56 protein-coding genes, 1 pseudogene and 1 riboswitch (1 of these 58 running past the window's edge) are annotated in these 56,262 nt (G+C 52.9%); of the genes and pseudogenes, 23 read left to right on the top strand and 34 right to left on the bottom strand.

The features are described from left to right. Positions 1-9: 9 nt before the first annotated feature. The 4 genes from pabB to MUA00_RS10980 all read left to right on the top strand — a co-directional run bounded on the left by pabB (position 10) and on the right by MUA00_RS10980 (position 5,256). Positions 10-1,371: an aminodeoxychorismate synthase component 1 gene (gene pabB / locus MUA00_RS10995; protein ID WP_271122873.1), complete on the top strand. Its 1,362-nt coding sequence runs from the start codon at positions 10-12 to the stop codon at positions 1,369-1,371. 3 nt (positions 1,372-1,374) lie between these two features. Beyond that, a complete protein-coding gene (locus tag MUA00_RS10990) occupies positions 1,375-1,953 on the top strand; it encodes a CoA pyrophosphatase (RefSeq protein ID WP_271122874.1) in 579 nt (192 codons plus the stop codon). A 200-nt stretch (positions 1,954-2,153) separates the two neighbouring features. Next, the gene (sdaA, locus tag MUA00_RS10985) at positions 2,154-3,518 is read left to right on the top strand and encodes an L-serine ammonia-lyase (protein ID WP_271122875.1); all 1,365 of its coding nucleotides are present in this window, start codon (positions 2,154-2,156) and stop codon (positions 3,516-3,518) included. A gap of 139 nt (positions 3,519-3,657) precedes the next feature. Next, positions 3,658-5,256: an EAL domain-containing protein gene (locus MUA00_RS10980; RefSeq protein WP_271122876.1), complete on the top strand. Its 1,599-nt coding sequence runs from the start codon at positions 3,658-3,660 to the stop codon at positions 5,254-5,256. Here the strand turns inward: MUA00_RS10980 and yoaE are convergent, their stop codons facing one another. Further along, complete coding sequence (gene yoaE, locus MUA00_RS10975; protein ID WP_271122877.1) at positions 5,257-6,819, bottom strand: CNNM family cation transport protein YoaE; 1,563 nt, start codon at positions 6,817-6,819, stop codon at positions 5,257-5,259. 473 nt (positions 6,820-7,292) lie between these two features. On the opposite strand from yoaE, the gene manX reads away from it, so the two are divergent. The 5 genes from manX to mntP all read left to right on the top strand — a co-directional run bounded on the left by manX (position 7,293) and on the right by mntP (position 11,470). After that, on the top strand, positions 7,293-8,261 hold the full coding sequence (manX, locus tag MUA00_RS10970) for a PTS mannose transporter subunit IIAB (protein WP_271122878.1): 969 nt from the start codon (positions 7,293-7,295) through the stop codon (positions 8,259-8,261). Positions 8,262-8,335: 74 nt separating this feature from the next. After that, positions 8,336-9,136: a PTS mannose/fructose/sorbose transporter subunit IIC gene (locus MUA00_RS10965; protein ID WP_271122879.1), complete on the top strand. Its 801-nt coding sequence runs from the start codon at positions 8,336-8,338 to the stop codon at positions 9,134-9,136. A gap of 12 nt (positions 9,137-9,148) precedes the next feature. Then, positions 9,149-10,003 carry a PTS mannose transporter subunit IID gene (locus MUA00_RS10960; RefSeq protein WP_271122880.1) on the top strand — a complete coding sequence of 285 codons (855 nt, stop codon included), beginning with the start codon at positions 9,149-9,151 and terminating at the stop codon, positions 10,001-10,003. Positions 10,004-10,067: 64 nt separating this feature from the next. Next, on the top strand, positions 10,068-10,526 hold the full coding sequence (locus MUA00_RS10955; RefSeq protein WP_271123093.1) for a DUF986 family protein: 459 nt from the start codon (positions 10,068-10,070) through the stop codon (positions 10,524-10,526). Between the two features lie 198 nt (positions 10,527-10,724). Continuing rightward, positions 10,725-10,894: riboswitch (yybP-ykoY riboswitch) on the top strand. A 9-nt stretch (positions 10,895-10,903) separates the two neighbouring features. After that, on the top strand, positions 10,904-11,470 hold the full coding sequence (mntP, locus tag MUA00_RS10950; protein ID WP_271122881.1) for a manganese efflux pump MntP: 567 nt from the start codon (positions 10,904-10,906) through the stop codon (positions 11,468-11,470). A 1-nt stretch (position 11,471) separates the two neighbouring features. Here the strand turns inward: mntP and rlmA are convergent, their stop codons facing one another. The 7 genes from rlmA to mgrB form a co-directional block, all read right to left on the bottom strand. Continuing rightward, a complete protein-coding gene (gene rlmA, locus MUA00_RS10945) occupies positions 11,472-12,278 on the bottom strand; it encodes a 23S rRNA (guanine(745)-N(1))-methyltransferase (RefSeq protein WP_271122882.1) in 807 nt (268 codons plus the stop codon). A gap of 62 nt (positions 12,279-12,340) precedes the next feature. Next, positions 12,341-14,086, bottom strand: a complete 1,746-nt coding sequence (ftsI, locus tag MUA00_RS10940; protein ID WP_271122883.1) for a peptidoglycan glycosyltransferase FtsI — start codon at positions 14,084-14,086, stop codon at positions 12,341-12,343. A 233-nt stretch (positions 14,087-14,319) separates the two neighbouring features. Next, complete coding sequence (cspE, locus tag MUA00_RS10935; protein WP_001062678.1) at positions 14,320-14,529, bottom strand: transcription antiterminator/RNA stability regulator CspE; 210 nt, start codon at positions 14,527-14,529, stop codon at positions 14,320-14,322. A gap of 12 nt (positions 14,530-14,541) precedes the next feature. Beyond that, on the bottom strand, positions 14,542-14,685 hold the full coding sequence (locus MUA00_RS10930) for a DUF2627 domain-containing protein (RefSeq protein ID WP_271123094.1): 144 nt from the start codon (positions 14,683-14,685) through the stop codon (positions 14,542-14,544). Positions 14,686-15,224: 539 nt separating this feature from the next. Beyond that, positions 15,225-16,226, bottom strand: coding sequence for an MBL fold metallo-hydrolase (locus MUA00_RS10925; RefSeq protein ID WP_271122884.1), 1,002 nt, complete (start codon positions 16,224-16,226; stop codon positions 15,225-15,227). A 41-nt stretch (positions 16,227-16,267) separates the two neighbouring features. After that, positions 16,268-16,552 (bottom strand): YebO family protein, encoded by a 285-nt coding sequence (locus MUA00_RS10920; protein ID WP_271122885.1) that lies wholly within the window; start codon positions 16,550-16,552, stop codon positions 16,268-16,270. 75 nt (positions 16,553-16,627) lie between these two features. Beyond that, complete coding sequence (mgrB, locus tag MUA00_RS10915; protein ID WP_271122886.1) at positions 16,628-16,771, bottom strand: PhoP/PhoQ regulator MgrB; 144 nt, start codon at positions 16,769-16,771, stop codon at positions 16,628-16,630. A 164-nt stretch (positions 16,772-16,935) separates the two neighbouring features. Between mgrB and MUA00_RS10910 the strand changes: the two genes are divergently transcribed. Then, positions 16,936-17,178: a YobH family protein gene (locus MUA00_RS10910; protein WP_271122887.1), complete on the top strand. Its 243-nt coding sequence runs from the start codon at positions 16,936-16,938 to the stop codon at positions 17,176-17,178. Between the two features lie 40 nt (positions 17,179-17,218). Here the strand turns inward: MUA00_RS10910 and kdgR are convergent, their stop codons facing one another. Next, positions 17,219-18,010, bottom strand: coding sequence for a DNA-binding transcriptional regulator KdgR (gene kdgR, locus MUA00_RS10905; protein ID WP_271122888.1), 792 nt, complete (start codon positions 18,008-18,010; stop codon positions 17,219-17,221). A 177-nt stretch (positions 18,011-18,187) separates the two neighbouring features. Here kdgR and MUA00_RS10900 point away from each other — a divergent pair, with 177 nt between their 5' ends. Next, the gene (locus tag MUA00_RS10900) at positions 18,188-19,561 is read left to right on the top strand and encodes an MFS transporter (protein WP_271122889.1); all 1,374 of its coding nucleotides are present in this window, start codon (positions 18,188-18,190) and stop codon (positions 19,559-19,561) included. 44 nt (positions 19,562-19,605) lie between these two features. On the opposite strand, the gene htpX is transcribed toward MUA00_RS10900, so the two are convergent. The 4 genes from htpX to MUA00_RS10880 all read right to left on the bottom strand — a co-directional run bounded on the left by htpX (position 19,606) and on the right by MUA00_RS10880 (position 24,024). Then, on the bottom strand, positions 19,606-20,487 hold the full coding sequence (htpX, locus tag MUA00_RS10895) for a protease HtpX (RefSeq protein WP_271122890.1): 882 nt from the start codon (positions 20,485-20,487) through the stop codon (positions 19,606-19,608). 195 nt (positions 20,488-20,682) lie between these two features. Beyond that, positions 20,683-22,731: a carboxy terminal-processing peptidase gene (prc, locus tag MUA00_RS10890; RefSeq protein ID WP_271122891.1), complete on the bottom strand. Its 2,049-nt coding sequence runs from the start codon at positions 22,729-22,731 to the stop codon at positions 20,683-20,685. 20 nt (positions 22,732-22,751) lie between these two features. Then, a complete protein-coding gene (gene proQ, locus MUA00_RS10885) occupies positions 22,752-23,432 on the bottom strand; it encodes an RNA chaperone ProQ (RefSeq protein WP_271122892.1) in 681 nt (226 codons plus the stop codon). A gap of 103 nt (positions 23,433-23,535) precedes the next feature. Further along, a complete protein-coding gene (locus MUA00_RS10880; protein ID WP_271122893.1) occupies positions 23,536-24,024 on the bottom strand; it encodes a GAF domain-containing protein in 489 nt (162 codons plus the stop codon). A gap of 170 nt (positions 24,025-24,194) precedes the next feature. On the opposite strand from MUA00_RS10880, the gene yebS reads away from it, so the two are divergent. The 5 genes from yebS to MUA00_RS10855 all read left to right on the top strand — a co-directional run bounded on the left by yebS (position 24,195) and on the right by MUA00_RS10855 (position 30,205). Next, a complete protein-coding gene (gene yebS, locus MUA00_RS10875; RefSeq protein ID WP_271122894.1) occupies positions 24,195-25,439 on the top strand; it encodes a membrane integrity lipid transport subunit YebS in 1,245 nt (414 codons plus the stop codon). Further along, complete coding sequence (locus MUA00_RS10870; RefSeq protein WP_271122895.1) at positions 25,408-28,041, top strand: PqiB family protein; 2,634 nt, start codon at positions 25,408-25,410, stop codon at positions 28,039-28,041. Before yebS ends, MUA00_RS10870 begins: the two co-directional genes overlap by 32 nt. 73 nt (positions 28,042-28,114) lie before the next feature. Beyond that, positions 28,115-29,557: a 16S rRNA (cytosine(1407)-C(5))-methyltransferase RsmF gene (gene rsmF, locus MUA00_RS10865; RefSeq protein ID WP_271122896.1), complete on the top strand. Its 1,443-nt coding sequence runs from the start codon at positions 28,115-28,117 to the stop codon at positions 29,555-29,557. 111 nt (positions 29,558-29,668) lie between these two features. After that, positions 29,669-29,908, top strand: a complete 240-nt coding sequence (locus MUA00_RS10860; RefSeq protein ID WP_271122897.1) for a YebV family protein — start codon at positions 29,669-29,671, stop codon at positions 29,906-29,908. Between the two features lie 105 nt (positions 29,909-30,013). After that, entirely contained in the window at positions 30,014-30,205 is a 192-nt protein-coding gene (locus tag MUA00_RS10855; protein WP_271122898.1) for a YdfD/YebW family protein, read from the top strand. Between the two features lie 3 nt (positions 30,206-30,208). Here the strand turns inward: MUA00_RS10855 and pphA are convergent, their stop codons facing one another. The 9 genes from pphA to yobA form a co-directional block, all read right to left on the bottom strand. After that, positions 30,209-30,853, bottom strand: a complete 645-nt coding sequence (gene pphA / locus MUA00_RS10850; protein WP_271122899.1) for a protein-serine/threonine phosphatase — start codon at positions 30,851-30,853, stop codon at positions 30,209-30,211. 52 nt (positions 30,854-30,905) lie between these two features. Then, positions 30,906-31,430: a GNAT family N-acetyltransferase gene (locus MUA00_RS10845; RefSeq protein ID WP_271123095.1), complete on the bottom strand. Its 525-nt coding sequence runs from the start codon at positions 31,428-31,430 to the stop codon at positions 30,906-30,908. Positions 31,431-31,587: 157 nt separating this feature from the next. Continuing rightward, the gene (locus MUA00_RS10840) at positions 31,588-33,078 is read right to left on the bottom strand and encodes a SulP family inorganic anion transporter (RefSeq protein ID WP_271122900.1); all 1,491 of its coding nucleotides are present in this window, start codon (positions 33,076-33,078) and stop codon (positions 31,588-31,590) included. A 292-nt stretch (positions 33,079-33,370) separates the two neighbouring features. Next, a complete protein-coding gene (locus tag MUA00_RS10835; protein ID WP_271122901.1) occupies positions 33,371-33,871 on the bottom strand; it encodes a 2-oxo-tetronate isomerase in 501 nt (166 codons plus the stop codon). Beyond that, a complete protein-coding gene (locus MUA00_RS10830; protein WP_271122902.1) occupies positions 33,868-34,065 on the bottom strand; it encodes a hypothetical protein in 198 nt (65 codons plus the stop codon). Before MUA00_RS10830 ends, MUA00_RS10835 begins: the two co-directional genes overlap by 4 nt. 225 nt (positions 34,066-34,290) lie before the next feature. Then, on the bottom strand, positions 34,291-34,464 hold the full coding sequence (locus MUA00_RS10825) for a GnsA/GnsB family addiction module toxin (RefSeq protein ID WP_271122903.1): 174 nt from the start codon (positions 34,462-34,464) through the stop codon (positions 34,291-34,293). Positions 34,465-35,195: 731 nt separating this feature from the next. Beyond that, a complete protein-coding gene (locus tag MUA00_RS10820; protein ID WP_271122904.1) occupies positions 35,196-35,537 on the bottom strand; it encodes a YebY family protein in 342 nt (113 codons plus the stop codon). Between the two features lie 24 nt (positions 35,538-35,561). Next, complete coding sequence (gene copD / locus MUA00_RS10815; protein WP_271122905.1) at positions 35,562-36,437, bottom strand: copper homeostasis membrane protein CopD; 876 nt, start codon at positions 36,435-36,437, stop codon at positions 35,562-35,564. Between the two features lie 6 nt (positions 36,438-36,443). After that, positions 36,444-36,818 carry a CopC domain-containing protein YobA gene (gene yobA / locus MUA00_RS10810; protein WP_271122906.1) on the bottom strand — a complete coding sequence of 125 codons (375 nt, stop codon included), beginning with the start codon at positions 36,816-36,818 and terminating at the stop codon, positions 36,444-36,446. Between the two features lie 150 nt (positions 36,819-36,968). Here yobA and MUA00_RS10805 point away from each other — a divergent pair, with 150 nt between their 5' ends. Continuing rightward, complete coding sequence (locus MUA00_RS10805) at positions 36,969-37,199, top strand: DNA polymerase III subunit theta (RefSeq protein ID WP_271122907.1); 231 nt, start codon at positions 36,969-36,971, stop codon at positions 37,197-37,199. 164 nt (positions 37,200-37,363) lie between these two features. Further along, positions 37,364-38,026, top strand: a complete 663-nt coding sequence (exoX, locus tag MUA00_RS10800; RefSeq protein ID WP_271122908.1) for an exodeoxyribonuclease X — start codon at positions 37,364-37,366, stop codon at positions 38,024-38,026. Between the two features lie 4 nt (positions 38,027-38,030). Here exoX and ptrB read toward each other — a convergent pair whose 3' ends face one another. The 4 genes and pseudogenes from ptrB to MUA00_RS10780 all read right to left on the bottom strand — a co-directional run bounded on the left by ptrB (position 38,031) and on the right by MUA00_RS10780 (position 41,414). Then, a complete protein-coding gene (gene ptrB, locus MUA00_RS10795; protein ID WP_271123096.1) occupies positions 38,031-40,088 on the bottom strand; it encodes an oligopeptidase B in 2,058 nt (685 codons plus the stop codon). A 92-nt stretch (positions 40,089-40,180) separates the two neighbouring features. Beyond that, positions 40,181-40,423, bottom strand: a pseudogene (locus tag MUA00_RS21315) (DUF533 domain-containing protein); the annotation flags it as partial. A 252-nt stretch (positions 40,424-40,675) separates the two neighbouring features. Continuing rightward, positions 40,676-41,020 carry a protein YebF gene (gene yebF / locus MUA00_RS10785; protein WP_271122909.1) on the bottom strand — a complete coding sequence of 115 codons (345 nt, stop codon included), beginning with the start codon at positions 41,018-41,020 and terminating at the stop codon, positions 40,676-40,678. Positions 41,021-41,093: 73 nt separating this feature from the next. Next, a complete protein-coding gene (locus tag MUA00_RS10780; RefSeq protein ID WP_271122910.1) occupies positions 41,094-41,414 on the bottom strand; it encodes a YebG family protein in 321 nt (106 codons plus the stop codon). A 137-nt stretch (positions 41,415-41,551) separates the two neighbouring features. Between MUA00_RS10780 and purT the strand changes: the two genes are divergently transcribed. Next, positions 41,552-42,730, top strand: coding sequence for a formate-dependent phosphoribosylglycinamide formyltransferase (gene purT, locus MUA00_RS10775; protein WP_271122911.1), 1,179 nt, complete (start codon positions 41,552-41,554; stop codon positions 42,728-42,730). 76 nt (positions 42,731-42,806) lie between these two features. Here purT and kdgA read toward each other — a convergent pair whose 3' ends face one another. From kdgA to zwf, 3 genes are all read right to left on the bottom strand, one after another. Beyond that, on the bottom strand, positions 42,807-43,448 hold the full coding sequence (kdgA, locus tag MUA00_RS10770; RefSeq protein ID WP_121269024.1) for a bifunctional 4-hydroxy-2-oxoglutarate aldolase/2-dehydro-3-deoxy-phosphogluconate aldolase: 642 nt from the start codon (positions 43,446-43,448) through the stop codon (positions 42,807-42,809). Positions 43,449-43,508: 60 nt separating this feature from the next. Then, positions 43,509-45,320 (bottom strand): phosphogluconate dehydratase, encoded by a 1,812-nt coding sequence (edd, locus tag MUA00_RS10765; RefSeq protein WP_271122912.1) that lies wholly within the window; start codon positions 45,318-45,320, stop codon positions 43,509-43,511. A gap of 241 nt (positions 45,321-45,561) precedes the next feature. Further along, the gene (zwf, locus tag MUA00_RS10760) at positions 45,562-47,037 is read right to left on the bottom strand and encodes a glucose-6-phosphate dehydrogenase (protein ID WP_271122913.1); all 1,476 of its coding nucleotides are present in this window, start codon (positions 47,035-47,037) and stop codon (positions 45,562-45,564) included. A gap of 352 nt (positions 47,038-47,389) precedes the next feature. Here zwf and MUA00_RS10755 point away from each other — a divergent pair, with 352 nt between their 5' ends. After that, entirely contained in the window at positions 47,390-48,259 is an 870-nt protein-coding gene (locus MUA00_RS10755) for a MurR/RpiR family transcriptional regulator (protein WP_271123097.1), read from the top strand. Positions 48,260-48,389: 130 nt separating this feature from the next. Further along, positions 48,390-49,832: a pyruvate kinase gene (gene pyk / locus MUA00_RS10750; protein ID WP_271122914.1), complete on the top strand. Its 1,443-nt coding sequence runs from the start codon at positions 48,390-48,392 to the stop codon at positions 49,830-49,832. Positions 49,833-49,871: 39 nt separating this feature from the next. On the opposite strand, the gene lpxM is transcribed toward pyk, so the two are convergent. The 3 genes from lpxM to znuA all read right to left on the bottom strand — a co-directional run bounded on the left by lpxM (position 49,872) and on the right by znuA (position 53,264). Further along, positions 49,872-50,846 (bottom strand): lauroyl-Kdo(2)-lipid IV(A) myristoyltransferase, encoded by a 975-nt coding sequence (lpxM, locus tag MUA00_RS10745; protein WP_271122915.1) that lies wholly within the window; start codon positions 50,844-50,846, stop codon positions 49,872-49,874. A gap of 132 nt (positions 50,847-50,978) precedes the next feature. Further along, on the bottom strand, positions 50,979-52,304 hold the full coding sequence (mepM, locus tag MUA00_RS10740) for a murein DD-endopeptidase MepM (protein WP_271122916.1): 1,326 nt from the start codon (positions 52,302-52,304) through the stop codon (positions 50,979-50,981). A gap of 15 nt (positions 52,305-52,319) precedes the next feature. Beyond that, positions 52,320-53,264, bottom strand: a complete 945-nt coding sequence (gene znuA / locus MUA00_RS10735) for a zinc ABC transporter substrate-binding protein ZnuA (protein ID WP_271123098.1) — start codon at positions 53,262-53,264, stop codon at positions 52,320-52,322. Between the two features lie 79 nt (positions 53,265-53,343). Here znuA and znuC point away from each other — a divergent pair, with 79 nt between their 5' ends. Together znuC and znuB are read left to right on the top strand one after the other, a co-directional pair. Beyond that, complete coding sequence (gene znuC / locus MUA00_RS10730) at positions 53,344-54,099, top strand: zinc ABC transporter ATP-binding protein ZnuC (protein ID WP_271122917.1); 756 nt, start codon at positions 53,344-53,346, stop codon at positions 54,097-54,099. Beyond that, positions 54,096-54,881 carry a zinc ABC transporter permease subunit ZnuB gene (gene znuB, locus MUA00_RS10725; protein WP_271122918.1) on the top strand — a complete coding sequence of 262 codons (786 nt, stop codon included), beginning with the start codon at positions 54,096-54,098 and terminating at the stop codon, positions 54,879-54,881. The genes znuC and znuB overlap by 4 nt, the downstream gene beginning before the upstream one ends. Positions 54,882-54,904: 23 nt before the next feature. On the opposite strand, the gene ruvB is transcribed toward znuB, so the two are convergent. Both ruvB and ruvA read right to left on the bottom strand, forming a co-directional pair. Further along, the gene (ruvB, locus tag MUA00_RS10720) at positions 54,905-55,915 is read right to left on the bottom strand and encodes a Holliday junction branch migration DNA helicase RuvB (RefSeq protein WP_271122919.1); all 1,011 of its coding nucleotides are present in this window, start codon (positions 55,913-55,915) and stop codon (positions 54,905-54,907) included. A 21-nt stretch (positions 55,916-55,936) separates the two neighbouring features. Further along, positions 55,937-56,262: the 3' portion of a Holliday junction branch migration protein RuvA gene (gene ruvA / locus MUA00_RS10715; RefSeq protein ID WP_271122920.1), read on the bottom strand. Its footprint extends 286 nt past the window's final position; only the last 326 of its 612 coding nucleotides appear in the window; its start codon lies off the right edge, out of view; its stop codon occupies positions 55,937-55,939.

Here is a 56,262-nt window from a genome sequence, read left to right as displayed (position 1 = left end):
GTTGTGGTTATGACGTCGCAAACTCCCGCTTTTCGCACTCTTCCCTGGCAGCCAGATGCTGTTCAACATTACTTTGCAACCCTTGCCGATGAACCCTGGGCGATGCTGCTGCATTCGGGGTTCGCCGACCATCCCCACAACCGTTTTGACATTCTGGTCGCCCAACCCCGCGCCACGCTGGTGACCTGTGGCGCACAAACAGCGCGTGCGGTCGATGGCTTAACGACAGAGCACCGGGACGATCCGCTGACTTTACTGCAACAGACGCTGGACAGTTTTGGGCTTGCGCCGCAATCCCATCCGGAGCTGCCTTTTCTGGGCGGCGCTCTGGGATTATTTGGATACGACCTGGGCCGACATTTTGAAAAAATCCCGCTTCTGGCGCAAGCCTCAGTGCGCACGCCGGATATGGCCGTGGGGATTTACGACTGGGCGCTGATTGCCGATCATCATCAACGGCGGCTTACGCTGCTGAGCTGGGACGACATTTCTGCACGCTTAGAGTGGCTGGAATCATTGTCTGCGCCGGTTCACGAACCTTTCCGCCTGACAAGCTCATGGCAATCCAACATGACGCGCGAGCAGTATGGACGTAATTTCCGCCAGGTACAGGAATATCTTCTGAGCGGCGATTGTTATCAGGTTAACCTTGCCCAGCGTTTCAGCGCTTCTTACGTCGGGGATGAATGGCAAGCGTTCCAAAAACTTAACGCAGCCAACCGTGCGCCTTTCAGCGCCTTTATTCGCCTGCCGGACAGCGCGATTTTAAGCCTTTCCCCGGAGAGGTTCATTTTGCTGGAAGGTAAAAAAATCCAGACTCGCCCGATAAAAGGCACCCTGCCACGTCTTGCCGATCCGCTTGAAGATGCGAAGCAGGCCGGGAAACTTGCCAGCTCCCCCAAAGATCGCGCTGAAAATCTGATGATTGTCGATTTGCTGCGCAACGACATTGGCCGGGTCGCGGTTCCCGGAAGCGTGCGCGTACCGGAACTGTTTGTGGTTGAGCCCTTCCCGGCAGTGCATCATCTCGTCAGCACTATTACGGCGACTCTTCCTGAAACGCTGCAAGCCACGGACTTGTTGCGCGCAAGCTTCCCCGGCGGGTCAATTACCGGCGCACCCAAAGTGCGAGCGATGGAAATTATCGAAGAGCTTGAGCCGCAGCGCCGCAATGCCTGGTGCGGTAGCATTGGCTACATCAGTTTCTGCGGCAATATGGATACCAGCATTACCATCCGCACCATTATCGCGGAAGACGGCAGGCTGTATTGCTCCGCCGGCGGAGGTATTGTTGCCGACAGCACTGAAGCGGCTGAATATCAGGAAACTTTTGATAAAGTTAACCGTATCCTTCCCATTCTGGAGAACTGATGCATGTCCGGCCCGTCCCTGACGCTAAATGACTTTTTATCGCGCTTCCAGATGTTACAACCCGCCAACGCACGCATGAGCGGCAATAAACGCCAGGCCGCCGTGCTGGTGCCGATTGTGCGTCGTCCACAGCCGGGCCTGCTTCTGACGCAGCGCTCGTCCCTGCTTCGCAAGCATCCCGGCCAGGTTGCGTTTCCCGGCGGAGCCGTAGACAGCACGGACGCCTCGCTTATCGCAGCGGCCCTGCGCGAAGCGCATGAAGAGGTCGCTATTCCGCCCGACTCAGTAGAAATTATCGGCATCCTCCCGCCGGTAGACAGCGTGACGGGCTTTCAGGTCACGCCCGTTGTCGGCATTATTCCTGCAAATTTGCCCTACCACGCAAGCGAAGACGAAGTGTCTGCCGTATTTGAAATGCCGTTAATGGAAGCGCTGAGCCTGGGCCGCTATCATCCGCTGGATATTCATCGCCGGGGCAATGCTCATCGCGTCTGGCTTTCCTGGTATCAGCACTATTTTGTCTGGGGCATGACCGCAGGCATTATCCGCGAGCTGGCTTTACAGATAGGTGTGGAACCTTGATCACCCTTTAATTCTTCCAAAGAGGCTATATTTAACAGAGAGTCTTGCTATGAAACGGCTGATATTAGGTGTTTTATCATTAATCATTAGTTTAATTCATGTGAATAGTTTACTCAGGTAAGCAATAAATTTTTAAACTAGCGACCAGCCATTTTTTAGCATCATATTTTACGAACGCGGTGCCTCAGAGGAGTTTTAGTGTGATTAGCATTTTCGACATGTTCAAAGTCGGCATTGGGCCATCCAGTTCCCATACCGTCGGGCCGATGAAAGCCGGTAAGCAGTTTGTCGACTCGCTGGTCGAAAAAGGACTGCTTGAGAGCACCACGCGTGTCGCGGTGGATGTCTACGGTTCGCTGTCTTTAACCGGCAAAGGCCACCACACGGATATCGCTATTATTATGGGTCTGGCGGGCAACCAGCCGGACACCGTTGATATCGACTCTATTCCAGGGTTTATCCGCGACGTTGAAGCGCGCGGCCGTTTGTGGCTGGCGCAGGGCCGCCATGAAGTCGATTTCCCAAAAGATAACGGCATGCGCTTTAGCAGCGATAACCTGCCGCTGCATGAAAACGGCATGACAATCCACGCCTATAGCGGTGACAAAGAGATTTTCACCAAAACCTATTACTCCATCGGCGGCGGTTTTATCGTTGATGAAGAGCATTTTGGCAAAGACGCCGTCGATGAAATCGTCGTGCCTTACTCGTTCAACTCAGCGCAGGAAATGCTCCAGCACTGTAAAGACACCGGCATGTCGCTTTCTGGCGTGATCATGCAGAACGAACTGGCGCTGCACAGCCGCAAAGAAATTGAAGAATATTTCGCCAACGTGTGGAGCACCATGCGCGCCTGTATCGACCGCGGCGTGAATACCGAAGGCGTGTTGCCAGGCCCGCTTCGCGTGCCGCGTCGTGCCTCTGCGCTGCGTCGTATGCTGGTTTCAAGCGACAAACTTTCTCACGATCCGATGAACGTGGTGGACTGGGTCAACATGTTCGCTCTGGCGGTTAACGAAGAGAACGCCGCCGGCGGACGCGTGGTTACTGCGCCAACTAACGGAGCCTGCGGTATTGTTCCGGCGGTTCTTGCCTACTACGATCATTTTATTGAGCCAGTCAGCCCAGATACCTGGATCCGTTATTTCCTGGCTTCGGGCGCAATCGGCGCGCTGTATAAAATGAACGCGTCTATTTCCGGCGCTGAAGTAGGCTGCCAGGGCGAAGTAGGCGTGGCTTGTTCAATGGCTGCGGCTGGCCTTGCCGAAATTTTAGGCGCAAGCCCGGAGCAGGTTTGCGTCGCCGCAGAAATCGGCATGGAACATAACCTCGGTTTAACCTGCGACCCGGTTGCAGGCCAGGTGCAGGTGCCCTGTATCGAACGTAACGCGATTGCGTCAGTAAAAGCGATTAACGCAACCCGCATGGCGATGCGCCGCACCAGCGAGCCTCGCGTTTCTCTCGATAAGGTTATCGAGACGATGTATGAAACGGGTAAAGATATGAATGCTAAATACCGCGAAACCTCGCGCGGCGGACTGGCAATAAAAGTTCAGTGTGACTGACCTCCCACGGCGCCTTTCAGGCGCCGTTTTTGCTTTAAATAAGCTGCGCTAATTTCTCGTCGCAACCGCATTCCCCCACTACACTTTGAGTGTTCTGTGTGCCGTTTTTGGTCGCAGTGCTGAGCAAAGGTGACCAAGGATGCAGACCGCGCAACGTATCATTAAAGGGTATCGTCGCAGACGCTTTATTGTCTGTGCTGCTATGGCCGTGCTGGTTCTCTTCCTGACGCTTAGCGTGCGGTACATCGCTGAACGTAACCTTAATGAGCAGCGAGTGCAGGGGTTCAATGAGCGAGCTATTATCACCATTGAGAACATCCTCGCACCGCTGGATGAGGTCAGCGCGGATGTCACCCGGCTTGTCGGCATGCCCTGCGAAGCAGCACTACTCAGGATGCGTGAACACGTAGCCAGGATGCAGACCCTAAGGTCCATCACCCTGATTAAAGACGGGGTGCTGTATTGTTCCAGCATATTTGGTTCGCGAAACGTTCCTGTTTCACAGCTTCAGCCTCGTCTGCCAGATTCGTCCCCTCTCCTGCTGCTTTCTACTGACAGCTCATTGCTTAAAGGTTCCCCAATCCTGGTTTCATGGCATCCGCTGGCCGATGGCAGCCAGAATGGCGTGATGGAAATCGTCAATATTGAGATGCTGACGGGTTTGATGTCTGAACCCGAGCGGCCCTGGGTTTCCCGCGCCGTGCTCAACGTAGCGGGCTCGCATCTGGAATACGGGAAAGGTTTGCTCGCACAGGTGAGCGTGAATAAGGGTTTGGTGAGCCACGAAATGGCCTCGGAAAAATTCCCGTTTTCTATTATCTCCATTGGCCCGTCGGCCGGAGATTTGGCGCTTAAAAATCTGCCCACCCAGTTCCCTTTGGCGTTAATCCTCAGCATGCTGATCGGCTATATTACCTGGCTTGCCACGGCGAACCGCATGAGTTTTTCGTGGGAGATTAATCTTGGCCTTGCCTCGCGAGAGTTTGAAGTGTTTTGTCAGCCGCTTCTTAACGCGCGAAATCAGCAATGTGTGGGCGTGGAATTGCTGCTGCGCTGGAATAACCCGCGCCAGGGCTGGATTTCGCCAGAGGTATTTATTCCACTTGCCGAACAGCAAAACTTAATCGCGCCGTTAACGCGCTTTGTGCTGGATGAAGCGGTGCGCCATCTTGATATGTTCCCGAAATCCCGTGATTTTCATATCGGCGTTAACGTGGCAGCCAGCCACTTCCACAACGGTGAAATTATTGGCGATCTGAAACGTTACTGGTTCCCGTCTAACGCCATTCAGCCGCTTATGCTTGAACTGACGGAGCGCGACGCGCTGCCGGATGTCGATCACCGCGTAGTGCGTGCCTTGCATCGCCTGGGGGTCAGTCTGGCTATTGATGATTTTGGCACCGGGCAGAGCTCACTGGCTTACCTTGAAACGCTGAGCCCTGACGTGCTGAAAATCGATAAATCATTCACCGCAGCAATTGGTACCGACGCGGTTAACTCAACGGTGACGGATATTATTATCGCGCTGGCGCAGCGTCTGGGCATTGATTTGGTGGCGGAAGGGGTGGAAACACCGGAGCAGGCGGAGTATCTGCGCAACCACGGCGTAGATATTTTACAGGGCTATTTGTTCGCACGCCCCATGCCGTTAAAAGAGTTTCCGCGCTGGCTTGAGGGCCGCTCTCCGCCGCCCCCTCACCACAATGGTCACGCTGTGCCTGTCATTCCTCTACACTGATTATTCTTCTTCATCATCCTGATGGGGATCACGCTCTTTCACCACGCGAACCAGGTCCACGCGGTAATCGTTGGCTTCCATTATCTGGACGCTCAGCGGCGCAAACTCAATGACATCACCCGGTTTTGGGATCTGTCCGTTGACCGCAATGATCAGGCCCGCAATCGAAGCAATATCTTCTTCGTCGTTGACCAGGTTATTAATATCCAGATGCTGCTGCAAAGCGTGCAGGTCGGTTGATCCTTTAACCAGCCAGCCGTCGCCATCACGAACGATTTCCGGCGTTTCGTCGGCATCCGGGAATTCACCGGCGATAGCTTCCAGCACGTCCAGCGGCGTAACCAGCCCCTGCACCACGCCAAACTCGTTGTTGACGATGACGAAGCTGCCGCGAGCACGACGCAGCACGCCCAGCAGGTTAATCGGGTCCAGCGTTTCCGGCACCACAATAGCCGGAGTTCGGGAGGCAATCGCCGTAACATCGGCACCTTTATCAAGCGCTACCAGCAATTCTTTAGCGCGCACAATACCGATGATTTCATCCAGTTCGCCACGACACACCGGGAAAAGGCTGTGCGGCGATTCCAGAAGCTGCTCACGAATTTCAGCGACGCTTTTTTGCGCATCCACCCAGGAGATTTCACCGCGCGGCGTCATGATGCTGCGTAGCGAACGCGAAGCCAAAGTCAGCACGCCGTTAATCATGTAGCGCTCTTCAGCCGCAAAGGCTTCCGCTTCAATCGGCGTGATGGTTTTGCTCTCGTCACGTTCTGCTCGTTCCTGACGTTTGCCATTCATCAGACGCAGGATTGCATCAGCAGTACGGGCACGAAGCGGAACGTTCGACTGATGACGAATAAAGTTATGGCGCGCAATCTGGTTGAACAGTTCGATGATGATTGAGAAGCCGATAGCCGCGTACAGATAGCCTTTCGGGATATGGAATCCGAAGCCTTCCGCCACCAGGCTAAGGCCAATCATCAACAGGAAGCTAAGACAAAGCACCACGACCGTAGGATGTTGATTGACGAAATTCGTCAGCGGCTTAGAAGCCAGCAGCATCACCCCCATCGCAATAATGACCGCAGCCATCATCACCGGCAGGTGGTTGACCATACCCACAGCGGTAATAACCGCATCAAGTGAGAACACCGCGTCAAGAACAACAATCTGCAGCACGACAACCCAGAAGCTGGCGTAGCCTTTTCCGTGCCCGTCGCCATGCTGGCGGTTCTCCAGCCGTTCATGCAATTCCGTCGTGGCTTTAAACAGCAGGAAAATACCCCCGACCAGCATGATCAAATCACGCCCCGAGAAAGTTTTATCCATAACGCTGAACAGCGGTTGGGTAAGCGTCACCATCCATGAGATTAATGACAACAAACCGAGTCGCATCACCAAAGCAAGGGATAATCCGATAAGTCTCGCTTTATCTCTCTGTTTTGGCGGCAGTTTATCCGCAAGAATGGCGATAAATACCAGGTTATCAATACCCAGTACGATCTCCAGCACGACAAGCGTCAACAAGCCCGCCCAAATTTGGGGGTCCATTAAGAATTCCATAACAAACTCCATCTGTTGGAATGACTAAACGGCACCTCGCGATTCGCGGGCGCAACACTTTGAATGGAATGGTTAAACGGACGGGGAACGTCGCGTTGCTGGACTGAGGCTACAGGCCGGGAAGTGAAAAGACGTCGGTGACGGTCCATACGGTGGGCTACTGCCCTGTACTCCTTAGAAATTAAACAAGAGCTCAACATTATCAGAGCAAAATGCCCTTTTGCAAAGATTTACCTGTCTTTGCAATTTTTATGTCACCTGATTCGGTCATATTTTATCCCTCAATTCATTGAATACGTAACAAAGTTAAATTACGGATCTTCATCACATAAATTATTTTTTCACTGTCTAAAATAATTCCGGTAAATGATTCGACTTTTCTTAACCCCTCATCTGAATCGATTCATGCAGTCGGGACAGATGCAAAAGAACATTCGTAAGGATGTTGCAATGACAAACACAGGAGGTAGCAAGTGACTATTGCTATTGTCATAGGCACGCACGGCTGGGCAGCGGAACAACTGCTGAAAACGGCTGAAATGCTATTAGGCGAGCAAGAAAACGTTGGCTGGATAGATTTCGTTCCCGGTGAAAACGCCGAAACGTTAATCGAAAAGTACAACGCGCAACTGGCGAATCTGGACACCGGTAAAGGTGTGCTGTTTCTCGTCGATACCTGGGGCGGCAGTCCTTTCAATGCGGCAAGCCGTATTGTCGTCGATAAAGAGCATTACGAAGTCGTGGCCGGGGTTAATATTCCGATGCTGGTCGAGACGCTGATGGCCCGTGATGACAACCCTTCCTTTGATGAACTGGTCGCGCTGGCGGTCGAAACAGGTCGCGAAGGGGTTAAGGCCCTGAAAGCTCAGCCTGTTGAAAAACCAGCACCCACACCTGCTGCGGCAGCGCCAAAAGCGGCGGCTCCGGCCAAGCCAATGGGTCCAAACGACTATATGAACATTGGTCTGGCTCGTATCGACGACCGTTTAATTCACGGCCAGGTCGCCACCCGCTGGACAAAAGAAACCAACGTAACCCGCATTATCGTCGTCAGCGATGAGGTGGCAGCCGATACCGTGCGTAAAACGTTGCTGACTCAGGTTGCCCCTCCTGGCGTTACCGCTCACGTGGTAGACGTCGCCAAAATGATCCGCGTCTACAACAACCCGAAATATGCGGGCGATCGTGTGATGCTGCTCTTTACTAACCCGACCGACGTTGAGCGACTTGTCGAAGGCGGCGTAAAAATTACTTCTGTCAATATCGGTGGTATGGCGTTCCGCCAGGGCAAAACCCAGGTCAACAACGCTATTTCAGTCGATGAAAAAGATATTGCAGCCTTTAAGAAACTGAACGAGCGCGGCATTGAGCTTGAAGCCCGTAAAGTTTCTACCGATCAAAAACTGAAAATGATGGATCTGATCGCGAAGGTGAAAAGTTAATTTCAGCCGGATTTACCTGATTCTGCGTTTTGCTCAGTTTTTACACTTAAGTCATACGTTTAAGGAGAAGTACAATGGAGATTACCACTCTTCAGATTGTGCTGGTGTTCATCGTAGCCTGTATTGCCGGTATGGAATCGGTTCTTGATGAATTTCAGTTTCACCGTCCGCTTGTCGCCTGTACGTTAATCGGTCTCGTACTGGGCGACATGAAAACCGGTATTATTATCGGCGGTACGCTCGAAATGATCGCGCTGGGTTGGATGAACATCGGTGCCGCCGTAGCACCCGATGCTGCTCTTGCGTCCATTATCTCAACCATTCTGGTTATCGCCGGGCATCAGGGCATTGGTTCCGGTATCGCACTGGCTATTCCACTGGCCGCAGCAGGCCAGGTACTGACTATCATCGTTCGTACTATTACCGTTGGTTTCCAGCACGCGGCGGATAAAGCTGCCGAAAATGGCAACCTCTCAGCACTCTCCTGGATTCACGTCTCTTCCCTGTTCCTGCAGGCAATGCGTATCGCTATTCCTGCCGTTATCGTTGCGATTTCTGTTGGCACAAGCGAAGTTCAAAACATGCTGAACGCCATTCCTGAAGTGGTGACCAGCGGTCTGAACATCGCCGGCGGCATGATCGTAGTTGTTGGTTACGCCATGGTTATCAACATGATGCGTGCAGGCTACCTGATGCCGTTCTTCTATCTGGGCTTCGTGACCGCCGCGTTTACCGAATTCAACCTGGTTGCTCTGGGTGTGATTGGTGCCGTGATGGCCGTGCTGTATATCCAGCTTAGCCCGAAATACAACCGTTCCGCTGCTGCCCCGGCATCGGCTGCTGGTGCTAACGATCTCGATAACGAATTAGATTAATAGGTGAGCGAAATGGTTGATACCACCAAAACAACGACTACCGAGAAGAAACTTACTCCGGGCGATATTCGTGGCGTGTTCCTGCGTTCAAACCTCTTCCAGGGTTCCTGGAACTTTGAACGTATGCAGGCGCTGGGCTTCTGCTTCTCTATGATTCCGGCCATTAAACGCCTGTATCCGGAGAATAACGACGCGCGTAAACAAGCGATTAAACGTCACCTGGAATTCTTCAACACTCATCCATACGTAGCCGCGCCGGTGTTGGGCGTTACGCTTGCGATGGAAGAACAGCGTGCGAACGGCGCAGAAATCGACGACGGTGCCATTAACGGTATCAAAGTTGGTCTGATGGGGCCGCTGGCGGGCGTAGGCGACCCAATCTTCTGGGGTACCGTTCGTCCTGTATTCGCAGCGTTAGGCGCCGGGATTGCCATGAGCGGCAGCCTGTTGGGACCCCTGCTGTTCTTCATCCTGTTTAACGCAGTACGTTTGCTGACCCGTTATTACGGTGTGGCATACGGTTATCGTAAAGGGATCGATATCGTTAAGGATATGGGCGGCGGCTTCCTGCAGAAACTGACCGAGGGGGCATCCATTCTCGGCCTCTTTGTCATGGGAGCGCTGGTCAACAAGTGGACGCACGTTAACATACCGCTGGTAGTATCAAGGATTACCGACCAGACCGGTGCGGTTAAAGTCACTACCGTTCAAACCATCCTCGATCAGTTGATGCCGGGTCTTGTGCCGTTGCTGTTGACCTTCGCCTGTATGTGGCTGCTGCGTAAGAAAGTGAACGCGCTGTGGATTATCATGGGCTTCTTCGTCATCGGTATTGTCGGTTATGCTATCGGCCTGTTGGGTCTGTAATTAAACCGCTGTGCAAACCGGGGCGCCTGCCCCGGTTTTTTATTTCAAAAGGGAGAGAGTTGTGATGACGTTAACGGATGTCGTACTGCTGACGTTTATCGTGTTGCTGCTTGGCTGGGCGATTTATGACGAATTGATTATGGATAAACTCAAAGGCAAGACGCGCCTGACCATCACCCTGCTGCGCCGTAACCGCATCGACAGCACAATTTTTGTGGGTCTGGTGGGGATCCTCATTTACAACAACATCACCACAAATGGCACCGCAATGACCACGTGGTTATTATCTGCTCTGGCGCTGGTTGCGGTTTATATTTCCTGGATTCGCCAGCCTAAGTTGTTGTTCAAAAATGAAGGTTTCTTTTTCGCTGGCGTCTGGATACTTTATTCCCGCATAAAAGAGATGAATTTATCTGAGGACGGGGTGCTGGTGATGCAATTAGAGCAGCGTCGCCTGCTTATTCGCGTTAAGAATATAGACGACCTGGAGAAAATTTATAAACTTCTCGTTGTCAGTCAATAGGTTAAAAACATAGCAATATCTATATTTTTTAACCACTCAGGCGAAATTAAAAACATAGCCAAAGCTATTTCCGGCTATTCTCTGCGCTTATTTATTAACGTTTTGATCACTTCTTCAATTAAATGAAAATCGTTATCATTTGTAGGGTTAAGCGTCAATATCAATTATTGTTTTAACTTCAAAAAATATGTTAAGGTTGCGCCCGTCGTTGGGGAGTAGCCGATTTTCACCTGCGTGAAAATGTACATGTCAACATACTCGTTCTAAGAACGTGGCGTGTACGACTCAGTAATGAGTAGGCGAGACCATAGGCACGTAACCATCGATCGTTGGGGATGGGTGACGTGTATATGGATATTCCCAACTGAGGCGCCGTAATGAATCTCTCTGCAACTCTCCTTCTCGCATTTGGCATGTCAATGGATGCTTTCGCAGCATCGATCGGCAAAGGTGCTTCGCTCCACAAACCTAAATTCTCAGAAGCGCTCCGCACCGGTCTTATTTTTGGCGTAATTGAAACGATCACCCCGCTCATCGGCTGGTGCCTTGGCCTGCTCGCAAGCCAGGTTGTGCTGGAATGGAACCACTGGGTGGCCTTTGTGCTGCTGGTTTTCCTCGGCGGAAGAATGCTTATTGAAGGATTCCGCGGTGAGAACGCAGAAGATACGCAGAAGTTGCAACGACATGGGTTCTGGCTTTTAGTCACCACCGCTATTGCTACCAGCCTGGACGCCATGGCGGTAGGGGTTGGCCTGGCGTTTTTGAAAGTGAATATCATCGAAACCGCGCTGGCGATTGGCTGCGCCACGATGATTATGTCCACTCTTGGAATGATGATAGGCCGTTTTATCGGCCCGATGCTTGGCAAACGCGCCGAGATCCTGGGCGGCCTGGTATTGATTGGGATTGGCTGCCAGATTCTCTACAGCCATTTCTATTTTTAATTTATCCCTCGCGTCGCCAGACTCGCACCACAAAATCAGTTTCGCAGGCAAATGCCGCTTCTGCTTTCAATGCTTCGCGGACTTCAGGGCGTGCGCGCCAGGCAAACGGCGTCATTTGCAGCAGCGCCGCGGCTTCTTCTCCCTTAAGCGTCATTGGCCAACTGATGTGCTGCGTTTGTTCCTCAACGAAACCTGGCAATGATTCAACCTCTTGCGAATGCAATAAAACTTCCTGATAAATCAACGCCTTTAGCTGCATCAGATGACGCGGTCCCGGCGTGGCGGTAATCACCACGCCGCCGGGTTTAACAACTCGCGCCAGCTCTTCAGCCTTGCACGGTGCAAAGATTCGTACCACAGCACCCAGACTACTGTCGCCAAACGGCAGACGATGGCTGGAGGCTACGCAAAACTGCACCTGTGAATAGCGCTTAGCCGCATAGCGAATCGCTACCTTTGAAACGTCCAGCCCCCAGATATCTCCCGTAAGCCCCGTTAGCGCCCCGGCAAAGCCTGCGGTGTAATACCCTTCCCCACAGCCAATATCCAGCAGCTTTTCAGGTGCAAAACACGTTAAAACCTGGCAAATAGCATCGCGCAGCGGCTGATAATGTCCCGCATCGAGAAATGCACGACGGGCCTGCATCATTTCAGTACTGTCGCCCGGATCTCTGGAGTGCTTATGCTGAACCGGCAGCAAATTCACATAGCCTTCTTTCGCCTTATCAAACTGGTGTCCCTGCGGACAAACAAAGCTTTTTTCCTGAGCGGCAAGAGGGGAATGGCAAAGAGGGCAAAGATAGGACATGGTGACTCCGGGTAACTGTAGAGGGCGCAAGTGTAACGCTTACGCCCGACAACGAAAAGCAGCTACGACGCTGGAGCCGCCGCGTTTGCCTTGTTTAGCAATAGCAGACGATCGTCGCCTGGCGCTAAACCATCCGGTTCGACATTTTCCAGGCGCAGCACATCTCCCATAATCTGACTAAATACCGGCGCTGAAACCGCCCCGCCGTAATAAGCCCCGTTGGAAGGATCGTTAATCACCACGGCCAGTGCAAAACGAGGATTGCTGGCGGGGGCAACGCCTGCGGTATAGGCGACATATTTGTCGATATATTTACCGTCATCGCCGATTTTCTTCGCCGTGCCGGTTTTTACCGCGACGCGATAGCCGCGCACGGCCGCTTTTGTGCCCCCGCCGCCCGGTAGCGCCACGCTTTCCATCATGTGTTCAACCTGATGAGCAATCTGCTCGGACATCACGCGTTGCCCGACAACCGGCGGGTCCACTCGGGTTATGGATAGCGGCCTGGCAATCCCAAAACTGCCGATTGTCGCGTAAACGTGCGCCAGTTGCAGCGGGGTCACCATTAAGCCATAACCAAACGAGAACGTTGCGCGATCCAACTGTCCCCAGCGCTGTCTGTGGGGTAACAAGCCGCTGCTCTCCCCCGTCAACCCCAGACCGGTAGGCGTTCCAAATCCAAAGCTTTTATAGGTATCCAACAGAGCCTGAATCGGCATGGCCAGCGACAGCCGGGAAACCCCGGTATCGCTCGACTTCTGTAAAATGCCGGTAAGGGTTAATTGCGGATAGAAACCTACATCGCGGATGCGGTGCCCGTCGAGCATATAGGGATGGGTATCCACCACGCTGTCGGGTTGAACGATCCCCTGCTTCAGGGCGGTCATAATGACCATGGGCTTAACCGTAGAGCCGGGCTCGAAGGTGTCGCTGATGGCGCGGTTACGGAAATCGTCCAGGGTTGCTCCTTCGCGATTATTCGGATTGAACGTCGGATAGCTGGCCATCGCCAGCACCTCGCCGGTATTCACATCGATGATTACCGCCGCGCCAGAGTCTGCTTTGTTCCAGGTAACAGCGTTGCTTAGCGCATCTTCCGTCACCGTCTGAAGACGTTCATCAATGCTCAAAATAATGTTGTGCGCCGGTCTGGCCGGGGTTTCTGTAATATTCTCAATCACGTGACCATAGCGGTCTTTGCGCACCAGACGCTCGCCAGAAACGCCGGTTAACTGGCTGTTAAAGCTCTTTTCAATGCCCTCGATGCCCTGATCGTCGATATTGGTAAAGCCCAGCAGGTTTGACGCAACGTGTCCGGCTGGATAAAACCGGCGAGACTCTTCACGCAGGGAAATACCCGGAATGTTTAGTTTATCGATCCACGCCGCTTGCTGAGGATCAAGCTGGCGAGCAAGGTAGATAAAACGACTGCGATCGTTGTGATGAATGCGCGCAGCGATTTCGCTCAGCGGGATGTGCAGCGCGTTGGCAAGCGCCTGCCAGCGTCGGTCAAACTGAACGCCGCCCTTTTCCATGATAATTTTGGGGTCGGCCCATACCGCATTAACCGGGACACTCACCGCCAGCGGGCGTGCATCGCGGTCTTCTATCATGCCACGCGGCACGGCGATGGTTTTTTCGCGCAGGGAACGCATATCTTCTTGTTTGACAAGGCTATCAGGCGAGACGATCTGTAACCAGGCCACCCTGCCCAGCAAAAATATCAGGCTTAGCAGAATCGCCAGACAAAGCAGTCCGAAACGCCACTGGATGAAATTGCCCACGAGCGCGGGGGTAATTTTCCTCACAATCAATCCTTATCAAAACTTAAGCGATTGAAAATTTAAACAGATTTTCGCGGCATCTCGTGCGGGAGGAGTGCTACATCCTTCGCAGGATTGCAACAAGAGGCAACGTAGGGAGGAGTTTGGTAATACTTTGAAAGGTATTGAGTTTATTTCACCCATTAAAAAGCCCCGCGTAAAGTGCGAGGCTTTTAACTCAATTAGGCGTTTTGGCGCCTGAGCCTAATTCAGCTGAATTAGATGGCAGTCACGTTAACTGCAGCAGGGCCTTTCTGGCCGTCCTGGATTTCGAACTCAACGTTCTGGCCTTCAGCCAGAGTTTTGAAGCCGTTACCCTGGATTGCAGAGAAATGTACGAATACATCTTTGCTGCCGTCAGCAGGAGTAATGAAACCAAAACCTTTAGACTCGTTGAACCACTTAACTTGACCTTTAATCTTTGCCATTTTGCAAATTCCTTAGATTGTTTTCTTCGCCCGCAGGCATAACTTAGATAAAACAGAGACGTTACTGCTTGAGGCACTAATATAAGGCTCGGCAGAGAAGCGGTATTCAACGACAACGTGTTTACTCAGGACTTCTTTACTGAAAATGCCACACATAAACAGAACTGTACCTCGTTTGACCCAAAGTGTTATCACATACAACGTAAACAATGGCAAGCCATTTTTAAGCACGTATCGATCTGCCGCACAGATTCCAAAAACTGACCATTTGTATGTAAAAAATCAAACAAACAGTTTATGAATAAAACACTTCACAAGCTCACGCTTGCCGCTGTGCCTGCAACGGCATGTCTCAGACAACTTTTTTACCATAGCTCAAAGACTTCACTTCGTCCAGGCGAAGTCTTAAAAAGTCGATAGCCGCATCATTATTCTTATGATTTTTAATGCATAACTATGCAAAAAATGAGCAATGCAAAGCTGATATTTCCGTTGCCAAAGGAGGGATTTTTCATTCAGGACCAAAATAGAATAAAGCTTGAACAGTTAGCCGGTAATATTGCACCAAAATAATGAAAGTTTAATGACAATGTGCTTCACCATGAGGCAATAAAAACGTTTCGCTATAATGTATTTCATAAAACTATTGACTGATTTTTTAGAAAAAATAAAACGCTAAAAGCTTGTGGTAATAATTAATACTTATTTTTAAATAAGGCCGAACTTTGGCCAATGACAAACGGCGTGAAGCTTTCGCTCTTCTCGCCAGCATCCGAGAGGGCCGCAAGCAGCTCCTGCGGCGGCAAATCCAACGGCTCGTCCGCAAGTTCGAACACTCCCCAGTGAATGGGCACAGTCATTGGGCGGCCAATCTGCTGCCATAATGCGACAGCCTGCTGAGGATCCATATGATGATTTCCCATAAACCAGCGCGGCGCATAGGCGCCTATCGGCACTGCGGCTGCGTCCAGCGGGCCTAAACGCAGCGCCATGTCGGCAAGATCGCTTGCAAAACCCGTATCGCCGCTGAACCAGAAACGTAGCCGCGCTGTTTCAATAATCCAGCCGCACCACAGGCTGCGATTGCGATCCCATAGCGACCTCATGCTCCAGTGCTGTGCAGGAACTGCGGTAACGGCCATCCCCTTCCAGGTTAGAGCCTGCCACCAGTCGAGCTCGGTTACGTGACGGATCCCGCGCCTTGTAAACCAGTTCTTTAATCCGAGGGGCACGAAGAAATTGACGTCGGGAAAACGCCTGACAATCTGGCGCACCGTGGCATTGTCGAGATGATCGTAGTGATTATGAGAGATAAGAACCGCATCAAGCTGGGGAAGCTCGTTAACGCTAAGCGAAACCGGAGTTTTACGCAGAGGGCCTGCAAAGGGAAACGGAGAAGCTCGCTGCGAAAAAACCGGGTCAGTAAGCAGATACTGCCCTTGCAAACGCAACAGCAAACTGGCGTGGCCCAGCCACCAGACGCGGTCATCATCGCCTGTTATATGGGCTTTTTGCCACCAGCGATCGATAAAAGCCGGGTATCCGCCAGTCGGAGGATGCGGGAGCCCCTGCGCCTTTCTTTCCTCACGCCAGCGCTTAACATCACCCGGCTGACGTTGCAGAGAATGCAAATTTTGAAAGCCATCGGGTAGATGGTGCGGCAGATCAGGATCGAACCAGGGATTTTTCCACGGCATACCTGCTCCTGAAGAAAAAAGGTGAACTGTCCGGCTAAACGCTACCGCTCTGCGACCAGACGAACAAAATCATCTTCTTCATCATCTTCTTCTGACGCTGCGGTCGCTTTTTTTTCTACTTCCGGCTCGTTCGCCTCACATAAACGACGCAGCAAAGCATTCTGACGTTTTTGCTGGTCGAGCAGTTCTTCAAGCAGCGCGACCTGCTCATTTGCACGGCTGCTGGCGCGATTAACAAAAAACCACAGTACCAGACCCACTAACAGCACAGCCAGGGAGACTGCCGCAGACGCAATGTTAAAAATACCAACGTTCAGTTCGTTCATCTTACCACCTCAACAAAACGCGTATTCTACACCTGCCCGGGCGCAAGGAAATCATCATAGCGATTAAAAATGCCTTTACCAGGGGATAAATTTATTGATTGTGCAGATCCCGCTGAAAAATTGTACATCCTGATCGCACATCACATTAACCATTTGGGTCCATAAGAGCAGGCAGGCGACGACAATCGCCGCCAGAATAACCCATCGGTACTTTTTCACTCATTTCTCCACTTCATCACCAATCTTCTTCCAGCGTACCACCGACAAATTAAACCTGACTTAACCGCCGCTGCATTTAACATTTAGGATTCTTGATATTGTTTGCGTTGCACAATCCACTACGCTTAGAGGCAGAATGTACACAGCAAAAAAATGAGGTTTGTATGCGTATGGTGATCCGCACCATTATTGTAATAGCACTTTTGTGGATCGGTTTGCTCTTATCGGGTTATGGCGTTTTGATTGGCAGCAACGAGAATGCCGCTGGATTGGGTCTGCAATGTAAATATTTAACCGCACGCAATGTCGTTACCGCTCAGTTCGTCCATACCGACAGCGGGATCATTGGTCTCACAAACTGTCCGGTTCTGCGAAAAAGCGATACCGTCATCGACAATGGCCAGTAATAAAAAACGCCGCTAAATGCGGCGTTTTTTTAACGTTCAATCAGAATGGGTAATCGTGGTAACCCATTTGTTCAGAGATAGTTCGCGCGGCATCGTGAAGCATCGCCACGTATTCATGCAAACGGTCTTCTGAGAAACGCAAAGTCGGGAAAGAAATACTCAACCCGGCAATCACTACGCCGAAACGGTCAAATACCGGGACGCCGATGCAGCGCAGCCCTTCTTCCTGTTCCTGATTATCTTCACCGTAACCCTGCTCGCGAACCTGGTCCAGCAGCGGAAGCAGTTCTTCGGTGCTCACGATCGTGCGATCGGTGCTGCGCGTATACTCCACGCCCGCAAGGATTTCTTTTACTTCATCCCGATCGCGCCACGCCAGCAGCACTTTACCAATGGCGGTGCTGTATAACGGGTTACGACGCCCAACGCGGGAATACATGCGCAGGTTATACATAGAGTCGATTTTATGGATATAGACAATACTGTCTTCATCCAGAGCACCTAAGTGAATCGTCTCTTTAGTCAGACGCGAAAGCTCACGCATCTGAATGTCTGCGCTGCGAATCAAATCAACGTTCTGTAGCGCGCGAGCACCCAGCTCAAACAATTTCAGCGTCAGAGAATATTTCTCCGACTCACCTTCCTGAGCAACGTAGCCCAGCGACTTCATGGTTTGCAAAAAGCGATAGACGGTGCTTTTTGACATCATGACGCGTTGCGAGAGTTCAGTGATACCAATTTCACGTTCTTCGCCAAGAGCCTGTAAGATGCCAAAAACTTTCAGGACAGAAGAGACAGAATCAGGTTGTTTATCCAGATCTGCGATTGCCATTAATCACCTCGATCGCATGTGTTTTATAAAAATCAGAACCGGTTTTTAGTATAAGTTGACGCCCGGTCTACCGCAATCTATCTATGCTATTTCGTTACAAATCTGCGACATATCCCAGAAATATCGATGCTAAAATAATTACTCATAAAATAATACCCATAAAGTCACATTATTCATATGGATAAAACTCTCTCCGACGGGCTTTCTGGCCCGCAGCGTTATGGCGCAATTTTCGCGATAGCTCTGGGCATTACCATGGCCGTGCTTGACGGCGCTATTGCTAACGTTGCGCTCCCGACCATCGCCCGGGATCTACTCGCAAGCCCCGCAGAATCTATTTGGGTAGTGAACAGTTACCAGATTGCGATTATTGTTTCGCTCTTATCCATGTCGTTTTTAGGCGATCTTTTCGGCTATCGCAGAGTTTATCAATGCGGCCTTGTGCTTTTTTGCCTAACGTCATTATTCTGCGCCCTTTCTACATCGCTTCCCATGTTAACCGTAGCTCGCGTGCTGCAGGGCTTTGGCGGTGCGGCATTAATGAGCGTCAATACCGCGCTGATCAGGCTTATTTATCCGCAGCGTTTCCTTGGGCGGGGCATGGGAATTAACTCCTTTATTGTCGCCGTTTCTTCAGCCGCAGGACCAACCGTTGCAGCCGCAATACTTTCCGTAGCCTCCTGGCAGTGGCTGTTCTTAATCAATGTGCCCATCGGGATTATGGCGCTTCTTTTAGCGCTGCGTTATTTGCCGCCTAATCAACAAAAAGCCCAGGGACAGCGTTTTGATATTCCGAGCGCCATCATGAACGCGCTGACTTTTGGTCTGCTTATTTCCGCCATCAGCGGCTTCTCGCAGGGGCAGTCAGGCGCGTTGATTGCCGGTGAGCTGGTCGCGCTCGTTATCATTGGCTACTTTTTTATTCGTCGTCAGCTCGCACTCCCCTTCCCAATTTTGCCGGTCGATTTATTACGTATTCCTATTTTTTCGCTCTCAATGGGCACCTCCGTCCGTTCATTTACGGCGCAGATGCTGGCGTTCGTCTCTCTGCCTTTCTTTTTGCAAACCGTACTGGGCCGCAGCGAGGTGGATACCGGGCTGCTGCTGACGCCCTGGCCGCTTGCCACAATGGTAATGGCGCCGCTTGCCGGGTATTTAATTGAGCGTGTTCACGCAGGATTATTAGGCGGGATTGGCCTGGCTGTTATGGCCGCAGGTCTGTTCGCTCTGGCGCTGCTGCCGCACAATCCGAGCGATCTGGATATCGTCTGGCGCATGATCCTGTGCGGTGCAGGTTTTGGGCTGTTCCAGTCGCCGAACAACCATACGATTATTTCCGCCGCACCGCGCCACCGGAGCGGAGGAGCCAGCGGGATGCTGGGCACGGCACGTCTGCTGGGGCAAAGTTCGGGAGCCGCGCTGGTGGCGCTGATGTTCAACATGTTCCACGAACATGGCACTCACGCCTCCCTTCTTCTGGCCGGAAGTTTTGCCACTCTGGCGGCGATCGTCAGCAGCCTGCGTTTGTCACAACCTCGGGTTCAGGCATAAAAAAAGCGTGCCGTTCAGGGCACGCTTTTTTGTTACTTAATCGCTTACTTCAGGTATTCGCCGTTACGCAGCGCTTCAATACGTTTATCCAGCGGCGGGTGAGTCATGAACAATTCGCTCATGGATTTCGCCTTACCGTTAATGCAAAACGCCATCATGCTGCTGGCTTCCTGCGGTTCGTAGCTGGTTTTCAGACGCTGAAGCGCGGCAATCATTTTCTCACGACCCACCAGTTTCGCAGAACCCGCGTCGGCGTGGAATTCGCGATGACGCGAGAACCACATGGTGATAATGCTGGCGAGAATGCCAAACACCAGTTCCAGCACCGTCGCAACGGCAAAGTACACCAGCGGGTTGCCATTGCTGCTCTCGCCTTCGTCACGGTTCCCGGACAGGAAGCCTGAGGCCACCTGAGCGATGATACGGGAAATAAAGATAACGAAGGTGTTCACCACGCCCTGAATCAGCGTCATGGTGACCATATCGCCATTCGCAATGTGGCTGATTTCGTGAGCGATCACGGCTTCAGCTTCATCACGGCTCATGTTCTGCAACAGGCCGGTGCTGACCGCGACCAGCGAAGCATCGCGACGGGCGCCGGTGGCGAACGCGTTGATGTCCGGCGCATGATAGATTGCCACCTGTGGCATGGCGATGCCCGCCTGTTGCGACTGACGGCGAACGGTTTCCATCAGCCAGCGTTCAGTTTCATTGCGTGGCTGTTCAATTACTTCTCCGCCCACGGAACGTAATGCCATCCATTTGGACATCAACAGTGAGACGATTGAACCGCCAAAGCCAAACAATACCGCCATGATCATCAGACCAGAAACGCTGCTTGACTGGATCCCCGTCAGGCTTAGCACCAGCCCGAAAACGACCATAACCGCAAGGTTGGTCAACAGGAAGAGCCCGATACGCATCATAATTTTCTTTTTACCTCGGTTTTAAAAATACGCACTGTGCGTTACCTCCACATCGTAGGGGCAAGCCCGCCATTTTCAAGCATTGCGAGGCCACAAGTGATTAATAATACATAACTTTACAATGAACGGAGACGGCGTTGACGTGGCTTGAGAAAGGTAAAAAAACGGGCACAATATCTTGTGCCCGTTGGGAGATTACTTCGCGGCGGCTGGCTGCTCTGCCGGCTTGCCCTGTTCCATTTTTGCAAGATCCAGGGCGATGTGCACCGTTTCATCAAGATACGGATCCGGCTCCTGGTAATCCTTCGGCAAATCGTCCAGTTTCTTCAGCGGCGCTTTGCCTTCGCGCTTGAAGCGGTCGTTAATGCGCGCCAGACGCGTGGCATCGTCTTCCTGATTTTCTTTCTCACGCTGGGCGAGATTCAGGGACACAATGTTGCGTTTTTCTTTCAGGGCATTGAAACGCTCAATGTCCTTCATGATGTACTGGAACTCAGGGTCCTTAACGATGCGGTCCTGATGCAGCTTCAACAACTCCGGCTCAAACGATGTCAGATCGCCTGTTTTAACGTAGGTAGCAGCGTTAATGCTGTCCCAAGGCAAGGCGTTATCCTCAAACTTCTCGCCGGTTTCCGTTTCCTGCGAGCCGGTTGGCATGGTGATATCCGGCGTGACGCCTTTACGCTGGGTGCTGCCGCCGTTGATGCGGTAGAACTTCTGAATGGTATATTGCACGGAGCCCAAAGCAGGCCATTCCGGACGCAGCATTTGATCGTAAATGCGATTCAGGGAGCGATACTGCTGCACGGTGCCTTTACCAAACGTCGGCTCGCCAACAATCAGCGCGCGGCCATAATCCTGCATCGCTGCGGCAAAGATTTCCGAGGCCGAAGCGCTGAAACGGTCAACCATCACTACCAGCGGGCCTTTGTAGTAAACCACGCCGTCGGTATCGCTATCTTCACGGACTTTACCGTTGTTGTCGCGAACCTGCACCACCGGGCCACCCGGAATAAACAGACCAGACAGCGATACCGCTTCAGTCAACGCGCCGCCGCCGTTAGAGCGCAGATCGATGATCACGCTCTTCACGTTCTGTTTTTCCAGCTTCTGCAGTTGAACCTTGACGTCATCCGTCAGACCAACATAGAAGCCTGGAATATCCAGCACGCCCACCTTGTCTTTGCCTATAGTTTTCACTGTCAGCTTCACGGCACGGTCTTCAAGACGAATACGCTCGCGCGTTAAAGTTACGATACGGGTTTTTGTTCCCTTACCGGCGGGCAGAATTTCCAGGCGCACTTTGCTGCCCTTCGGTCCTTTGATCAGCGCAACCACGTCGTCTAAACGCCAGCCGATCACATCAACCATCGCTTTGCCCGTCTGACCAACGCCAACAATACGATCGCCTACGGTAATCGCCTTGCTTTTCGCAGCAGGACCACCCGCTACCATAGAGTTGATAACCGTATAGTCATCGTCCATTTGCAGTACGGCGCCGATGCCTTCAAGCGACAGGCTCATTTCCGTGTTGAACTGTTCGGTATTGCGTGGAGAGAGGTAGTTAGTATGCGGGTCGATTTCATGCGCGAACGCGGTCATCGCCAGAGAGAAAACGTCTTCGCTGTTGGACTGCGCCAGACGGCGAATAGCAAACTGATAACGCTTGGTCAGCGTTTCGCGAATCTCCTGCTCGTTCTTCCCGGTCAGCTTCAGGCTGAGCTCGTCATACTTGACCTTACCGTCCCAGAGTTTGTTTAACTCCTCAACGCTTGTCGGCCATGGAGATTTACTGCGGTCAAGGTTAAAGGTGTCGTTACCGGTGAAATCCATCGGTTTTTCAAGCACCTTTAGCGCGTACTGATAACGTTCAAAACGGCGCTTTTGACCCAGGTTGTACAAATCGTAAAACACATCCAGCTTGCCTGAACGTAGCTCATCGCCAATCTGATTTTTACGGGCTGCAAACTGCTCAACGTCACCGGCAAGCAGCACGTTGTGACTGAAGTCGAGCAGGTTCAGATAGCGGTCGAAAATCTTAGCAGAAAAGTTTTGGTCGAGGTCGAACTGGCGGTAATGCGAGCGAGTAAAGCGCGAAGTTACGCGCTCACTCACCGTGGCATGCTGTGTCTCTTCCTTTAACTGCGGGATTTGGTCAGCACGCGTGATGTTCTCAACGGCCAGCGCGCTGCCTGCGAGAAACAACAGGCTAGCGACGGCCGTAAGCTTAAAGAGTTTGTTCATGCCCGGGTCTGGCCTCCGTTTCAGAACTGCAAGTGTTCTGCGCGTACAATCATAGCCATACCAGAAGTCAGCTGTACACGGACGCCATCTTTGGTAATTTCCAGTACGGTGGCATCCATCGCGTTGTTACCCGCTTTGACTTTAATTGCCTGTCCAACCTGCAGAGCTGAAATATCCGTAACTGGCGTGCGTTTTTCTTCGCGTGGTGCCTGAGCAACCGGCTTATCAGCACGAGGTTTACGTTCGGTTCCTTCTTTGCGACGTGGCGCCGGGCGTGGTTTACGCTCGCGACGAGGCTTGTCTTCGACAGTCTCGCCGTTTGCGATGGCGGCTTCACGTTTTTTCGCTTGCTGTTCGGCGCGCTGGGCCTGAACGCGAGCTTTTGCTTCTTCAAGCTGCTTACGGGCATGTTCAACGTGTTGCTCATCCAGCTCACCGCATGGGTTGCCGTCGAGATCGACGCGAACTGCGCCGACTTTGATACCGTACAGGTAGCGCCAGCTTGAAGTATAAAGACGTAACGCGGAGCGAAGCTGAGTTTTACTGAGGCTCATTTCGCCTTCAACGCGCGCGACCAAATCCTGGAAGATTCCAATCTTCAGGGGGCGAGCTTCACCTTCAGCGCTAAAACACTGTGGGAAACGCTCAGCCAAAAAGGTAATAACTTCTTTGCTGCTATTCAACTTAGGTTGATTTTCCATGAAATTTCCTGATTACAACGGAGTTGCCAACAAACCGCGGCATGAACAGGCGTCATTATAATGACGCTATCGGCAATTGCCACGTTATCCGTTGCTTATCATGCTATCGAGTGAAGAATTTTTTATAATCCGTAGCGGTTAGCAGATTTGAAAGCTGCGTAACCAGTTGGGATAAGCCCTGTTGGTCAACCGGCGTGAAGCGGCCGTATTCGGTGCTATCGATATCCAGAACGCCGATAACCTCGTCATTCACCACCAGCGGGAAGACAATTTCGGAATTACTTGAGGCGTCGCAGGCGATATGACCATCAAAAGCATGCACATCTTCTACGCGCTGAACTTCACCGGTTGAAACCGCTGTACCGCATACGCCTTTGCCCACAGGGATACGCACGCAGGCAATCTTGCCCTGGAAAGGCCCCAGAACCAGAGTATTTTCTTCCAGCAGATAGAAGCCAGCCCAGTTCACGCCGTCGAGACGTTCAAAAAGCAGCGCGCTGGTATTTGCGAGAGTGGCCAAAAAACTTGTTTCACCTGCCATTAATGCACTGAAATCGCGATTTAAATCCGCGTAAAATTGTTCTTTGTTCATTAAGTAACCATTTTGTTGTCTGACGCTACTGCATAGCATACTAAAATAAGCACTAAATGCGCTGTGCCACAAGGTGTATCATTTTGTGAATTACGATAGGCTTATATCAATAATTCCTATCACAACGAGATACCACATGCCGCACGGGTACTCCTGGCCGACGACGAAAAATGAAAATACACGCCATTAGTCAGGTTTTGCCGCAGGCAAGTTATCAGCGTTGCCACGAATGCGATACCCTTTTCTCTTTGCCTGCGGTGAAATCATCCCAAAGCGCCTACTGCCCGCGCTGCGACGCCAAAGTGCATCACGGGCGCGACTGGTCTTTAACCCGCCTGGCTGCGATGGCGATTGCTATGCTGCTGCTGATGCCCGTCGCCTTTTCCGAGCCCCTGCTGCGCATCTATCTATTGGGAACGAAAATCGACGCCAATGTTTTTCAGGGCATCTGGCAGATGACCAGACAGGGCGATCCCATTACCGGCGCTATGGTGTTGTTTTGTGCCGTAGGCGCGCCCACAACGCTTGTCGCCGCGCTCGTCTATCTCTATTTCGGCAATATACTCGGCATGAATTTGCGGCCGGTATTGCTGATGCTCGACAAGCTCAAAGAGTGGGTGATGCTGGATATTTATCTGGTGGGCATTGGCGTTGCATCCATCAAAGTCAAAGAGTATGCGTTTATGCAGCCAGGCGTGGGCCTGGTCGCCTTTGTGGCTCTTGTGGTATTAAGCCTGCTGACGATGATTCACCTGAACGTTGAGCAGCTCTGGGAACGGTTTTATCCCCAGCGCCCCGCGCGCGCGTTCAATGCCCAGCTACGCGTATGCCTCGGCTGCCATTTTACCGGCGTACCGGACGCTCGCGGCCGCTGCCCGCGCTGCCATGTACCGCTGCGTCACCGCCGCCGTCAAAGCCTGCAAAAATCCTGGGCTGCGCTCATTGCCTCATTAATGTTCCTGTTGCCCGCAAATTTGCTGCCCATCTCCGTGATTTACGTCAACGGCGCGCGCCAGGAAGACACCATTCTCTCCGGCATTATTTCGCTCGCCAGCAGTAATATCGCCGTAGCCGCAGTGGTATTTATCGCGAGTATTCTCGTACCGTTTACTAAGGTGATTGTACTGATTACGCTTTTGCTCAGTATCCATTTCAAGTGTGAGAGAGGGCTGCGCACGCGCATTTTGCTGCTGCGATTTATTACCTGGATTGGCCGCTGGTCGATGCTTGACCTGTTCGTGATTGCACTCACCATGTCGCTGGTTAACCGTGACCAGTTGTTGGCGTTTACTATGGGACCCGCCGCGTTTTATTTTGGCGCGGCGGTAATTTTAACTATTCTTGCTGTCGAATGGCTGGATAGCCGACTACTTTGGGACGCACATGAGTCAGGAAACGCCCGCTTCACCGACTGAAGCGCGAATTAAAACAAAACGCCGGATTTCTCCCTTCTGGTTGTTGCCAATTATCGCCCTGCTGATTGCAAGCTGGCTTATCTGGACAACCTATGAAGAACGAGGCACCACGGCCACTATTGATTTCATCTCTGCGGACGGCATCGTTGCCGGGCGTACGCCCGTGCGCTATCAGGGCGTGGAAGTGGGAACAGTACAAAGCGTAAGCCTTGGCGATAACCTCAATAAAATCGAAGTTAAAGTCAGCATAAAAAGCGACATGAAAGATGCGCTGCGCGATGAAACCCAGTTCTGGCTTGTGACGCCTAAGGCCTCGCTGGCAGGGGTTTCCGGTCTGGATGCGCTGGTAGGCGGCAATTACATCGGCATGATGCCCGGCAAAGGCGAGCCTAAAGATCATTTTGTCGCGCTCGACACGCAGCCCAAATATCGCCTGAACAACGGCGAGCTGATGATTCATCTTCACGCCCCGGATTTAGGCTCGCTGAACAGCGGATCGCTGGTTTACTTCCGTAAAATTCCCGTGGGTCGCGTTTACGATTACACCATCAGCCCTAATAAACAGGGCGTTACCATTGATGTGCTGATCGATCGCCGCTTCACCAGCCTGGTGAAAAAAGGCAGCCGCTTCTGGAACGTCTCCGGAGTAAAAACCAATATCAGCCTCAGCGGCGCGCAAATTCAACTTGAAAGCCTCGCAGCGCTTGTTAACGGCGCCATAGCTTTCGATTCCCCGGAAGGTTCCGGGCAGGCTAAAGCCGACGACGAGTTCGGGCTCTACGAAGATCTCGCCCACAGCCAGCGAGGCGTGATAATTAAACTCGATCTTCCCGGTGGTGAAGGTTTGAAAGCAGGCTCGACACCCCTGATGTACCAGGGGCTTGAAGTCGGCACGCTGACCAAACTCAATCTGATCCCAGGCGGCGCGGTGACCGGCGAAATGACGGTGGATCCCGGCGTGGTTAATCTCATGCGCAGCGGTACGCGCATTGAGTTACGCAGCCCGAAAATTTCGCTGAGCAATCCGAACGTCAGCAGCCTGCTGACGGGTAATACTTTCGAACTGGTTCCCGGTGAAGGTTCGCCGCAGGATCACTTTGTGATACTGCCGAGCGACAAAACTCCGCTGCAGCAGCCTAACGTTCTGACCCTCAGCCTCACCGCGCCGGAAAGCTATGGCATCGACGCGGGCCAGCCCGTTATCCTGCACGGCATTCAAATAGGCCAGGTGCTGGAGCGTTCTTTAAGCGCCAAAGGCGTGAGCTTTGCGGTCGCCATCGAACCTCAGTATCGCCATCTGTTGCAGGGCGACAGTAAATTCGTGGTAAATAGCCGCATTGACGTAAAACTGGGCATGGACGGCGTTGAATTCCTCGGGGCCAGCGCCAGCGAATGGGTCAGCGGCGGCGTCCGGGTGATTCCCGGCAGCAAAGGCGAGATGAAATCCAGCTACCCGCTGTACGCCAATCTGGAAAAAGCGGTCGAAAACAGCTTAAGCGACCTTCCTACCACTACCTTAACGCTTACCGCCGCAAGCCTGCCGGATATCCAGGCCGGGTCCGTTGTGCTCTACCGTAAATTCCAGGTCGGGGAAATTATCACCGTCCGTCCAAAAGCCAACAGCTTTGATATTGATGTCCATATCAAGCCGGAATACCGCAAGCTGCTTACCTCAAGCAGCGTGTTCTGGGCCGAAGGCGGCGCGCGAGTGCAACTGAACGGCAGCGGCCTGACGGTTCAGGCCTCCCCTCTTTCCCGTGCTTTAAAAGGGGCGATCAGCTTCGATAACCTTACCGGTGCGGGCGCAGGTTACGCCAAAGGCGACAAACGCGTGCTTTATGCGTCAGAAACAGCCGCCCGTGCGGTGGGTAGCCAGATTACGCTGCATACATTTGACGCAGGCAAACTCTCCGCCGGCATGCCAATTCGTTATCTCGGGATCAACATTGGCCAGCTTGAATCGCTCAATCTCACCGAATCGCGCAGCGAAGTGGAAGCGAAAGCGGTGCTCTACCCTGAATTTGTGTCGACATTTGCTCGCGGCGGCACCCGTTTCTCCGTGGTAACGCCGCAGATTTCGGCGGCGGGCGTCGACCACCTGGATACTATCCTCCAGCCGTATATCAACGTTGAACCAGGCCGCGGCGCACCGCGACGTGACTTTGAGCTGCAGGAAACCTCCATCACCGACTCCCGCTATTCGGACGGCCTGAGCATCGTGCTTGAAGTACCCGAAGCTGGCGCGCTGAGCATTGGCACGCCGGTGCTGTTCCGCGGCGTGGAGGTTGGCACCGTGACGGGGCTTACGCTTGGTAACCTGTCCGATCGCGTGATGGTCGGTCTGCGCATCAGTAAACGCTTCCAGCATCTGGTGCGCGACAGTTCGGTCTTCTGGCTTGCCTCGGGCTACAGCCTTGATTTCGGGCTGACCGGTGGCGTAGTGAAAACAGGTACCTTTAACCAGTTCATCCGTGGCGGCATCGCGTTTGCAACTCCGCCGGGCACGCCGCTTGCGCCAAAAGCGGAACCGGGCAAACACTTCCTGCTGCTCGAAAGTGAACCGAAAGAGTGGCGTCAGTGGGGCACCGCCCTGCCACGTTAAACAATGCGCCCCGGTGCTCTGCCGGGGCGGTTTATGCTACACTGCGCGCCTTATTTTTCTGTGGAACTCCCCAGTGGCTCAAACTCACTCCGCTTACCTGCCGCAATCCTTTCTTGACGTTATGCGCGATGCATTGCCTGACGGGCAATCGCTCGAGAGCTTTATCGAATACTGTCAGCGCCCGCTGCGCCGTAGTTTACGCGTCAACACGTTAAAGATTTCGGTTGCCGAATTTCTTGAACTCGTTGCGCCATATAACTGGCGGCTCACGCCCGTTCCATGGTGCGAAGAAGGTTTCTGGATTGAGCGGGAAGACGAAGAAAGCCTGCCGCTGGGCAGTACCGCCGAGCACCTGAGCGGCATGTTCTATATTCAGGAAGCAAGCTCTATGCTGCCCGTTGCCGCCCTGTTTGCCGATGGCAATGAGCCGCAGCGCATCATGGATGTTGCTGCCGCGCCGGGCTCGAAAACCACACAAATCGCAGCTCGCATGGGCAATCACGGCGCCATTCTTGCCAACGAATACTCCGCCAGCCGGGTCAAAGTTCTGCATGCCAATATCAGCCGCTGCGGGATTAGCAACGTTGCGCTGACCCATTTCGACGGCCGGGTATTTGGCGCCGCGCTGCCGGAATGCTTTGATGCGATTTTGCTCGATGCGCCCTGTTCCGGCGAAGGCGTGGTGCGCAAAGATCCCGATGCCTTACGTAACTGGACGCCGGAAAGCACCGCAAGCATTGCCGATACTCAACGGGAGCTTATCGCCAGCGCATTTCACGCTCTTCGTCCGGGCGGCACCCTGATTTACTCCACCTGCACCTTAAACCGTGAAGAAAATCAGCAGATCTGCCAGTGGTTGCTTGATGAATGGCCTGAGGCGGTTGAAATCGCTCCGCTCAACGACCTGTTCCCTGAAGCAGCAAAAGCCATTACGGCAGAAGGTTTTCTGCATGTCTTCCCACAGATCTACGACTGCGAAGGCTTTTTCGTTGCGCGCCTGCGCAAAACCGCGTCTGTCGAACAACTGCCGGAGCCGGGTTACAAAGTGGGCAAATTCCCGTTTGCACCGCTACATGGACGGCCTGCTGCAGACATTACCGCTTCAGCGGCAAAAGTGGGCATTAGCTGGGGCGATGAACTCAAGCTGTGGCAACGCGATAAAGAAATCTGGCTGTTTCCGGCTGAGATCGTACCGCTGATTGGCAAAGTCCGATTTTCGCGCATAGGCTTACGCCTTGCGGAACAGTACAACAAAGGTTACCGCTGGCAGCATGAGGCTGTTATCGCGTTGGTAAACGCGGACACTCCGCTTGCCTTTGCGCTAACAGAACATGAAGCGGACGAGTGGTATCACGGACGAGATATTTATCCCGAATCCGCCCCGCTAAACGACGACGTCGTCGTAACCTATCAAAGCCAACCCCTTGGGCTGGCAAGGAAAATCGGCTCACGTATAAAAAACAGCTACCCGCGTGAACTGGTACGAGATGGCAAACTGTTTGCAGGCTCTCGTTAATTCGTCACAAAAATAATCGTCTTTTATTTGGCACTTTTTGCACAATTGACTAGGCTCAAGTTTGGATGACCTACTGGTCATACCACATTCAGTGGACCACAGGAGAGCGAGATGACGAAAACTAACGTACGAATAGGCATCTTCGAAATTGAGGATGCTGAATTACACGGCGAGCAGCAGGGCGAACGAACGTTAAGCATCCCCTGTAAATCGGACCCTGACCTGTGCATGCAGCTTGATGCCTGGGACGACGAAACCAGTATTCCCGCCGTTCTGGACGGTGAACACTCCGTGCTCTATCGCCAACATTACGATCAGCAATCCGATGCATGGGTCATGCGCCTTGCCTGACCCAAGATGAACCCGTCCGTCAGACGGGTTATTTATTCCCTGGATTTCCCCTCTTCCCGCCATATCCCCTACAATTAAGCGAAACGGAGCGATTCAGAGGCGCTAATGTTTGCGTTGGTTTTATTTGTTTGTTACCTGGACGGTGGGTGCGACGATATCGTGGTTGACGTTTTTAATACCGAGCAGCAATGCCTGTATGCCATGGATGAGCAGCGGCTGCGTTACGGTGGTTGTTATCCGGTGGAAGATTTTATTGATGGCTTCTGGCGCCCCGCACATGAGTACAGCGACCTGTAACGATCACTGAACCTGAACCAGGGTGAGCTTGTTGCCGAACACCGCGCCGGTATCGATATAGTGCTGATTGTTGTAGTGAACCGCTTCTTTTAGCGGCGTATGACCGAAATAAAACTCATCGGCCCCGGTAATGTTCTCACCTTTTCCCAGCATATTTTGATTGAGCCGCTCCCGGCTCCAGACCAGCCGATGTTCATCCACCGGCTTGTTCCAGGCGTAATGAGAAGAAGGGTAATCCGCATGGGCAATAACAAAGGTGTGATCGTGCGTATGCAGTTCGATAACCAGCGGCAGCTCGCGGCAGTGTAGCAGCGCCTCGCGCACGCTTTGCTGACGTTCTTGCGGCAGCCCACGGAACCAGTCGCCGCCGTTCATCACCCACAGCATTCTGTCACCCAACTCAAGCGCATCTACCGCCATTTCTTCATGGTTGCCACGCACCGCCTTAAACCACCGCTTGTCCAGCAGCGCCAGACAGCCGGGGCTGTCCGGGCCGCGATCGATTACATCCCCGACGGAAATGACTAAATCCTGCCACGGATCGAAGCGGTGAGCCTTAAGCTGCGCGACCATTTTCGACAGGCAACCGTGCAGGTCGCCCACAATGTAAATGTGCCGCCAGTTTTCACCGTCGATACGCTGATACATAACGCCTCCTCCGGCTCATACCCATTTAATAAGTATAGGAGAGGCACGCACGCTATGCGGCAGGCTGGCGGATCAGCATCTGCACCTGTTTGCCATGGTAAGTAACATAGTGCTGGAAAGCGAAACCAAAGCGTCTGGCAAGATTAAGGGAACGCTGATTATCATCGTCAATAATGCAGCATACCGGGCCGGTGAAGTGACTATCGGCCCACTTTAAAATGGCCGCCAGCGCTTCTGTTGCATATCCCTTACCGTGGACCGCCGGAACGAGCGACCAACCGGCTTCCGGGTATTCCAGAGCGGGCGTAAGGTCGCGATGCGCGTCCTGAAAGCCAAACGAACCGACATAACGGCCAGAGGTTTTTTCAAACATCGCCCAGTAGCCGTAGCCTAACGCATGCCAGTGGCCGATATACCTTAGCAAGCGTCCCCAGCTCATCTCGGCGCTCTGCGGCTCCCCGCCGCCGATAAATTTAACCATTTCCGGATCGGCCCAACAGGCCGCAAGATCATCAAAATCATCCAGCGTAAACTGGCGTAATACCAGCCGCTCGGTTTCGAGCTCGGGCGCTTTCATCACTCTATTCATCCTTTCTTATCGTTATGGATTTTGCAGTCTTGCCTGCATGCTTACCCGGCAGACATAAATATAGGGGAAAGATGCGATGCGGCTTGAAAAAGCCGGCGATTAATCCTGAGATGCCGGTAACCCCCTGCAGGTTACCGGCTTAGCTTTAAAGCTTCCCGCTCAGGCGCTCATGAAAACCGGCGCTGCGGATATCAAGTCCGACGATGTTCACCTGTCCATCATAACGTTGATAACGAGTTTCGATGGCGTCCAGGACGGCGACCGTCGAGGCATCCCAGATTTGCGCCTGAGAAAGATCGATAGTTATCTTTTGTGGATCGTCAGCGTAGCGGAAGTGCTCAAACAAATCGTTGCTGCTGGCGAAAAACAGCGGGCCCGTTACAGTGTAACGCACGGATTGACCATCCTCCGAAAGCTGACGTTCGGCACGGACAACATGAGCAATACGGCGAGCAAACAGCATCATCGCAAAAATCACGCCTCCCACAACCCCTATCGCCAGGTTTCCGGTATAGACCGTTACGGCAACGGTAACGACCATGACCAGCGTTTCCGGCACCGGCATTCGCTTTAATGTCGCAGGGGACAGGCTATGCCAGTTGAGGGTTTTCACCGCCACAATCATCATGATCCCGGCCAGCACCACCATCGGAATTTTGGCCATCATATCGCTTAAGGCGGTAACCAGAAGCAACAGCACTAATCCCGCCGCTACGGTTGAAATTCTCGTGCGACCTTTGCCCAACTCTACGTTCACAATGGTTTGCCCAATCATGGCGCATCCTGCAATGCCGCCGTAGAACCCGGCGAAGATATTAGATAAACCCAGCCCCCAGCACTCGCGACGTTTACTTGATGGCGTATCCGTCAGTTCATCCACGAGCTTCGCCGTCAGCAAAGATTCCATCAGCCCCACGAAAGCGATGCTCAGCGCGCATGGCCAGATGATGCGTAGCGTATCCAGATTCAACGGCACCAGCAGCTCGGTCAACCCCGGCATCCCCGCCTGCATAGGCCCGGTGTCGCCTACGGTCGGAACTGAAAAACCCATCCAGATGCTGGCCGCAGTAATCACCACGATAGCCACCAGCGGAGAAGGAACCGATTTCACCACGCGCGGCAGCAGCAGAACGATGGCAAGCGTCAGCGCGAATAATCCCCAAACCAACGGGCTGTGTCCCCAGATGTGCGGAACCTGGGCGAAGAAAATCAGAATGCCTAGCGCATTCACAAACCCGGTCATCACAGACAAAGGAATATAGCGCATCATGCGCGCAAGTCCGGTTACCCCGAATAGAATTTGAATCAATCCTGCAAGCATCACGGCAGGCAGGATATAGCCCACGCCATATTGGTGAACCATCGGCCCGATAACCAGCGCGACCGAACCCGCCGCCGCGGTAACCATCGCCGGTCGCCCGCCCAGCACGGACATCGCTAAGCAAAGGACGATGGAAGCCACAAGGCTGACTTTTGGATCGACTCCCGCAATAACGGAAAACGAAATAACTTCGGGGATAAGCGCAAGAGCGGTGATCGCGCCAGCAAGCGATTCCCTTACCAGCAGGCGCGGCGAGCGCAAAACATAGCGAAGGGAGTTTTCCCGCGCGTGCATCTGAGTTTGAGTAGTTGTCATAATTTGGTCTTTGCAGGTTTATCGTTTTTATCGCCACGCCTTCAAGCGCGGCAGAATCAAGCCGGGCGTGATTGTACTGGCACATTAGTGAGGATGCTAATGAATGGCGAGCGATGTCATAAATTTCTCACGGACATCGTTTTATAGCGGAGCATATTAAAGTTGTTTTAATTTTAACTTACCGGGAAAGCGATAATATTCGCCGTCAATAAGACCAGATTACTGGCGTGAGAAGCATTATTAAAAAACTATAGACCGGCAGCTAATATACACCTCCCTGTGTCCGCAAGCGTTAAGCCGGGCTGCTTTGCCCAAGCAACATCAGCATGCCGGCAAGGGCATAATCTGTAGCCTGCACGATTACCGACTGGCAGTCCCCTTTGAAATGCGCTGATTTTATATAGGTTTCTGCATCAGGTAGCTGCCATGCAAACCATACGGTGCCTGCCGGCGTTCCGTCTTCTCCTCCTTCCGGCCCGGCGTAGCCGCTGACCGCAATACTCGCATCCGCGCCTGAAAGAAGTAACGCGCCGGCGGCCATTTCCGCCACTGTCTGACCGCTAACTGCGGTGTATTGATGAAGAGTTTCAGACCGGACGCCCAGCACCTTTTTTTTGGCATCGTCGTTGAAGGTCACAAAGCCTGTACCATAAAAACAAGGCGTATCTTCTACTGCGCATAAAGTCGAAGCCATGTGCCCGCCGGTGCAGGATTCCGCAGTCGTCAGAAATAATTTCCTTTCGATCAATAATCTTCCCAGCTCATTGGCCACTGATGGCGATGGTTCTTTCATGGCTGCATCTCCCCTTTTGTAACTGTCCAGAGGGGTGAAAAGGCCCCTGCATTAATGCCACCCCTAAGATGCGCTTTAAATGTGGGATAAGGTTCCAGACTATCGACTCCGTTCACAGGCGCTGCTGCTTTCTGATTTTCCACCGCGCGGGCATCCTGTAACCAGCCATGATAATTTTCAAAATAAGTCGCCATGAATGTTTTTCCTCTGCTAACAGTTCATCAGGTCTTACCGCAGGTGCAGCCCGGATCGTTGCATCAAATGTCGTTCAGCAAGCAAACAGCGCCCGTTTGGGAATAATAAAGAATAGCCAGGAATGATGAGCTGGGGTGCGTTTTAAGCAGCGACTGGCAACCGGGAAACCCGGTTAACGACCGCAACAAAAAAGGCCGCTTGCGCGACCATTTTAGAGAGCGAATTTATATGAGCTTAATTTTTACTTTATAACCTTCAAGGCCGGCCATGGTCTCGCTGGGAGTAAACTCAATTTCAGAGACTTCCATTCCCGACTTTTTCCGTAACTCGGCGATCTTTTTTGTGATCAGAGCGGAGATCTCCGCTTCGGCTTTTCGCTTCTGTTCCTCAATACTCATCTTTACCTCGTCTGGTTTCTTAAACGCATCAATGCGCCAGTAAGGTGACTGCAGATAGTTTGCTGTACTTACGCATAACTGATTATAAATAATAGACTAACTTAATCACAACCACTCAGAAATTATCGTCCATATCGGCGGCGCAGCGCCTTTGGCGATGACAGTAAAAAACCGCCCGAAGGCGGTCTGGTATTGATCTCATAATGCCTGCCGTTTTCGATAATCGTCATTTGCGGTTTCGCAGCGTTCATGAAGCCCGCATAACGCCTGGTCAAGCTTATGGGCAGGTATTGCCGCCTGAAATACCCTTACCGCGTCAATTACGTCTACGAAGGAAACAGATTTTAAGCAGGAAAAAAAACCAGCAGCGTAAACCGCTCATATAAAAGTACTGCTAATTCTTTCCGGTGAGGTTTCATTTTTCCGGCACGTCCCTCTTGTTGCCGGTAGAATAATCCGTCATATTTCTTACAGACAAAAAAAGACCGAATACGATTCCTATATTCGGTCCAGGGAAATGGCTCTTGGGAGAGAGCCGTGCGCTAAAAGTTGGCATTAATGCAGGCTAAGTCGCCTTGCCTCTTAAGAATAGATGACCGGCGCAGGTTTTCCAGTCCGGCACAAAAGTGTTCAGAAAAAAACCAGGCAGCAGGCGATTATTACAATGAAAACAGCAATAACCGGTTTACGGATATTGCTGTTTTTTTTGGCGGGGCAAAGCGCAGGGGGAATTAGCTACACAACTTCCCGGCTCGTTCAATAAACGGCGCCAGGCTCATTTTTTTGCCCGGGGCGTTAGGATCGTCAATCTGGATAACGGAAATGGGCTGCCCGGTTGTTTTACCACTTGCAACCTGCTGCTCCGCTTCGGCATTGAGCGGATACTGCATCAGCGTGGCTGGATTAATGGCGAACAAAGCATGATTCGCCCGGCAGCTCAACATCACCTCTTCGCGATTAAACGCCCACTTGTCTTTACCTACTTCAAAACGGCTGACCGTAATAATTTGTGGTGCCGCAAGGGCAGCGCCGCTGCAAGCCAGGAGTAACAGCGTCAGGATACTTTTTTTCATGAATCTCTCTCAGTCTTAATGCCGCTAAAACGGCTCCCAGGTAGCAAAGGCGCTCACCGCGAGAAGTACCGCTACCGACAAAACCACTTCCAGCCAGGTTAGCTGTATAAAACGTTGCTGCGCCGGGGTCGCCGCACCGGTAAAACGTGGCACCAGCACATAGCGATTAAACAGCGCTATTGTCACCATTACCGCTACAAGGGCAACCTTTAGCAGCAACAATTGTACATAGCGGCTCTCAAGCGGCAAAGACCAGCCCAGGATCATCAGGCTATTAACGACGCCCGTTACTATTACAGCCGCGACGGCAAGATGCCCATAGCGTGAAAAACGCATCATCGCTGTAATAGCCGCGTGCCGCCAGCGCGGCTTATGCGCCATCCGCATACACATTAGCAACGGCAACAACCCTCCAGCCCACCAGGCAGCGCTAAGCAGGTGAATGGCGTGATTCAGGCGCTGAATACCGCCCGGCAGGCCTTCGCGCATCGCGGCATGTCCTACGCCCGCCAGTAAGATTAACTGTGCGGCTGCAAGTATCAGCAATACGCTTTGCAGCGCGCGTGGCTTAAGTAAAAAGACCACAACCGTTATAACGCCAAGAGAAATCTGCCACAGCCAGACCGACCCAAACCGAGTCCCAAGCACGGCAAACCAGACTTGCGGATTAACGGTATCGGCCCAGCCGCTGCCCATTAACCCAGCCTGCGCGCCCAGCAATAGTATTGCGCTAATCAACGACAGCCAGATGGCAGGACGCCATTGTTTTGCCAGCCGCAGACTCAACACGGGTTTAAACGGCTGCGGCGCAAGCAACACGCTGCAAACGGTGCTGCCAAGCAGCACCATCAAAGCGGCGAAATGAACAAACCGCAGCGTGATATAGAGCGCCGATAGCATCTCGTTTTATTTCACGGCGAAGTGATAGGTTCCTTTAGTTTTGTGCCCGTCAACGGACACCACATGCCAGTCGACTAAATACTCACCGGGCTTAAGGGACTCTTCTATCGGCACGATAAGCTGTTTGTTGTCTTTCTCGTTGCGTTTAACCGCACCGGTTTTCACCGCGGCTTCCTGCGGGCCGGTGATTTTCACGCCGCTGAAATTTGGCTCAATTCCCTCGGAAAAATCAAGGGTCAGGGCCTGTGGCGCAGCCGTTACGGCAGCATCCGCAGCCGGGTACTGGGTTTTGAGATGTGCGTGTGCAAACACGGCAGGAGAAACGGCGATCGCAGTAAAAAATGCTGCTGCGGTCAGGATACGCGGGAGGGTGAAAGCCATATCAACTATTCCTTTTTATTATGTGAGACGGCGAAAGGATAACGCCGAGTGTTAACCAAGTCGAATTGAGAACAGCTATCAATGCATGTAAAAACTTGTCATCGGATTCATCACGCAGTACCTTCTGCCGTGACAAAGAAGGAGAATGCCATGAACTACAATCTCGCCGATTTACCCCAGGATGAAATGGACAAAGTGAATGTCGATCTCGCTGCTGCTGGCGTGGCCTTTAAAGAACGCTACAATATGCCCGTGATCGCCGAGGCCGTCGAACGTGAGCAGCCAGAAAATCTGCGGAACTGGTTCCGGGAAAGATTAATCGCTCACCGTTTAGCCTCCGTCAATCTTTCCCGTCTGCCTTATGAGCCAAAAGTGAAATAGTTCCACTCTCTTTATCATCCCTGCAATGTTGGCGCTTAGTTTTTTGTTTAGCAACCCTAAGCTCAAGCTCGCCTGCCATAGCCCGAGGCAAGAAAGGTTGGCATGGCATGGCCATTCCTTTAGGCTAACGTTTTGAGCATGTTCGAAGGCAATCTGGAGTCATTATGCTGCGCGTTATAGATACGGAAACCTGCGGGCTGCAGGGAGGCGTGGTGGAAGTTGCTTCTGTCGATATTGAAGGCGGAAGAATCGTCAACCCGATGAGCGATCTGGTACGACCGGACCGCCCCATTAGCCACCAGGCAATGGCTATTCACAAAATTACCGAAGATATGGTGGCGGATAAGCCATGGATTGAAGAGATCATTCCGCGCTATCACGGCAGCTCCTATTACGTCGCCCACAACGCCAGCTTCGATAGCCGCATGTTGCCGGATATGCCCGGTGAATGGATTTGTACCGTAAAGCTTGCCCGCCGTTTATGGCCGGGCATCAAATACAGCAATATGGGGTTGTATAAATCCCTGAAGCTTGAGGTGGAAACCCCGCCGGGTTTGCATCATCACCGCGCCCTTTTCGACTGCTATATTACCGCAGCCTTGCTGATTCGCATTATGGACGAATCGGGCTGGACGCCGGATCAAATGGTAACGATTACCGGACGCCCTGCTCTGGTGAGCACCATGATGTTTGGAAAATATCGCGGTAAAAAAATTGAAGAAATTGCGCAGGACGATCCGGGTTATCTGCGCTGGATGTTAAATAACATCAAGGAGCTCACGCCGGATCTGCGTATGACTTTAAGGCATTATCTGGAAGCGGAATAACCCATTATCCCGCACGTCCTGGCAATGTTCCCTGCGCCAGGGCAATCAAAAAGGCGTACTCCAGCGCCACCCCTTCATAAGATTTAAAGCGACCGGATTTCCCGCCGTGCCCGGAATCCATATCGGTACACAGCAGCAGCAGGTTGTCGTCCCGCTTGGTATCACGCAGTTTTGCCACCCATTTCGCCGGTTCCCAGTATTGCACCTGGGAATCGTGCAGGCCCGTGGTTACAAGCATATGCGGGTAAGCTTGCTCCGCAACCCGATCGTACGGGCTGTATTGCTTCATGTAGAAGTAATATTCCTCGTCCTGCGGATTCCCCCATTCTTCGAACTCACCGGTGGTAAGCGGGATAGATTCGTCCAGCATAGTGGTTACCACATCAACAAAAGGCACCTGCGCTACGACCCCATGGAACAATTCCGGACGCATATTGATAACGGCGCCCATCAGCATGCCGCCTGCGCTGCCTCCCATGCCGTACAGCAGATTTGGGTCGCCGTAGCCTTGTTGCAACAGCGCATCGCAGACGTCCAGGTAGTCGTTAAAGGTATTCATCTTTTTGAGGTACTTACCGTCTTCGTACCACTGCTGGCCCAGTTCTCCTCCGCCGCGCACATGGGCGATAGCAAATACAAAACCTCTATCTAACAGACTAAGACGGCTGCTGCTGAAATCTGCGTCCATGCTGCTGCCGTAGGAACCGTAGCCGTATACCAGCAGGGGATTTTTTCCTCGCTGGAAATGCTGGCGATGATAAACCAGCGAAACCGGCACCTGCACGCCATCGCGCGCGGTCACCCAAAGGTGTTCGCTGCGATAATTGCCGGCATCAAACCCGGGCACTTCTGTTTGTTTAAGAACCCGCCTCTCACCAGTGTTCATATCCAGCTCAAAGAGCGTGTCCGGCGTAGTCATGGACGAGTATCCATAACGCAGCCGCGAAGACTCAGGCTCCGGATTGTAACCAAGCCAGGTGACATAAGCCGGATCGTCGAAGGCAATCCCTGTTACTTCGCGAGTTTTGCGATTGATTTGCCGCAGGCTGGTCAGGCCGCGTTGACGTTCCTCCACCACCAGCCAGTCGGTAAACAGCGTAAAGCCTTCAAGCATGATGTTTTCACGTGGCGGAATAAGCACCTCCCACTGTTTTTCATCGCGGACTGTGCTGCGATACAAACCAAAGTTTTTACCTTCGCGATTAGAGCGTAAATAGAAGTTGTGCTGATAGTGATCGAGCGTGTACTCGTGGTCTTTGCGGCGCGGCGCAAAACATTGCGGCTCCGCATCCAGCAATTCAGCGTCCAGCAACAGCACTTCGCTCGTCGTAGCGCTGCCGAGGTGAATCAGAATGTAGTGCTGCGAAGTCGTTTTATGCACGCTGACGTAAAACGTGTCGTCTTTTTCTTCGTACACCAGTTGGTCGTCCGTTGAGGGATGGCCCACCGTGTGACGCCAGACCTGATAAGGCAGCAGCGTTTTAGGATGCTTACGCACGTAGTAAAGCGTGGAAGAATCATTCGCCCAGACAAAGCTCGTTGAAACATTGCTGAGCACCTCGGGATACCAGTTGCCGGTCTCAAGATTGCGAAAACGCAGCCCGTACTGACGGCGTGACAGATAATCTTCCGCCAGCGCCATTATCGTGTTGTCGAGCGTTATCGCCATCCCGCCCATGGTATAAAATTCGCTGTGGGCCGCACGGCGATTCGCATCAAGCAGGGTGTCCCACTCGTCCCATTCCGAAAGCACCACCGACTGACGCTGGTAAATAGCGTATTCGTTGCCCGCCTCGTATACCTGCCTGTAACGGTAGCCGTTCTGGGTATAAGGGGCAGAAACATCGTGTTGCGGGATACGGTCGACCATCTCTTTGAGCAGACGCTCCTGCAGCGCCTGCTGCGTTGCCATCACCTGCCGCCCGTAATCATTCTCCTCGTGCAGGTAATTGAGCACATCCGGGTTCTCGCGATCGTCGTCACGCAGCCAGTAATAGTTGTCGATTCTTGTGTCACCATGCTGTTGCAGGGTGTGAGGGATCTTTTGCGCTTTTGGTGGCATGTCATTATTCATTTTTAGTTAACACCCTGTAAGGGTGGCAAATTCAGACAGGCTTGCAAGCGGAACGTGAACTTTTGAGGAAAAAGCCGGGGTTATCCCGGCAGGCTTAACTTCTGTTTTTGGATGTCTTGCTCGATGCCTTCACGCACGTCCTGCGGGATCTTTAGCTCATCGCCTAAAGCATTGAGATAGCTGCGTTCCATGAAATGATCGACGTCGATTGCCGCGCAGCTCAGGAAGTAAAGTTCAAGCGCTTCTTCCTCGTTTTTCACATCCAGCGCCAGGCGTTTTAGATCGAGAGGCATTTCGATGGCTTCCTGAATCAGCGTGCGTCCCGCCCAGCGCGCCTGGCACCAGCAGTTTGCTTAACCCTTGCTCGTCAGCGGCTGCGCCGTTTTGTTGTTGCGTTTGTTGGCCGACAAGGCCGCTCTGGCCCAGCATAGACTGAATCTGTTGTAACCAATTATTCATGAGAAACACCCCTGGTTTATCGCTTAACTAGCTGAGAGTAAGCGAACAGGCGTCAAGAAGTGTCTGATTAGACTAAAGATGCGCAAAGAGAAACGCCGGAGGAACCGGCGTGTTTTTCAGGACTGGTAATCTGCGGTTCCGTCTTTGCAATCAACCACCACGGTATAATGGATATCGGTGTTCATCCCGCGTACCGTAAGCGGCACCTTCCATTGACCATTCTTGCCGGTAATCTCTTTGCTGTTCACCCAAATAACGGGATCGGCCTGACCGAGCTTTTCCCGCTCGTGCGGCCAGCGTACGATGCGGTTTTGCTGGTAGTCATTCTTGACGCTATCGCCAACAGCATCTGCATCCAGACCTTCGCAATTGGGAAATTTAACTTTGTTAGATTCCGCCGCGGAAGCGATAAAACTGGTGAGCAAACAGGCCGCACACAGCGCAATACCGATTTTCTTCATAGGGCTCTCCTTACGCCAGGTTGTTAAAGAAAGCCTGGTACAAAACCGTTATTGCGCAAGCCTTGACCTGACCCTATGCGGCCTTAGTGCGTTTACGTCCGGGATGTACTGTGATGTTGCCTTCAGCCGGCGCTTCATCTTCACCCGCTGCCGCCGCTTCCGGTAATTTACCGCTTCTTAATACCGTAGCGAGTACGTCTTTGTTTTCCGCCAGCCACATCGCCAGCGTGTCGCTCTGCCCTTCTTCAAAGGTGACAGGGCTTTGCGTAAGCCAGTCGCCTAACACTTCCGCCAGGTCGAGCATTTTGTCGTAAGCATCAGCATCCTTTTTACTGGCAAAAGACATTTTTTCTTGCCCCTCTCGCACTACAACGTATTTGATTTCAACCGCCATTTTGCAGCTCCGATTAACTGTGTATTTATACAGTATAGTTTTATTGCATTGATTCCGCAAGCGGGAAAGGCGCTGCGTACGCAAACGTTTTCGTATATACTGCGGCCGTTTATTTTATCACATCAGGTGAGCAGATTATGTCAATGTTGGGAACGGCCCTGCGTCCAGCGGCCACGCGCGTTATGCTGTTAGGTTCAGGGGAATTAGGGAAAGAGGTGGCTATTGAATGCCAGCGTTTGGGGCTGGAAGTGATTGCCGTCGACAGGTATGCGGATGCGCCTGCTATGCACGTGGCGCACCGCAGTCACGTGATTAATATGCTTGACGCCGCGGAACTAAAAGCTCTGGTGCTGGCGGAAAAACCTGATTTTATCGTTCCCGAAATTGAAGCTATCGCCACCGACATGTTGATAGAGCTTGAGCAGCAAGGCCAGCGTGTCGTGCCCTGCGCTCGCGCGACGAAACTAACCATGAACCGCGAAGGCATTCGCCGCCTTGCGGCGGAAGAATTATCTCTGCCAACCTCCAGTTACCGTTTCGCTGACGCCGAAGCTGATTTTCTTCAGGCGGCCGAAGAAATTGGCCTGCCCTGTATCGTTAAGCCAGTGATGAGCTCCTCCGGCAAAGGGCAAAGCTTCGTGCGTACCCGCGAGCAGCTTGCTAAAGCATGGGAGTATGCACAACAAGGCGGACGCGCGGGCAAAGGCAAAGTTATTGTAGAAGGCGTGGTGAATTTTGATTTTGAAATAACCCTGCTGACCATTAATGCTGTGGACGGCGTGCATTTTTGTGCGCCCATCGGCCATCGTCAGGAAGACGGCGATTACCGCGAATCCTGGCAGCCGCAACAAATGAGCGAAAAAGCTCTCGCTCGCGCACAGGAAATCGCCGAGAAAGTTGTGGTCGCTCTGGGAGGCTATGGCCTGTTTGGGGTGGAGCTATTTGTCTGCGGCGATGAAGTGATTTTCAGCGAAGTCTCCCCTCGCCCGCATGATACCGGGATGGTTACGCTTATCTCGCAGGATCTGTCAGAGTTTGCCCTGCACGTGCGCGCATTTCTCGGTCTGCCGATTGGCGATATTCGTCAGTACGGCCCGGCGGCATCCGCGGTTATTTTGCCTGAGCTAACCAGCGATAACGTGAAGTTTGGCAATGTCCATGCGGCGGTAGGTGCGGGTTTGCAGGTGCGTTTGTTCGGCAAGCCGGAAATCAACGGAAAACGTCGGATGGGAGTGGCGCTGGCAACGGGCAGCGATATCGAAAATGCGGTAGAGCGCGCGGTTCAGGCTGCGGCGGCAGTACAGGTAAAAGGTTAAAAAACCTCTCCCGGAAAGGGAGAGGCTTCGGCGGATAGCGCTGGTGCTTATCCGCCTTACGCAACGGCAGTTTGAATTACGCTTTCGCGCCTTCAACCGCTTCGCGAGCAAGCTTAGTGATACGATCGTAATCGCCTGCTTCCAGCGCGTCCGCCGGCACCAGCCATGAACCGCCGATGCACAGCACGCTTTTCAGCGCCAGGTAATCGCGGTAGTTAGCCGGAGAAATGCCGCCGGTCGGGCAGAAACGCACGTTAGCGAAAGGCCCCGCAATCGCCTGCAGCGCTTTGGTGCCGCCGTTAGCTTCCGCCGGGAAGAATTTGAACTCTTTTAAACCGTAATCCATGCCCAGCATCAGTTCAGAAACGGTGCTGATACCCGGAATCAATGGAATGGTGCCTTCAGTCGCAGCTTTCAATAACGGTTCGGTCAGGCCCGGGCTGATGGCAAACTGCGCGCCAGCTTCGGTTACTTCGGCCAGTTGCTGAGGGTTGAGCACGGTGCCTGCGCCGATAATGGCTTCCGGCACTTCTTTTGCGATAGCGCGGATAGCGTCCATTGCACATGGCGTACGCAGAGTCACTTCCAGCACGCGAACGCCGCCAGCAACCAACGCTTTCGCCATCGGCACAGCATGTTCCAGTTTATTCACTACGATAACAGGAACGACCGGACCCGTTTTCAGGATCTGTTCCGCGGTTGTTTTCCAGTTTTTCATCTGAGCCTCTTAAGCCAACTTTATAATTTGTTACCGCCGCGGCATTCGCCGCAGAGGTGCTTAAAATTTAATGCAGGTCGCGCCCTGTTCCGCGCCTGATAACTGCTCACGCAACGCGCCAAAGAGTTCACGACCCGTCCCGACGCGCTCGGCGCTCAGGTCAGGATGGAAGGCGACGCGTTTCTCAAGCTCGGTTTCTTCAACCAGCAGCGTAAGTTCACCCGTCTGTCCATTGACGCGAATCATGTCGCCATCCTGAACTTTTGCCAGCAACCCACCATCGTAAGCTTCCGGCGTGACGTGGATGGCAGACGGTACTTTACCGGATGCGCCTGACAGGCGTCCATCGGTAACCAGCGCAATTTTGAAACGGCGGTCCAATAATACCCCAAGTGGCGGCATAAGTTTATGTAATTCTGGCATGCCGTTCGCTTTAGGTCCCTGATGACGCACAACAACTACGCAATCGCGATCGAGCAGGCCGGCTTCGAAGGCCGGTAACACGTCGTGCTGGCTTTCAAAAATCACCGCTGGCGCTTCAATAATCTGGTTTTCAACCGGCACGGCAGAGGTTTTCATTACGGCGCGGCCAAGGTTGCCGCTCAGTACTTTGGTGCCGCCGTGTTTAGAGAAAGGTTTGTCGACGCTTGCGATAACTTCGCTATCCAGTGCCTTTTCGGCGCCTTCACGCCAGGCCAGCCGGCCATTATCAAGCCAGGGCTCCATGGTGTAATGACGCAAGCCGAAACCGGCGACGGTGTTTACATCTTCATGCAGCAAACCACCTTTAAGCAGTTCATGTACCAGCACAGGAACGCCGCCTGCTGCCTGGAAGTGGTTGATGTCGGCCGGGCCGTTTGGATACAGACGCGCAAGAAGCGGCACGACATCAGAAAGATCGGAGAAATCATCCCAGTTAATGATGATGCCTGCCGCACGCGCCATCGCCACCAGGTGCATAGTGTGGTTGGTGGAGCCGCCCGTCGCCAGCAGGGCAACAATACCGTTGACCACAACCTTTTCGTCGACCATTTTACCCAAAGGCATCCACTCGTTGCCGTTACCGGTCAGGCGAGTGACCTGTTTTGCGGCGGCGGCTGTCAGTTCATGGCGCAGCGGTGCATCCGGGTGAACGAAAGAAGAACCCGGAAGCTGCATGCCCATAAATTCCACAACCATCTGGTTGGTATTGGCGGTGCCGTAGAAAGTACAGGTGCCCGGCGCATGGTAAGAAGCGGCTTCGGATTCCAGCAGCGCGTTGCGGTCAACCTTGCCTTCTGCGTAAAGCTGGCGGATACGCACCTTTTCTTTGTTAGCAAGACCGCTTGCCATCGGGCCTGACGGTACGAAAACCGCAGGCAGATGACCAAACGACAGCGCGGCCATGGCAAGCCCCGGGACAATCTTGTCGCACACGCCAAGGTACAACGCGCCGTCGAACATATTATGTGACAGGCCGACGGCGGCAGACATGGCGATGACTTCGCGGCTCAGCAAAGAAAGCTCCATGCCGTCCTGACCCTGGGTTACCCCGTCGCACATTGCCGGGACGCCGCCCGCGACCTGCCCGACCGCACCGACAGAATGCAGCGCCTTGCGGATTTGATCCGGATAAACCTCATAAGGCTGATGCGCAGAAAGCATGTCGTTATAAGAGGTAATAATCGCGATATTGTTACGCAGCATACTTTTCAGCGCTGCTTTATCTTCCGGCTGGCAGGCGGCAAAACCGTGGGCCAGGTTTCCGCACGCCAGTTCCGAGCGATGAACGGTGTTGCTCTTCGCTTTTTCAATGCGCGCCAGGTAGGCTGCACGGGTTTCTTTTGAGCGCTCAACGATGCGCTGTGTTACGCGTAACAAATTAGGATTCATAAAATACCTCATAAAGTGGCTGCCATCGCGGTGCGCTGGAAGAAGAAATCGACGGCTGTTTTATTACTGAATCAGCCGCTATCCATGGCATCAGGGCAAAATCTCTGCGGCTAGTGTAAATAAAAAAGCCCTGCTGGTGAATCCAGTCAGGGCTTTTAATTACAAAAAGTTCTACCACGTCTGAGTTAGATCATGTTACCGGTAAACTTAACTCTCTTTACGGGCGATTTTCACGGCTTGCTTATTCGAACTCATTCCATGAACGGCCATCGCGGGTAATCATCGCAACGGAAGCTACCGGCCCCCAGGTTCCAGCCTGGTAAGGTTTCGGCGCATCGTTATCCGCCGCCCACGCTTCAGTAATGGAGTCAACCCATTTCCAGGCTTCTTCCACTTCATCGCGACGCACAAACAACGCCTGAATCCCGCGCATGGTTTCAAGCAGCAGGCGCTCGTAAGCATCCGCCAGATGGGATTCATTGAAGGTTTCCGAATAGCTCAGATCAAGCTTGGTGGTCTGCAGGTTGTGTTTGTGATCCAGACCCGGCACTTTGTTGAGCACCTGGATATCCACGCCTTCATCCGGCTGCAGACGAATAGTCAGTTTGTTCTGCGGCAAATCCTGCCAGGAATCTTTAAACAGGTTCAGCGCCGGGCTCTTAAAGTACACCACAACTTCTGAACATTTAGTCGGCAGACGTTTGCCGGTGCGCAGATAGAAAGGCACGCCGGCCCAACGCCAGTTATCGATATCAACCCGGATAGCGACGAACGTTTCTGTACTGCTCGACTTGTTCGCCCCCTCTTCTTCCAGATAGCCAGGGACTTTTTTGCCCTGCGCAAAACCGGCTGTGTACTGACCACGCACAGTTTTTTCACGCACGTTTGAGCGATCGATACGGCGCAGGGATTGCAACACTTTCACTTTCTCGTCGCGGATATGGTCGGCGGTAAGATCGGAAGGCGGAGACATGGCAATCATGCAAAGAATTTGCAGCAGGTGGTTCTGAATCATGTCGCGCATCTGACCGGCCTGGTCGAAATAGCCCCAGCGCCCTTCAATCCCCACTTCTTCAGCCACGGTGATTTCCACGTGATCGATAGTTTTGTTATCCCAGTTATTGGCAAACAGGGAGTTAGCAAAACGCAGCGCCAGCAGGTTGAGCACCGTTTCTTTACCCAGGTAGTGGTCAATGCGGTAAACCTGGCACTCTTCAAAGTACTCGCCAACCTGATCGTTGATTTCCTGAGAAGTCGCAAGGGAGGTGCCGAGCGGTTTTTCCATTACTACGCGGGCTGGCTTGGCGTTCAGTTTCGCTTTACCCAGCCCTTTGCAGATGGCGCCAAAGGTGCTTGGCGGCATGGCAAAATAGTTAATGGTGACGCGCTTTTGCTGGTCGAGCATTTTACCAAGGGTGGTAAAAGCTGAAGTGTCGTTCACATCCAGATTGCAGAAATCAAGACGGCTGCTCAGTTTGTCCCACAGGCTTTCGTCGATCTTTTCTTTCATGAAGGTTTCAAGCGCTTCGCGTACCACTTTGGTGTACGCCTCTTTGCTCCAGTCAGCGCGGCCAACGCCCAGAATACGGGTTTCAGGATGGATCTGACCCGCTTTTTCCAGTTGATACAGGGATGGCAGCAGTTTTCGACGCGCAAGGTCGCCTTTTGCACCGAAAATCACCAGGTCACATGCCTGAGCTGTCTGTGTTACCGCCATGTCGTTCTCCTCGTTTCGGGTATCTTGTACCGGGTCGCTCTTGTAATTTAATTACAAAGCAATGTAGCGCCTTAGATGAATTTACGTAAACAACCGGGGGTTGTCCGATCGTGCTCAGGACGAAAATTCCGCCGCAGGCGGGCTTTTTCGTCCCTAAGTGAAATTTAATAACGTTTTTCCGTTCACCAGGATCTTATCTAAAGTTAGATGCCGATCATGTAATGAAAAAAAACAACAAGTTCAAGCCGGATTGCTTGCCTTTTAAGGGGTAGGCAGGCGTATATTCTTGCTAAAACCTGTCTCGGTTTCTCCGCTTTCAGAAATCGACAAAATCCATGAGTGTCTGTCAATTATGAATATGCTGGAAAAAATCCAGTCACAACTGGAACACCTTAGCAAATCAGAGCGTAAAGTCGCAGAAGTGATTCTCGCTATTCCGCAGGACGCTATCCACTCAAGTATCGCCACTCTTGCCCGCAACGCGGACGTCAGCGAACCCACGGTTAACCGGTTTTGTCGCCGTCTGGAAACAAAAGGCTTTCCGGATTTTAAATTACATTTAGCGCAAAGTCTGGCGAATGGAACGCCTTATGTAAACCGGAATGTTGACGAGGATGACAGCGTTGAATCCTATACCGGTAAAATCTTTGAATCCGCGATGGCAAGCCTCGACCAGGTTCGGCAATCTCTTGATATGGCGGCGGTAAATCGCGCGGTTGATCTCCTGACCCAGGCAAAAAAAATCGCCTTCTTCGGGCTGGGCGCTTCCGCCGCAGTCGCCCACGACGCCATGAACAAATTTTTCCGCTTCAACGTGCCTGTTTTCTATTCTGACGATGTTGTCATGCAGCGTATGAGCTGTATGAACTGCAGCGAAGAAGACGTGGTGGTGCTTATTTCGCATACCGGGCGTACTAAAAACCTTGTTGAGCTGGCGCAACTGGCACGTGAAAACGACGCCATTGTACTGGCAATTACCTCGGAAGGATCGCCTCTCGCCCATGAAGCGACCCTTTCTTTGTTGCTTGATGTGCCTGAAGACACCGACATTTATATGCCAATGGTATCGCGCCTGGCGCAGTTAACCGTGATTGACGTCCTGGCAACCGGTTTTACTTTGCGCCGCGGCGCGAAATTCAGGGATAACTTGAAGCGAGTCAAAGAAGCGCTCAAAGAATCGCGTTTTGATAAGGGGCGGTTCGCGCCAGGCGATAATCGCTAAGTTTTAATAACAAAGCTGTAACTTTTTAGATCGTTCGGTTAAGTTGTCCCCTTGCGCAGTTACGCGCCCCTGACTTACCGAGTTTTTTGTTCACGCAACACCAAAGTTGTTTCAGTCAACGGAGTAATACATGTCCAGACGGCTACGTAGAACCAAAATCGTTACCACTTTAGGTCCAGCTACCGACCGCGACAATAATCTGGAAAAGATTATCGCAGCCGGCGCCAACGTGGTGCGAATGAATTTCTCCCACGGCACAGCAGAAGATCACCAACTGCGTGCGGATAAAGTTCGTGAAATTGCCGCGAAACTGGGTCGCCACGTCGCTATTCTGGGCGACTTGCAGGGCCCTAAAATTCGTGTGTCGACCTTCAAAGAAGGCAAAGTCTTCCTTAGCATCGGCGATAAGTTCCTGCTTGATGCCAACCTGGGAAAAGGCGAAGGCGATAAAGAAAAAGTGGGTATCGACTATAAAGGTCTGCCTGCCGACGTTGTACCTGGCGACATCCTGCTGCTCGATGATGGTCGTGTGCAGTTAAAAGTGTTGGAAGTCCAGGGCATGAAAGTGTTCACCGAAGTCACCGTCGGTGGCCCGCTGTCCAACAATAAAGGGATCAACAAGCTTGGCGGCGGCCTGTCTGCAGAAGCGCTGACCGACAAAGACAAAGCCGACATCGTTACCGCTGCGAAAATCGGCGTCGATTACCTGGCCGTCTCCTTCCCGCGCTGTGGCGAAGACCTGAACTACGCCCGCCGCCTGGCCCGTGATGCAGGCTGCGATGCTAAAATCGTTGCCAAAGTAGAACGTGCAGAAGCCGTATGCGATGAAGCGGCAATGGACGATGTTATCCTCGCCTCTGACGTCGTTATGGTCGCACGCGGCGACCTGGGCGTTGAAATCGGCGATCCGGAACTGGTGGGCATTCAGAAAACCCTGATTCGCCGCGCGCGTAAACTGAACCGCGCCGTGATCACCGCGACCCAGATGATGGAGTCGATGATAACTAACCCAATGCCAACCCGTGCCGAAGTCATGGACGTGGCAAACGCCGTGCTGGATGGCACCGATGCGGTCATGTTGTCTGCGGAAACCGCAGCAGGCCAGTATCCTGCCGAAACCGTGGCGGCAATGGCTCGCGTTTGCCTGGGCGCTGAAAAAATCCCAAGCATCAACGTTTCCAAACACCGTCTGGATGTCCAGTTCGACAACGTAGAAGAAGCGATTGCCATGTCTGCGATGTATGCGGCAAACCATCTGAAAGGGGTTACCGCTATCATCACTATGACAGAATCTGGCCGCACAGCGCTGATGACTTCGCGTATCAGCTCCGGCCTGCCGATTTTCGCCATGTCCCGCCACGAACGCACGCTAAACCTGACCTCGCTGTACCGCGGCGTAACGCCGGTGTATTTTGACAGCGCAAGCGATGGCGTAGCGGCAGCCAGCGATGCCGTTAACCTGCTGCGCGATAAAGGCTACCTGGTGTCCGGCGATCTGGTTATCGTGACTCAGGGCGACGTGATGAGCACCATCGGCACCACCAACACCACGCGCATCCTGTGCGTTGAGTAAAAATCAGCGTGAAGAAAAAGGGGCCAACAGGCCCCTTTCTTATTTTTTAGGAAACAGCTCTTTGCGCCGGTAGGGTTCGATTTCCCCCTCTTTACGCGTTTTCAGCAGCTTCAGAATCCAGGTGTACTGCGCAAGGTTCGGGCGGACGAAAATTTCCACCTCTTCATTCATGCGACGGGCAATTCTGTTGTCGTCAGCATCCACTAAATCGTCCATCGGCGGGCGAATAAAAATATCCAGACGGTGAGTTTTACTGTTGTAAACAGGAAACAGCGGTACGACCCGGGCGCGACAAACTTTCATCAGGCGGCCAATCGCCGGAAGCGTAGCCTTGTAGGTCGCAAAGAAATCCACAAATTCACTGTGCTCAGCGCCGTGATCCTGATCCGGCAGGTAATATCCCCAGTAGCCCTGGCGTACAGAACTAATAAAGGGTTTAATGCCGTCGTTTCGCGCATGCATGCGGCCGCCAAAGCGGCGGCGCACCGTATTCCATACGTAATCGAACAGCGCGTTGCCCTGATTATGGAACATTGCGGCCATCTTCTGCCCGTCAGCGGCCATCAGCATCGCCGGGATATCTACCGCCCAACCGTGCGGCACCAGGAAAATAACGTTCTCTTCACGCGCTTTTAGCTCATCGATGATTTCTTTTCCGTGCCAGTCAACGCGCTGCATGACCTTCTTCGGATCGCGCAAACCCAGTTCCGCCATCAACACCATTGCCTGCGGGGCGGTAGCAAACATTTCATCAATGATGGCTTCGCGCTCGGGCTCGGGCAGCTCAGGGAAACAGTAGAGCAAATTAATCTGCGCACGGCGACGCGCGCTTTTCCCGAATCGTCCGGCGATGCGCCCTACTTTTCCTAATAGCGGGTCACGCAGCGACGGTGGCAACAATGCCAGCCCTGCAAAAGCGCCAACGCCCAGCCAGGCTCCCCAGTAGCGAGGATGCCAGAAGGCTTTTTGAAATTCGGGAATAAATTCGCTATGACTTTTTTTTGCTTTTTCCATGCAGGTTCTCAGTACAGCATCAAATCATTGATGATATGAATTTAGACGTAGTTTAGCGGGGCAAGTGCTGGCAGACAAAAGAAAAAGCCGGCGCCCTGACGCCGGCTTTCCATTTATGCGCGTGGTGAGTGATTAATCAAAGCGCAGTTGCGGAACCACTTCACGCACCTGAGCCAGGTAAGTGCGGCGGTCCGAACCGGTTAACCCTTCTGTACGCGGCAGTTTCGCCGTCAGCGGGTTTACGGCCTGCTGGTTGATCCACACTTCATAGTGAAGATGCGGGCCAGTAGAGCGGCCCGTGTTGCCGGAAAGCGCAATGCGATCGCCACGTTTCACTTTCTGGCCCGGTTTCACCAGCAGTTTTTTCAGGTGCATATAACGCGTGGTGTAAGTGCGCCCGTGGCGAATGGCAACGATAAAGCCCGCCGCACCGCTACGTTTTGCCATCACCACTTCGCCATCGCCCACCGCCAGCACAGGCGTTCCCTGCGGCATAGCAAAATCAACGCCTTTGTGCGGCGCGATACGTCCGGTTACCGGATTAAGACGACGCGGGTTAAAGTTCGAGGAGATACGGAACTGTTTTACCGTCGGGAAACGCATAAAGCCTTTCGCAAGGCCTGAGCCGCTACGATCGTAGAATTTGCCGTCTTCTCCGCGAATCGCATAATAATCTTTGCCGCTGCTGCGCAGGCGAACACCGACCAACTGGCTTTGTTCACGCTTGCCGCCCAGCATTTCGCGGGACATCAACACGGAAAACTCATCGCCTTTCTTCAGCTTGCGGAAGTCCATCTGCCACTGCATCGCTTTGATAACAGAGCTGATTTCAGCGCTGGTTAAACCAGCGTTCTTCGCGCTGCTAACAAAACTTCCGCCAACGGTGCCTTTGAGCACGCTGTTAACCCAGTCGCCCTGCTGCATTTCGCTGCTGAGTTTAAAAGTGCTGCCGGAACGGTCATAGGTACGTGTTTCGCGGCGGGACATTTCCCAGGTCAGACGTTGCAACTCGCCGTCTGCGGTCAAGGTCCAGGAAATCTGCTGGCCAATTTTCAGGTTACGCAGATCTTTATCGACGGCGGCCAACTGGCTGATGTCGCCCATGTCGATGCCGTACTGATTCAGAATGCTGCTGAGCGTATCGCCGGTTGACACGACATATTCATGGACGCCCGCCTCACCTGAGGTTTTATCGTCCAGCTCATCCTGCGGAATGGCATCATCGCCTTCGTCAAGCGTCGGCTGGTCAATCGGCTCACTGGCCTCGGGCAGTAAAGAACGAATTTCGCTCTTTTCAAGTTCGATGGTTTTAATGACGGGGCTGGCTTCTGGATGATAAACATAGGGCCGCCAGACGGCGACCGCTAAAGTAAGAACTGTAAGTGACCCCAGCATAATGCGGTGGGGCCGGGACAGATTGTCAAAAGCCAGGGCGACAGAGCGGGCTATCTGTTGCACGTATTCACTTCCTCGTTAATCTCCTTTCAGGCAGCTCGCATACTGATTCGCAAGCCCGGTCAAAAACTGCATATAGCTGTCTTTACCGAGCGCGACGTCGATGCCCAGCGGATCTAACGTACCTGAGCGGACGCTAGTCCCACGGGCAACGGCGTTAATTACCGCTGGCCTGAACTGTGGCTCAGCAAAAACGCAGACCGCTTTATGCTCAACCAACTGTGTTCTGATTTCATGTAAACGCTGCGCACCGGGTTGGATCTCAGGGTTGACGGTGAAATGGCCAAGCGGCGTTAATCCGTAGTGTTTTTCAAAGTAGCCATAGGCGTCGTGAAAAACGAAATACCCTTTACCTTTTAATGGTGCGAGCACGGTACCGACCTGCTTATCGGTGGTGGATAATCCTGACTCGAATTTCTGCAGGTTGGCGTCAAGTTGGGCTCTATTTTGGGGCATAAGTTCCACTAATTTATCGTGGATTGCAACCGCTGACAGGCGCGCTATCTCAGGCGAAAGCCAGATATGCATATTGTATTCACCGTGGTGGTGATCTTCCTCACCCTTTTCAGCGGAATGGTCATGTCCATGGCCTTCGTGATCGTCATTATCGTCGCCTTTCATGAGCAACGGTTTGACGCCGCCCAGCGCCGCAAGTGTCACTTGTTTTTGTTGAGGTAACTGGCTGACGGACTTCTGCATGAATGCTTCCATTTCCGGCCCGACCCAGACAACTAAGTCCGCGCCCTGCAAGCGTTTTACATCAGAAGGACGCAGTGCATAATCATGCTCGGATGCGCCATCGGGAAGCAAAACTTCGGTGGTAGTTACGCCGTCGGCAATGGCGGCTGCGATAAATCCAAGAGGCTTGATGGAGGCGACCACCGCAGCCTGAGAAGGCAGCACAGCGGCACCCCAAAGTGCGGCTGAAAGACCAGCGAAAAGAAGTGTGTTTTTATGTAACATAATGCGACTTATCATCGTTGTGAATATGAGAAGTGTGATATTATAACATCCGCTAACTTCTGCAACCCCTGAAATTGTCATGACAAATTTGGTATCACTTGAAAATATTTCCGTCTCGTTCGGACAGCGCCGCGTCCTGTCTGATATTTCACTCGATCTGAAACCGGGGCGTATCCTTACTCTTCTGGGCCCAAACGGCGCGGGGAAATCCACGCTCGTGCGCGTAGTGCTGGGGCTGGTAGCACCTGATGCCGGCGTCATCAAGCGCGACCGCAATTTACGCATTGGTTACGTGCCGCAAAAACTGCATCTTGATGCCACGCTGCCGCTGACGGTAAATCGCTTTATGTGTCTGCGGCCCGGCGTAAAGAAAAGCGATATTTTACCTGCGCTAAAGCGTGTACAGGCCGCTCATCTCATTGATGCCCCTATGCAAAAACTCTCCGGCGGCGAAAATCAGCGGGTTCTGCTGGCCCGAGCGTTGCTCAATCGTCCGCAACTGTTGGTGCTTGACGAGCCGACCCAGGGCGTTGACGTTAATGGCCAACTGGCCTTGTACAACCTGATTGACCAGCTTCGCCACGAACTCGATTGCGCGGTGCTGATGGTCTCTCACGACCTGCATCTGGTGATGGCGAAGACCGACGACGTGCTGTGCCTTAATCATCACATCTGCTGCTCCGGCACGCCGGAAGTCGTCTCTATGCACCCGGAATTTATTTCAATGTTCGGTCAGCGCGGCGCTGAACAACTGGGCATTTATCGTCACCACCATAACCATCGTCACGATCTTACCGGACGCATTGTTCTGCGCAGAGGGAATGGCCAGTCATGATTGAATTGTTGTTGCCCGGCTGGCTTGCCGGGATTTTGCTTGCCTGCGCGGCAGGTCCGTTAGGCTCGTTCGTCGTCTGGCGTCGGATGTCCTATTTTGGCGATACGCTCTCCCACGCATCTTTACTGGGCGTAGCATTCGGCCTGTTGCTGAACGTGAATCCTTTTTATGCCGTGATCGCCGTAACGCTGATGCTGGCGCTGGGTCTGGTTTGGCTGGAAAAGCGCCCTCACCTGGCTATTGATACATTGCTCGGCATTATGGCGCACAGCGCGCTGTCGCTGGGCCTGGTGGTTGTCAGTTTGATGTCGAATGTCCGGGTTGATTTGATGGCGTATCTGTTTGGCGATCTGCTTTCGGTAACCATGCCGGACCTGATTGCTATCGGCCTGGGCGTGGCGGTGGTCACTGGCGTGCTGATATGGCAATGGCGCAATCTGCTGTCCATGACAATTAGTCCGGATCTCGCACACGTCGACGGCGTGAACCTGCAGCGGGTAAAAATGCTGCTGATGCTGGTGACGGCGCTGACCATTGGCGTAGCCATGAAGTTTGTCGGCGCGCTGATTATCACTTCGCTGCTGATTATCCCGGCGGCAACCGCCCGCAGGTTTGCCCGCACGCCGGAACAGATGGCAGGCTTTGCGGTTATCGTGGGTATGCTTGCGGTAACAGGCGGGCTGACTTTCTCGGCATTTTACGATACGCCCGCCGGGCCTTCAGTCGTATTAAGCGCTGCGGTGCTATTTATTCTGAGTATGACGAAGAAGACTGCAGCGTAAAAAAGGCGCCTGAGGCACCTTTTTTACGGCTGTGCCGGAGGCACAATCCCGAAGTGGGTCCAGGCTCTTGGCGTCGCAATACGTCCACGTGGGGTACGCTGTAAAAAACCCTGCTGGATCAGAAACGGCTCAAGCACGTCTTCGATAGTTTCCCGCTCTTCGCCAATGGCTGCCGCCAGGTTATCCAGCCCAACCGGGCCGCCGAGAAACTTATCAATCACCGCGAGCAGAAGCTTGCGGTCCATATAGTCAAACCCTTCCGTATCAACATTGAGCATATCCAGCGCCTGGGAGGCAATGTCGGCGCTGATGGTGCCGTCGTGGCGTACTTCGGCAAAATCACGCACGCGGCGTAATAAACGGTTAGCGATACGCGGCGTACCGCGCGCGCGTCTGGCCACTTCCAGCGCGCCGTCTTCGCTCATCTCAAGCCCCAGCACGGCTGCGCTGCGCCCAACAATGTGCTGAAGGTCAGCTACCTGATAAAACTCCAGGCGCTGCACGATACCAAAACGGTCGCGCAGCGGCGAAGTTAAAGAACCCGCACGGGTGGTTGCGCCAATCAGGGTGAACGGAGGCAAATCGATTTTAATTGAGCGGGCCGCCGGACCTTCGCCAATCATGATATCCAACTGGTAGTCTTCCATCGCCGGGTAAAGCACTTCTTCAACAACCGGCGAGAGGCGGTGGATTTCATCAATAAACAGCACGTCGTGCGGTTCGAGGTTGGTCAGCATCGCCGCCAGGTCCCCTGCTTTCTCAAGCACCGGGCCGGAAGTGGTACGCAGGTTCACGCCCATTTCATTGGCAACAATATTCGCAAGCGTGGTTTTACCTAACCCTGGCGGGCCGAAAATTAACAGGTGATCGAGCGCATCCCCTCGCAGCTTCGCCGCCTGGATGAAAATTTCCATCTGCGAGCTGACCTGCGGCTGGCCGACGTAATCCGCCAGAAAACGCGGGCGAATGGCGCGGTCAATTAATTCATCCGGGGTGATAGTATCTGGCGATACCAGACGGTCTGCTTCAATCATCCTTCAACTACCTCAGGGGCTTCAAAGTGCGGCGCGGAGCGCTTCACGGATCAGGGTTTCGCAATCGGCGCCAGCGCGGCCCACTTTGCTCACCATACGGCTGGCTTCCTGAGGTTTATAGCCCAGTGAAACCAGCGCGGCAACTGCTTCCTGCTCCGCATCGTCCGCCGCACCGTTGTCTGGCGAAGTGAGCACAAGGTCTGCCGCAGGAGTGAAGAGATCGCCATGCATGCCCTTGAAGCGGTCTTTCATCTCAACGATTAAACGTTCGGCGGTTTTCTTGCCTACGCCTGGCAGCTTGACCAGCGAGCCAATTTCTTCGCGCTCAACGGCGTTCACAAACTGCT

Origin of the sequence: Dryocola boscaweniae (assembly GCF_025215095.1) — a bacterium.
Lineage (GTDB): Bacteria > Pseudomonadota > Gammaproteobacteria > Enterobacterales > Enterobacteriaceae > Dryocola > Dryocola boscaweniae.
This window is presented reverse-complemented; position numbering and strand designations above follow the sequence as displayed.

Excerpts from the sequence above, each read along its gene's own strand:
- MUA00_RS10920 (WP_271122885.1), bottom strand. The coding sequence starts at position 16,552 with ATGAACGAACTGAACGTTGGTATTTTTAACATTGCGTCTGCGGCAGTC.
- MUA00_RS10835 (WP_271122901.1), bottom strand. The coding sequence starts at position 33,871 with ATGAAAGAACCATCGCCATCAGTGGCCAATGAGCTGGGAAGATTATTG.
- MUA00_RS10755 (WP_271123097.1), top strand. The coding sequence starts at position 47,390 with ATGAATATGCTGGAAAAAATCCAGTCACAACTGGAACACCTTAGCAAA.
- MUA00_RS10900 (WP_271122889.1), top strand. The coding sequence starts at position 18,188 with ATGGATAAAACTCTCTCCGACGGGCTTTCTGGCCCGCAGCGTTATGGC.
- purT (WP_271122911.1), top strand. The coding sequence starts at position 41,552 with ATGTCAATGTTGGGAACGGCCCTGCGTCCAGCGGCCACGCGCGTTATG.
- MUA00_RS10965 (WP_271122879.1), top strand. The coding sequence starts at position 8,336 with ATGGAGATTACCACTCTTCAGATTGTGCTGGTGTTCATCGTAGCCTGT.
- MUA00_RS10980 (WP_271122876.1), top strand. The coding sequence starts at position 3,658 with ATGCAGACCGCGCAACGTATCATTAAAGGGTATCGTCGCAGACGCTTT.
- MUA00_RS10840 (WP_271122900.1), bottom strand. The coding sequence starts at position 33,078 with ATGACAACTACTCAAACTCAGATGCACGCGCGGGAAAACTCCCTTCGC.
- kdgA (WP_121269024.1), bottom strand. The coding sequence starts at position 43,448 with ATGAAAAACTGGAAAACAACCGCGGAACAGATCCTGAAAACGGGTCCG.
- cspE (WP_001062678.1), bottom strand. The coding sequence starts at position 14,529 with ATGGCAAAGATTAAAGGTCAAGTTAAGTGGTTCAACGAGTCTAAAGGT.
- htpX (WP_271122890.1), bottom strand. The coding sequence starts at position 20,487 with ATGATGCGTATCGGGCTCTTCCTGTTGACCAACCTTGCGGTTATGGTC.
- MUA00_RS10930 (WP_271123094.1), bottom strand. The coding sequence starts at position 14,685 with ATGTGTGGCATTTTCAGTAAAGAAGTCCTGAGTAAACACGTTGTCGTT.
- lpxM (WP_271122915.1), bottom strand. The coding sequence starts at position 50,846 with ATGGAAAAAGCAAAAAAAAGTCATAGCGAATTTATTCCCGAATTTCAA.
- MUA00_RS10955 (WP_271123093.1), top strand. The coding sequence starts at position 10,068 with ATGACGTTAACGGATGTCGTACTGCTGACGTTTATCGTGTTGCTGCTT.
- MUA00_RS10860 (WP_271122897.1), top strand. The coding sequence starts at position 29,669 with ATGACGAAAACTAACGTACGAATAGGCATCTTCGAAATTGAGGATGCT.
- zwf (WP_271122913.1), bottom strand. The coding sequence starts at position 47,037 with ATGGCGGTAACACAGACAGCTCAGGCATGTGACCTGGTGATTTTCGGT.
- ruvB (WP_271122919.1), bottom strand. The coding sequence starts at position 55,915 with ATGATTGAAGCAGACCGTCTGGTATCGCCAGATACTATCACCCCGGAT.
- MUA00_RS10925 (WP_271122884.1), bottom strand. The coding sequence starts at position 16,226 with ATGCCGTGGAAAAATCCCTGGTTCGATCCTGATCTGCCGCACCATCTA.
- pphA (WP_271122899.1), bottom strand. The coding sequence starts at position 30,853 with ATGTATCAGCGTATCGACGGTGAAAACTGGCGGCACATTTACATTGTG.
- znuA (WP_271123098.1), bottom strand. The coding sequence starts at position 53,264 with ATGTTACATAAAAACACACTTCTTTTCGCTGGTCTTTCAGCCGCACTT.
- pabB (WP_271122873.1), top strand. The coding sequence starts at position 10 with ATGACGTCGCAAACTCCCGCTTTTCGCACTCTTCCCTGGCAGCCAGAT.
- yebF (WP_271122909.1), bottom strand. The coding sequence starts at position 41,020 with ATGAAGAAAATCGGTATTGCGCTGTGTGCGGCCTGTTTGCTCACCAGT.
- edd (WP_271122912.1), bottom strand. The coding sequence starts at position 45,320 with ATGAATCCTAATTTGTTACGCGTAACACAGCGCATCGTTGAGCGCTCA.
- MUA00_RS10805 (WP_271122907.1), top strand. The coding sequence starts at position 36,969 with ATGAACTACAATCTCGCCGATTTACCCCAGGATGAAATGGACAAAGTG.
- MUA00_RS10845 (WP_271123095.1), bottom strand. The coding sequence starts at position 31,430 with ATGAAAGCGCCCGAGCTCGAAACCGAGCGGCTGGTATTACGCCAGTTT.
- kdgR (WP_271122888.1), bottom strand. The coding sequence starts at position 18,010 with ATGGCAATCGCAGATCTGGATAAACAACCTGATTCTGTCTCTTCTGTC.
- exoX (WP_271122908.1), top strand. The coding sequence starts at position 37,364 with ATGCTGCGCGTTATAGATACGGAAACCTGCGGGCTGCAGGGAGGCGTG.
- MUA00_RS10780 (WP_271122910.1), bottom strand. The coding sequence starts at position 41,414 with ATGGCGGTTGAAATCAAATACGTTGTAGTGCGAGAGGGGCAAGAAAAA.
- prc (WP_271122891.1), bottom strand. The coding sequence starts at position 22,731 with ATGAACAAACTCTTTAAGCTTACGGCCGTCGCTAGCCTGTTGTTTCTC.
- MUA00_RS10855 (WP_271122898.1), top strand. The coding sequence starts at position 30,014 with ATGTTTGCGTTGGTTTTATTTGTTTGTTACCTGGACGGTGGGTGCGAC.
- pyk (WP_271122914.1), top strand. The coding sequence starts at position 48,390 with ATGTCCAGACGGCTACGTAGAACCAAAATCGTTACCACTTTAGGTCCA.
- znuB (WP_271122918.1), top strand. The coding sequence starts at position 54,096 with ATGATTGAATTGTTGTTGCCCGGCTGGCTTGCCGGGATTTTGCTTGCC.
- MUA00_RS10960 (WP_271122880.1), top strand. The coding sequence starts at position 9,149 with ATGGTTGATACCACCAAAACAACGACTACCGAGAAGAAACTTACTCCG.
- MUA00_RS10880 (WP_271122893.1), bottom strand. The coding sequence starts at position 24,024 with ATGAACAAAGAACAATTTTACGCGGATTTAAATCGCGATTTCAGTGCA.
- MUA00_RS10910 (WP_271122887.1), top strand. The coding sequence starts at position 16,936 with ATGCGTATGGTGATCCGCACCATTATTGTAATAGCACTTTTGTGGATC.
- MUA00_RS10990 (WP_271122874.1), top strand. The coding sequence starts at position 1,375 with ATGTCCGGCCCGTCCCTGACGCTAAATGACTTTTTATCGCGCTTCCAG.
- rlmA (WP_271122882.1), bottom strand. The coding sequence starts at position 12,278 with ATGTCCTATCTTTGCCCTCTTTGCCATTCCCCTCTTGCCGCTCAGGAA.
- yoaE (WP_271122877.1), bottom strand. The coding sequence starts at position 6,819 with ATGGAATTCTTAATGGACCCCCAAATTTGGGCGGGCTTGTTGACGCTT.
- MUA00_RS10870 (WP_271122895.1), top strand. The coding sequence starts at position 25,408 with ATGAGTCAGGAAACGCCCGCTTCACCGACTGAAGCGCGAATTAAAACA.
- znuC (WP_271122917.1), top strand. The coding sequence starts at position 53,344 with ATGACAAATTTGGTATCACTTGAAAATATTTCCGTCTCGTTCGGACAG.
- copD (WP_271122905.1), bottom strand. The coding sequence starts at position 36,437 with ATGCTATCGGCGCTCTATATCACGCTGCGGTTTGTTCATTTCGCCGCT.
- MUA00_RS10825 (WP_271122903.1), bottom strand. The coding sequence starts at position 34,464 with ATGAGTATTGAGGAACAGAAGCGAAAAGCCGAAGCGGAGATCTCCGCT.
- MUA00_RS10830 (WP_271122902.1), bottom strand. The coding sequence starts at position 34,065 with ATGGCGACTTATTTTGAAAATTATCATGGCTGGTTACAGGATGCCCGC.
- MUA00_RS10820 (WP_271122904.1), bottom strand. The coding sequence starts at position 35,537 with ATGAAAAAAAGTATCCTGACGCTGTTACTCCTGGCTTGCAGCGGCGCT.
- yobA (WP_271122906.1), bottom strand. The coding sequence starts at position 36,818 with ATGGCTTTCACCCTCCCGCGTATCCTGACCGCAGCAGCATTTTTTACT.
- yebS (WP_271122894.1), top strand. The coding sequence starts at position 24,195 with ATGAAAATACACGCCATTAGTCAGGTTTTGCCGCAGGCAAGTTATCAG.
- proQ (WP_271122892.1), bottom strand. The coding sequence starts at position 23,432 with ATGGAAAATCAACCTAAGTTGAATAGCAGCAAAGAAGTTATTACCTTT.
- mntP (WP_271122881.1), top strand. The coding sequence starts at position 10,904 with ATGAATCTCTCTGCAACTCTCCTTCTCGCATTTGGCATGTCAATGGAT.
- ptrB (WP_271123096.1), bottom strand. The coding sequence starts at position 40,088 with ATGCCACCAAAAGCGCAAAAGATCCCTCACACCCTGCAACAGCATGGT.